Raw genomic sequence first — 56,539 nt, forward strand, 5'->3', positions numbered from 1 at the left:
TAACCCGCTCGAAAGGCTGAATCGTGAAATTCGGCGGCGAACGCGGGTGGTGGGGAGCTTTCCCGATGGGCACGCGGCCTTAATGCTGGTAGCGGCCCGGCTGCGCTATATGGCGGGCCAGAAATGGGGCACACAGCGGTATCTGTGCATGTCCAGGGAGGAAGCAGAATAGCGTCGGCGCTGTCACGGCCCTTGCAGCCGCGGCATCTTTGAATGTACCGCTCGCAAGGCCCGCGCCAGCGCCTTAAGGCAGACCCAAAAATCCTGACCACGCGGGCCGCTACGAAATGTGCGAAAAATTCTGGACACTACCGCGGCCTGCGCGACGGCCAGGGGCAGCCACACGCTCAGCGCCAGGACGGACACGAATTTTCGCAGCATGAAGGGTTCTCCCAGGCCCGGCGGCGACGCCGCGCGCCTCCCCGGCCGATTAAAGGTTGCGGATCGGAACGGCCCGGGGCCGCTATGTCCGCCGTTTGAACATGCGCACAGCTACAGCCACGGCCACAACGCTGATCAGGATAATCTTGCCAAGGTGCGCCAGGGCGGCAAGGGCCGTAATATCCTTGAGGAACACCCCCTGAACGATGGCGGTAAAGTGGCGCATGGGGTTGAGCTGGCTTGCGTACTGCAGGAACACGGGCATGTTGTTAATGGGCGTGACCGCGCCGGAAATGAGAATGCAGGGCACGCCCACGGTAAAAGCCCCCAGGAAGGCCTGCTGCTGCGTGGCTGAAAGGGAGGAAACCATGAGCCCCATGCCGCCGGAGGCCACGGCAAAGGCCAGCATGCCGATGTAGAGCAGGACCAGGGAGCCCGTGAAGGGCACGCCGAAACCCAAAACGGAAATGCCCAGGAAGATGGTGCCGTGGGCCAGGCCCACCAGGCAGCCGGGCACCAGCTTGGCCAGGGCGATTTCCGTGGCGGTGGCGGGCGAAACCAGGAGCTGGTCAAAGGTGCCCACCTCCCGCTCCCGGGCCACGGAAAGGCCCGTGACCACCAGGCCCAACATAAAGCTCAGCATGCCGATGAGGTTAGGCAGAAAAAACCACTGAAATTCCAGATTGGGGTTGAACCAGCAGCGCACGCGCACGTCCAGATCCGGCACGGCGGCCGCACGCGCCTGCAGGCCCAGGGGCGTATCCAGGGCCACGGGCCGCAGCAGGTTTTCCAGATAATAGGCCGCAATCTGCGCCGCGTTGGAACGGCGGCCGTCCAGAATGGCCTGCACCACGGCCGGTTCGCCCTTCTCTATGCGGCGGGAAAACTCCTGATCAAAAACCAGGACAAAAAGGGCCTCCTGCCGCTCCATGACCGGACGGATGCGCGCCTCGTTTTCCAAAAAAACCACGCTGCGGAAGGTGGGCGCGCCCTGGATGCGCCGGACAATCTCACGGCTCCAGCGGCCGCTGTCGTGGTTAAGCACGGCCACGTCCACATTGCGCACTTCCAGGGTGGCGGCCCAGCCGAAGGCCACAATCTGCAAAAGGGGCGGCACAATGATAAGCGTGCGCGAGACCCGGTTGCAAAAAAGCACCAGGAGCTCCTTGCGCACAATGGTGAGCATGCGCCGCCAGTTGCATCGGGGAAAGGAAAAGGCCGCCATCTCACACGTCCAGGCGTTTGACCAGATTTTTGTAGACCAGCCCAAGCAGCACGGCGGCCAGCAGCCCCATGAAGGCCAGGCTGGGCAGAAAAACGTCCCATACGTCGCCGGTAAGAAAAAGCGTGCGCAGGCAGGTGTTGAAATAGCTTACGGGCAGCAGCCTGGTCAGAACGCGCAGGGCCAGGGGCATGCTGTTGATGTCAAAAACAAAACCGGAGAGCAGCAGGGCCGGCAAAAAGCCGGAAAACAACCCGGCCTCGGCGGCCACCAGCTGGCCGCGCAAGGTGACGGAGATAAACAATCCCTGCCCCAGGGCGCTGCACATGAAGACAGAGGAAAGCAGCAGCAGCGCAGCCACAGAACCACGAAAAGGCACGGCGAACAAGGTCACCGCCGCCACGGCGCAGAGGGCCATGCTGAACATGCCCATGCAAAAATAGGGGATGAGCTTGCCCAGCAAAAGCTGCATGCGGCTCACAGGGGTGGCGAACATGGCCTCCATAGTGCCGCGCTCCCACTCTCGGGCAAAAACCAGAGAAGTCAGCAGAGTACCAATGAGGGTCATGATGACCGTGATGGCCCCGGGCACCAGAAACTGCACGCTCTTGGCAGCGGGATTGTACCAGAAGCGCGGCTCCAGGCTGATGGGCGCCACCGTGCCGCCGTTGTGCAGGGCGGCGGTCTGCCAGGCCGTGATCAGGCCCTGGCTGTAGCTCTGGATGTACTGGGCGGTATTGGGCTCCGTGCCGTCCACCAGCACCTGCAGCGCGCCCGTGCCGCCGCGCTCCAGGGCGGCGTCGAAATCCTGGCGGATAACCAGCACCCCCTGCACCACGGAATCGCGCATGTATTCCGCGGCCGTGTCCATATCCCCCACCGGGCGGGTGGCAAACCAGGGGGAGTGCGCAAAATCCGCCGCCAGACTGAGGGCGTAGCGGCCGCCGCTCTGATCCAGCACGGCCAGACGCAGCACGCCCGCGTCCAGGGTGATGCCGTAGCCGAAGAGCAGCAGAAAGATAAAGGGCAGCACCCCGGCCACCAGATAGGAGGAGGGATCCCGCACAATCTGCTGGAATTCCTTGCCCACCAGGGCCAGAAGCTGCTGCAGCCAGAGGGCGTTTTTCACGGCTTCCGCCCCGCCTGCCGCAGCCCGGCGCGCCGCGCGCCCGTGGCGCTCATTGGGGATGCTCCTTATCATAGCGCTCAATATGGGCGATAAAGGCTTCCTCCAGGGTGGGATCCACGAGGCCGGGGCAGGAGGCTTTGAGCGCGTCCGGCGTGCCCATGGTGATCATGGCCCCCCGGTAGATAAGGGCGATGCGATCGCAGTATTCGGCCTCCTCCATAAAGTGGGTGGTCACCAGCACGGCGGCTCCGGCAGCGGTCATGGCCGTGATGTGCTTCCAGAAATCGCGGCGGGTGCGCGCGTCCACGCCGGAGGTGGGTTCGTCCAGAAAGAGCACCGGCGGCTGGTGCAGGGTGGCGCAGAGCAAGGCCAGGCGTTGCTTCTGCCCCAAGGGCAGCGCGCCCGTGCGGCTGTGCAGGTAGTCCTCCAGCTCCAGGGCGCGGGCCAGCGCGGGCAGCAGGGCGTTGCGCCGTTCCCGGTCAAGGCCGTACAGCTCCGCAAAAATTTTGATGTTTTCCGCCACGGGGATGTCCGGGTAAAGGGAAAACTTCTGGGCCATGTAACCCAGGCGTGAACGGGCCGCGCTGCCGGCGGCAAGCAGGTCCACCCCGTCCACGGCGCAGTCCCCGGAAGTGGGGCGCGAAAGCCCGCAGAGCATGCGGAAGGTGGTGGATTTGCCCGCGCCGTTGGGCCCCAGCAGACCGAAAATCTCGCCCGCGCGCACGTCAAAGGTAATGTCCCGCGCGGCTACAAAGCTGCCGAAGCGCTTGGTCAGATGGCGGGCGGCAATGCGCGGCGCAGCCTCCCCCACGGATACGGCGGCGGCCCCGGAAAGCGCAGCGGCCCCGCCCGCAGGGCGCGCCCCCGCCTGCGCGACATCTTCCCACGGCCGCGCGTAGGGCGAAGGCTGCTGGCTGATGCCGCCCAGGGCGCTCATATAGGCGTCCTCCAGGCGCGGGGGCGCGGGCTCGCCGCCCTGGGCCAGCACGGCCGCCCGCAGATCCGGCGGCGCGTCGGCGGCCAGCACCAGACGCAGGCGGCTGCCCTGGATGAGGGCGTCCTCCACGCCGGGGCGCATGCTCCAGTCCGCCAGGGACGTGCGGTGCAGGCCCGGCGGCGTCTGAAGCAGAAAAACCCGCCCGGCGGCCTGGGCGGTAAGCTCCTCCGGCGGCCCGGCATAGAGCACGGCGCCCCGGTCCAGCATGATGACTGCAGGACAGCGCGCGGCTTCGTCCAGATAGGCTGTGGACCAGACCACGGTCATGCCGTCGCGGCTCAGATCCTGCACCATGCGCCAGAGCTCCCGGCGGGACTGCGGGTCCACGCCCACGCCGGGTTCGTCCAGCAGAAGCAGACGCGGCGCGCCCAGCAGGGCGCAGGCGATGCCCAGCTTCTGCTTCATGCCGCCGGAAAGCCGCCCGGCCAGCCGCTCCGTAAAAGGAGCCAGTGACGTAAAGTCCAGCAATTTGCCAAAGAGCGCCTCCCGCGCCGCGCCGGTAAGGCCGCGCAGGCTGGCGTGCAGGCGCAGGTTGGCCAGCACGGAAATATCCTCGTACAGCCCAAAGCGCTGGGGCATGTAGCCGATGCTGTTGGGGCGGGCCCGCAGCAGGGCCTGCGGCTCCTGACCAAAAATCCGCACGGTTCCTGCCGTAGGCTGCATGAGCCCGGCCAGGATGCGCATAAGGGTGGTCTTGCCCGCCGCATCCGGCCCCACCAGGCCCATAATGCGCCCGGCGGGCACGACGGCGCTGATCTGGTCCAGCGCGGTGACGGCGCGGCGGCCCCGGCCGAAGCGCATGGTCAGCCCTTCAAGGCGCACGGCCGGCCCGGCGGGGACGGCCGCCGCTTCCGCGGACGCGGGGCGGGGCTCCGCCTCCCCGGCGGGAGTGGCGTCCGTCGGCGGCCTTTGCAGGTTCACGGCCGTCATGGCGCTGGGCTTTCCTCCAGCACCAGGGTCACGGGCATGCCCTGGCGCATGACGTTTTCCGGGTCTTCGGCCTGCACCCGCAGCCGATAGACCAGAGCCGTGCGCACCTCCCGCGTCTCCACAGTTTTGGGCGTGAACTCCGCCGTGGGGGCAATAAAGCCCACCCGGCCGGCAAAAGCCTTGCCCGGCGCGGCGTCCACAAAAATCTTCACGCGCATGCCCGGCTTAACGCGCCCCAGGTTGGGTTCGTCCACATAAGCGCGCAGCCATACGGGATCTGTGAGCGTAAGGGTATACACGGTCTGCCCGGCCTGCACGATGGCCCCGGCCTCCCGGGCGCGGGTGAGGATAATGCCCTTTTGCGGGGCCGCCAGCGCCGCGTCGCGCAGCTGGATTTCCGCGTGCTCCAAGGCGGCGGCCGCCGCGGCCACCGCCGCCTTCTGGGCCAGCACGTCCTCTTCGCGGTAGCCGGAAAGAAGCATATCCAGCTGATCCTGGGCCGAACGCAGCCGGGCGCGGGCCTGTTTGTCTTCGGCGCGGGCGTTGTCCAACTCCTTCTGGGAAATGGCGTTGGCCGCGCGCATGGCCGCCACGCGCTTCAGGTTGATGGCGGCATTGTCGGCCACGGCTGTGGCCGCGCTGACCTCCGCCCTGGCCTGGGCAATTTCCTCCACCCGGTAGCCGCGCTCCAGCCGCGCCAGGGCAGCCCGCTGCTGGGCCAGCACGGCGGCGGCCTGGTCCCGCTGCTGGGTGAGCAGATCCGCGTCCAGCCGCGCCAGGATCTGCCCCGGCTGCACGGCGTCGCCTTCGTCCGCCAGCACGGCCGCCATGCGCCCGCCCACGCGGAAGGCCAGATCCACCTGGCGGATATCCACATTGCCGTAGAGGGTCAGCGGACCCTGCTGGCGCTGGTCCCACCAGCGCCACAGCAAAAAGGCCGCCGCCAGAAGGACGGCCCCCACGGCCGCAAGGCCGACTATTTTACGGGAAACAGCCATACGCCTCCCCCGCCCCGCCGCCGGGGCGGTTTGCGCCGCTGCGGCGCGGATGCGGCCGGAAACACACAAAGGCACGCCCGTCACCGCCAGTATCACCGCTGCGGCGCGGATGCGGCCGGAAGCCGCGGCCCCAGGGAGGGAGCCCTGAGGAGGGACGCCCGCCTGGCTGGACGGCAGCCGCTGCGCCCCGGCGCGCCGGACAGAAAAAACCCGGCCATACGGGGAGCATAGCCGGGTGCAGAGGGCTTGTCCAGCGCGCGTCAGCCGCGGAAAGCCAGGAACAGGAAGGGGGCGCTCAGGCTTTCTGCGGCGGGCCGCCCGGCGCAAGCGCGCCGTACTGCGGCGCAAAGGGAAGGTAGTTTGACGGCATGTCGTCCTTGAGATTTACGCCGGTAAAGCCGCGCGTAAAGGCCCCCTGCACCAGGTAGCAGAGCTTGCGCACGCCTTCCTCCAGGCTCAGGCCGCCGGGCCGCACGTTGGAAATGCAGTTGCGGGCCTCGTCCGTACAGCCGGGAAAAGGGGCATAGGTCAGGTATACGCCCAGCGAATTGGGGGAGCTTAAGCCGGGGCGCTCCCCAATAAGGATGACCGTCAGGCGAGCCTGCAGCAAGGAGGCCACCTCGTCGGCCACGGCCACCCGCCCGTAGCGCACCAGGGCCACGGGCGCGGCGCTCAGGCCAGCAGCGCGGACGCGCTCCAGAAAGGCCACGGCAAAGGGGGCGGCGTTTTCGTGCACGGCGCGGGCCGAAAGCCCGTCGCTTATGACCAGGCTCACATCCGCCCCGGCCGCGCCGGGCGTGGCCGCAAGCCGCCGCAGTTCTTCGCGGGCGGCCTCGCTCAGGCGGCGGCCTTTGTCCGGCCTGGTCAGAAATTCCTCTTTGTCCCGGGCGGCGCTGGTCAGCTCCAGGCACTGCAGCCCGACGGCCTCCAGTTCAGCCCGCACGGCAGCCGCATCAAAGGGGGTGAGCACCGCGTCCCTGGCCTGGGCGTGGGCCAGGCGAAAGCGCAGCCACTGGTCGTGGGGCAGGCTTACCCCGCAGCGGCCCAGGGCAATGCGGGCGTCCGTATAACCGCGCAGTTCGGCCCAGGGGTCGGCAGCAACCACCGGGGCCTTGGGGGCGGGCTGTGGCGTCATTTCAGACCTCCTCCGCCGCGCGGACCTGCTTTTCCAGCGCCAGCAGGGCGTCGCCGGGGGGTAAAAGCTCCCCTTGCGGACCGTGGATGCCCATGCCCTCCAGCCAGGCCTCAAACTCCGGCGCAGGCCGCTTGTTCAGGAGCCTGCGCAGATAAGCGGCGTCATGAAAGGATGTGGACTGGTAGTTGAGCATGATGTCGTCCGCGCCGGGAATGCCCATGATGAAGTTGCAGCCCGCGGCGCCCAGCAGGGTCAGCAGGGCGTCCATGTCGTCCTGGTCGGCGTCGGCGTGGTTGGTGTAGCAGATGTCCACGCCCATGGGCAGGCCCAGGAGCTTGCCGCAGCAGTGGTCTTCCAGCCCGGCGCGGATGATCTGCTTGCCGTTGTGGAGGTATTCCGGCCCGATAAAGCCCACTACGGTGTTCACCAGCAGGGGCCGGTAGCGACGGGCCACGGCATAGGCGCGGCACTCCACGGTCTGCTGGTCCGCGCCGTAGTGCGCGTTGGCCGAAAGGGCGCTGCCCTGCCCCGTCTCAAAGTACATGACGTTGTCGCCCACCGTGCCGCGCCTGAGCTCCAGGGTAGCCTGCCAGGCTTCGTCCAGCAGGGTCAGATTGATGCCGAAGCTGGCGTTGGCCTTTTCCGTGCCCGCAATGGACTGGAAGCAGAGGTCCACGGGCACGCCCCGGTTGATGAGCTCCAGCGTATTGGTCACATGGGTGAGCACGCAGCTCTGGGTAGGGATGGCGTAGCGCTGGATGAGCCCGTCCAGCAGATAGTTGAGGCGGGCGATGTTTTCCAGGCTGTCCGAGGCCGGGTTGATGCCGATGACCGCATCGCCAGAGCCGTAGTACAGGCCGTCGATGGTGGAGGCCAGAATGCCGCGGGCGTCGTCTGTGGGGTGGTTGGGCTGCAGCCGGGCCGAAAAATGCCCCGGCAGGCCGATGCTGTCCCGAAAGCGGGTGACCACCCGGCATTTGGAGGCCACCAGAATCAGATCCTGCAGACGCATAAGTTTGCTGGCCGCGGCGACCATTTCCGGGGTCAGGCCGGGGGCCAGGGCCGCAAGGCTTGCGGCGTCGGCAGCTTCGGTGAGCAGCCAGTCGCGCAGATCCCCCACGGTGAAGGAACTGACCGGCGCAAAGGCCGCGGCGTCGTGGCCGTCCAGGATCAGGCGGGTGACCTCGTCTTCCTCGTAGGGCACGACGGGCTCTTCCAGGAAGCGCTTGAGGGGCACGTCGGCCAGGGCCATCTGGGCGCGCACGCGCTCTTCGTCATTGGCGGCGGCCACCCCGGCCAGGACGTCGCCCGAACGCAGGGGCGACGCCTTGGCCAGGAGATCACGCAGGGGCATGCGAGTGTCCATTCCCGCCGCCTACAGAAAGGTTCTGGGCAGGTACATGGCAATGTCCGGAAAGAGCATCACCAGAATCAGCCCTACCACCATGATAATGACCATGGGGACAATGGAGCTGTAAATGTCCGCAAGGCTCACGCCCTTGGGGGCCATGGCCTTCATGAGAAAGAGGTTGTAGCCGAAGGGCGGCGTCATGTAGGCGATCTGGCAGGTGATGGTATAGAGCACGCCGTACCAGATGGGGTCGAAGCCCAAAGACTTGACCAGCGGGATATACAGGGGGGCCACGATAACCAGCATGGCCGTGTCGTCCAGAAACATGCCCATGAGCAGGTAGGAAAGCTGCATAACAATGAGCACGCCCCAGGGGCTCAGGTGCCAGCCCTCAAGAAAGAGCTTTTTGATGGCGTGCACCGCGCCCAGGCCGTCGAAGACCGAGCTGAAGCAAAGCGCGGCCATAATGACCCACATAAACATGCAGCTCACGCTCAGGGTCTGCACCAGCACCACCCGCATGACCCTGGCATTGAGCCGCCGCTTGACCAGTGCGGCCAGGGTAGCCACCAGCGCGCCCACGGCGGAGCTTTCCACCAGGCTGGTAATGCCGGTCATAAACGCGCCCGTCACAGAAAATATGATGGCCAGAGGCAGCAGCCCGGCCCAGAGCAGCCGCCGTTTTTCCTTGGGGCTGATGGCGGCCAGCTCCTCCTTGGGCAAGGCCGGCCCCATCTTGGGGTTGAGCTTGCAGCGGATGACGATGTAGCCGATGAGCATGACTGCGAACATAAGCGCAGGGCCGATGCCAGCCATCCACAGGTTGCTGACGGGCTGGCGGGCAATCATGCCGTAGAGCACCAGCACTACGCTGGGCGGCATCATAATGCCCAGCGAGCTGCCCGCCTGAATGACGCCCGTAACCATGCGCTTGTCGTAGCCGCGCTTGAGCATCTCCGGCATGGCAATGGTGGCGCCGATGGCCATGCCCGCCACGCTCAGACCGTTCATGGCCGAAATAGCCACCATCAACACCACCGTGCCGATGGCCAGACCGCCGGGCAAAGGGCCCATCCAGACGTGGAACATGCGGTAGAGGTCGTTGGCGATGCCGGTTTCCGAAAGCATGTAGCCCATGTAAATGAACAGGGGCAGGGTGATCATGGGGAACCACTTCATGAGCGTGATGCTGGCGTTAAACGCCATCTGCGATCCGCCCGTGCCCCACAAAAACACGGCCGCCACGGCGCCCACAAAGCCGATGGCCGCAAAAACGCGCTGCCCGGTGAGCATCAGCATGCCCATAGATGCAAAAAGCAACAGGGCTATGCTCTCGTGAGAAAGAGTAAACGTCAGGTCAAACATGGTTCGCATCCTTTACCGGGCAGCGGAAATGCCCGGCCGCCCTGCGGCGGCCGGGCCAAGGGTGAACAACATCAGCGCGCATTCTTGAGCGCCGCCGGGACCAGGTCTGCGGCAGCCATGCCCGCGGCAAAGCCCGCGTCCTTTGCTTCGGCGGGGTCGGGCTCAAGGCTGCCGTTTTCCACAATAAGGCGTTCCGGAATGTTTTCTTCAATCATCAGGCCCCTGGAACGCGCCACAGCCTTGAAAAATTCAGAAAAGGCCTGCAGCAGGGTCAAAAAAATGCCCACGGCCATAATGGTCTTAATGGGGGCCAGGGCCGGAGCCCAGGCGGAATTGTTGTGCTGGTCAAACTCAATGGAGTACCAGGTGCTGGAAAGGCAGCCGTAGAAGAGCAACCCCAGATAGACGATAAGGAAAAACGACGTGAACACGTCCATCCTGGCCTGCTTGCGCCAGGGCCAGCGCCCGTAGAAGACGTCCATGCGCACATGGGAGTTGATCAGGAGGGCAAAACCGCCACCCAGAACATAGTACACCACCATGCAGAACTGGGCCATCTCCACGCCCCAGATGACGGGATTGTCGAAGAAGTACCTGGAGGCCGCCGAATAGAGCAAAATGCCCATCATGACAAAGACGAGATAGAGCGTGATGCGCCCCACCAACCGGTTTACAGCGTCCACATAGCGGACGAAAAGTTTGATGCAGCTGGGCATGACAACCTCCGTAACAACAGTTTTGGCGACGCCCCCGCGCGGAGGACACGCGCCGCGCGGGCAGCGCCGCCGCACAGGATCAGTAGCGGTAAGGCCGCCCGGCCTTGACCATTTCGGCATTGTACTTTTTAAGAATGTCCACCACCTTGGCGCAACGCGGGCTTTTCTTGGCCGTTTCGTCCCAGAACTTGTGGGCGGCCGCTTCCACCGTGGCCCATTCGGCGTCGGGGATGGAGGTCATCTCCATCTTGCCGCCGTTAACGCGGTAGTGCGCCTCGCCCCACCAGTACCAGTGCTGCCGGTAGTAGTGCGAGCTGTCGCAGGTGAGCTGGAACAGGGTTTTAAGGTGCTCCGGCAGCGCCGCCCATTTTTTGCTGTTGGCGAAGTAGGAGCCGATCCACGCGCCGCAGATGTTGTTGGTAAGGTAATACTTGCACTGCTCGGCCCAGCCGGAGGTATAATCCTCGGTGATGCCGGACCAGCACACGCCGTCCAGCTCGCCCGTCTGCAGGGCCACCTGAATGTCTTCCCAGGGCAGGCTCACGGGCACCACGCCAAACTGGCTCATAAATTTGCCGCCCGTGGGGAAGGAAAACACCCGCTTGCCCTTAAGGTCGGCCAGGCTGCGGATAGGCTTGGTGGTGGCGAAGTTGCAGGGATCCCAGGAGCCCGCGCCCAGCCATTCCACGCCCTTGATCTCGGCGTAGGCCTCCTTCCAGATTTTGTTCAGGCCCCAGTGCTCGAACAGCGCGGGCACGTCCAGAGAATAGCGGGTGGCAAAGGGAAAATACGCGCCGAAAATGGCCACGTCCGCCGGGGAGGCCATGGAGTCCTCGTCGCACTGGGCGGCGTCGATAGTGCCGTTCTGCACGGCGCGGAAAAGCTCGCTGGTGGGCACCAGCTGGTCGGAGGTGTAGAGCTCAATGACCATTTCCCCGTTGGCGGCCTTATTGAAGGCGTCAATCTGGGGTTTGATCACGTGCTCGGCCAGGGCGGCCCCGGCATAAGTCTGCATGCGCCACTTGATGGGCGCTTTGGCAGCCCGGCTTTCCGCGGCCTGCAGCACGCCCGTGGTGGCGGCCACAGCCGCCGTGGCTCCGATGCCCGCCTTGCGTAAAAATTCCCTTCGTTGCATGTCCACCCTCCTTGGGGCAAGCTGAGATACAAAAAAGGCCGCATGGTCTGCGGCCCCAACAGCCGCGTAACGGCTGCAACAGCACTTTGCCATCGTCTGACCTCATGTTAAGCAAGAGCGGTGCCAAAAGGACTCCTCTGGAATTTTTTCATATACTATACTAAAATAATTAATTATTTTTTTACAGTTCCAACCAAAACCGGTGCGGCCCCCTCCCAAAGCAAAACAAAATTGTCTCACAATCTTTTCCAAGTGGGCCCACACGAAGCCGCTCCCCCCGGTTCCAGACCGTAAATTTTATATAATTTACTGGTATAATTAATTTAAATTGTAAAAAATCAATGATACAAAATTGTTTGTGCGCCCAACAAAAAAGCCCCGCCAAGGCGGGGCCATAAAAAACAGCTATTCTTTTCAAGAAAATACGAATCTATTCTGCTGCAGCCCAGCCCTGCGCGCACAAGCGCGATCAGCAGCTCCGGGCCTGGGCCTGGTGCGCCCCAGGTCAGAACAGGCAGTCCAGAAATGTTTCCAGGTCCACGCCCTGGAGGTAGGCGTTCAAGTCCACCGCGTGCAGGCGGGCGGCCAGCACCTGGCGGTCGTGTTTGCAGCCTGCAAGCAAGGCTTCCAGCTCGCCCACATCCCGCACGCCGAAATAGTCGCCAAACAACCGCACCCCCGCAATAACGCCGCCCCGCACGTCCAGGCGCACGTCCAGCACGCCGCCGGGGGTGCGGGCGGCCCTGGCAAAGCCGTAATCGGGCGAAAAGCCGAAATTCCAGTCCCAGGAGCGGTATTTTTCTTCCGCCAGGGCCTCAATGGCGGCCTGTTCCTCCGCGCTCAGGCTGGCGTCCGCCGCCGGGCCTTCGCCGGCCATATAGCGCAGCAGGTAGGCGATAAAGTCTTCAATGCTCATGGGCTGCGGCAAAAAATCCGCAATGTTGCCCACGCGGCTGCGCACGCTTTTTACGGCCTTGTCGCTGTATTTGGCCTGGCCCGGTCTGAGCGCGCCGGAGATGTCCTCAATGTTGGAGGCAAAAAGAAGCGTGCCGTGGTGCAGCACCCTGTCCTTGTGCACATGCTGGGCGTTGCCGGAAACCTTTCTGCCCCGGACCACCATATCGTTGCGGCCGTTGAATTCGCACGGCACGCCCAGGGCGTTAAGGGCCGCCACCATGGGGGCGGCGAAGCGCCGGAAGTCCAGCTGGCTGACCACGTTGTTCAGGCTGATGAAGGTAAAATTGAGGTTGCCCAGATCGTGGAACACGGCCCCCCCGCCCGTAAGCCGCCGCACCACGGGAATGTGCCGCTCCAGAACAAAGGATTCGTTGATTTCGGCCAGGGTATTCTGGTTGCGGCCCACAATGACGGCCTTGTCGTTGCGCCAGAGCATGAAGACGTCTGTGGTCGTGTGGTGCAGCAGCCAGTCTTCGGCGGCCAGATTGAAGGCGGGGTCCAGGGAAGGATTGTACAGAATGCGCATGCGACTCCTCGGCTGTGGAACATGGGCCTGCGCGGCCAGACGCGCCGGTTCCGGAAGGCATACACCAGAAGGCCCGGCTTTGTCAGCCGGGTCCACGCCCGCATTCTGCGCGGGGCCCCGCACATCATCCCAGGAGCCTGCCGCATCGCAGGACCGCCGCGGCGCGCAGCCCCCTCCGCCCTGGTGGACGGAGGGGGGCGAGGAGCAGATTACAGATCAGATTTCAGTTTCAGGAATGCCCAGGGCCCTGGCCACGCCCGCGCCGTAGGCCGGATCCGCCTTGGCGCAGTGCCGCACATGGCGCAGCTGGATTTCCTTGGGCACGCCCGCCATGGCCCGGGCCGTATTGCCGAACAGGGCCTCCTGCTGCTCCGGGCTCATGACCCGGAAAAGCCTGCCCGGCTGCTCAAAGTAGTCCGCATCGTCGCAGGGGAAGGGCCAATGGTCCGCATCGCCTTCAATTTTGAGCGGCGGTTCGGCCTGGTGCGGATTTTCCTGCCACACGCCGTGGCTGTTGGGTTCGTAGTTGGTCAGGCCGCCGTAGTTGCCGTCCACCCGCATCTGGCCATCGCGGTGGTAGCTGTGGAAGGGGCAACGCGCCTTGTTCACCGGGATGAGGTGGTGGTTCACGCCCAGGCGGTAGCGCTGGGCGTCGCCATACGAGAACAAACGGCCCTGCAGCATCTTGTCCGGAGAAAAACCGATGCCCGGCACGACGTTGGCCGGATTAAAGGCGGCCTGCTCCACCTCGGCGAAGTAGTTTTCCGGATTGCGGTTCAGCTCCAGCACGCCCACTTCCAGCATGGGGCAGTCCTTGTGATACCAGACCTTGGTCAGGTCAAAGGGATGGTAGGGCAGCCTGGCGGCTTCTTCTTCGGGCATGACCTGCACGTACATGGTCCAGCGGGGGAAATCCCCTTTTTCGATATGTTCAAAAAGGTCGCGCTGGTGGCTGTCTCGGTCGCGGCCCACCAGATCCTGGGCTTCGGCGTCGGTAAGGTTTTTGATGCCTTGCTGCGTCTTGAAGTGGAATTTGACCCAAAAGCGTTCATTATCTTTATTGACAAAGCTGAAGGTGTGGCTGCCGAAGCCGTGCATGTGCCGGTAGGAGGCGGGGATGCCCCGGTCGCTCATGACCACGGTCACCTGGTGCAGGGCCTCAGGCAGCAGGGTCCAGAAATCCCAGTTGTCCGTATTGCTGTGCATGTTGGTGCGCGGGTTGCGCTTAACCACATGATTGAGATCGGGGAATTTCAACGGATCGCGCAAAAAAAAGACGGGCGTGTTGTTGCCCACCAGATCCCAGTTGCCTTCATCCGTATAGAATTTGAGGGCAAAACCGCGGATGTCGCGTTCGGCGTCGGCCGCGCCGCGCTCTCCGGCTACGGTGGAGAAGCGGGCAAAGAGCTCCGTCTTTTTGCCCACCTGAGAAAACATGGAAGCGCGCGTGTATCTGGTGACGTCATGGGTGACGGTAAACGTGCCGTAGGCCCCGGAACCCTTGGCGTGCATGCGCCGCTCAGGAATGACCTCGCGGTCGAAATGGGCCAGCTTTTCCAGAAACCAGACGTCCTGCAAAAGCATGGGGCCCCGCGCCCCTGCGGTAAGCACACGGTTGTTGTCCGCTACGGGAGCGCCGGCGTTGGTGGTGAGCTTGGGATGTTGCGGCATGGCTCGTCTCCTTGGGTTAAAGGTGAAATCCAAGGGAAGGCGGCTCGTGCGCCCTCTTGTGAACCGCACTATGACACGGCCCACAAATTTTGTAAATAGTAATTATTACTATTTCTAATAGTTAGACTATCCTACTGTAATATTGTGAAATAATAGTTTCTATATCATGGCTGGGCAACGGGTTTGCGGCTGCGCTGGATAGGCTTGCCGAGGCCCATGCTTTCTGCCGTGCGGACTACCTCTTCGGCCCGGGCTGGATCGCCGCGCAGCAGCACCAGCACCACATAGAGCTTGCCGGAGCGCTCCATGCGGGTGCGCAGGCCACGGCCCTCCAGACGTTGCCGCAGGCCGTCCACGCTATCCTCATCCTTAAAGGCCCCCACCTGAAAAACGTAGTCGGACATGCCGCCGCCGGGCGCAAGAGGCTGTACCGCGGCTGGCGCGGCGGCGGGAGCCGGGCTCTGCGGCGCGGCAGGCGGCGCAGCGGGTTGCGCGGGGGCCGCGCCCGGAGCTGCGGCGGCAACAGGCGCACGGGGCGCTGCCGCGGGTTTGGCCGGGGGCAGGCTCTCCCCCCGCAGCACGCGGGCAAAACGCAGATCTTCCGCCGCCAGAATGCCTTGGTCCGCGCCCGGTTCCGCAGCGGGGGCATTTTCGCCGTTCTTGCCCTCCCCGGCGTCATCGGCAGCCGCCTGCCGCGCCGCCTGCGCCTGCACAGCCAGGCTGCGCCAGGTGGCCCGCCCGCTCATGACGCCGCCCAGATACGCCAGAACCACGGCCGCCGCCAGCAAAAAACACGCCGCCACCACGGCGGCGGGGCGCAGGCAGAGACAGGGTTTGGGTTCGGCGGGGGCGTTTCGGGATGCGGGGACGACCTGAGGCATGATTTCTCCTGAAAAAGCAGTGTACACCTGTTCCGGGGCGCGGGGCTTTCCGGCAGGCCAGAGGCCGCGCCGCTCCCGCAGCGTCATAAACCATAGCAGTCCCGGCCCCAGGCGTAAAGGCCCGACGCTGCGGCGGCGCGCTTGCGGACGGGGCCGCCGCTCTGGTATGCTGCACCCAGTTCACGGCCCGTGTGGCCGTTCAAGGAGTGCCTTCATGCCCTGCCGCCGTTTCCGCCTTCCGTTGTTGCCGCTTCTGGCCCTGCTTTTGCCGCTCTGCACGCTCAGCACGGGCAACGCGGCCAGAGCGAACCCGACGGGCGAGCGGCCGCCGCAGTTGCTGCGCATTGTCAACAACACCGGCGCGGATGTGCTGAACCTGTGCTTTACCCGCCAGGGGCGGACGCAGTATGTGCGCCTGGATATGCCCCCGCACGGCAATGACATGGTGGAAAACCCCGGCGGTTCAGCGGATCTGCGCGTGGACACGGGCCTGGCGCTCTGGCGCTTTGCGGCCGTGCCCCTGGGCAAGGCCCGCGCCCTGACCTTCGACAGCGGCGAACCGCCGGCCCTGACGGTGGCCCTGCGGCCTGAAGGGCAACGCCGCATTGCAGGAAGCGTCACTCCGCTTCTACCCGGGCCGGAGCACGGCCCCGTGTGCCACCTGGATCAGTTCCGCCCCGGCATGACCATGCGGGAAGTGTGCGCCCTGCTGGATCCGCACCCGCCGCGCGACGACAACGACGCCGTGCTTACCAGCCTGGGCTTTGCCGGCATGGTCTGGGCGGCGCGCCTTTCGCCGGGCACGGAAGATTCCGGCGGCGTGGGCACGGACAGGCTGGACCATATGGAGCTGCGCCGCCCCCTGGACGCGCCCACGCTGGACAAGCTGCTCAAGACGCTCTACGCGCAGGGCTACGCGCCCTGGCAGGCGGAACTGCCGGGCCTGGACATGAATTTTACGGAGATGACAGGCCGCAGCGCCGAGCGCCCCACCGCCCTGCTGCGCCGCACGGTGGACGACTTTCTGGCCGCGGGCGCGGGCGAGGCCACGATTATGCTGGCCCCCCAGAAACTTTTGCCCGTGCTGGACGACGCGGACGCGCCCCACGGCGACGTGCAGCTTTTTACCCTGACCCTGCGCTGCATCTCCAGAACCCTTATTGTGGACGTAGCCGCCTACCAGGGCAGCGAGGGCGGACGATAAGGCGTTTCAGCTTTGAAATGCCCTGGCCGGCGGCGTGAGCAGACGCCCGCCGTGGAGGCCTAAGTACAATTTATTTGCGCCGTTAAACTCCGAAGCGAGCGTGCCTCCACGTTGAGCATGCTCATTCTTAACGCTAATCTGCTCCTGCGGCTGCGCGCAGACCGCGTCGGGGCGGGCACTTCTTCAGCTGGCTCTTTTCTCAGGCCGGCAGGCCGCGCCTTTCGCCGCCCAGAAGCCATAAAAAGCCCCCGGCAGACCTTGCGGTTTGTCGGGGGCTTTTGAAGAACGGGGCTACACAAAAACTAAGGGCAAACGCCCCCACTGCTGCCAAACTTTTTTTGGGGCAAAGCCTTCTTGCGACAAAAGCTCTGGGGCCACAGCAAGGCGCATATACACCGGGGCGAGCGCGTCAGGCCGCTTTTTTGGCCGCGCGCATGCGCCGGAGCCAGTCGTACCAGCCTTCCAGACCCTGCCCATCCCGGCAGGAAACCTCAAAAATTTCAATGCCCTCATTGAGCTTGGCGGCAAAACGCCGGGCGCGGGCCAGATCAAAATCCACATAGGGCAGCAGGTCCACCTTATTGAGCACCATGGCCTTGGCTAGATTAAACAGCAAGGGGTACTTTTCCGGTTTGTCGTCGCCCTCGGTCACGCTCAGCAGGGCCACTTTGGCGTCCTCCCCGCAGTCGAACTCCACAGGGCAGACCAGGTTGCCCACGTTTTCAATGAACAGAATGTCCACCCCGTCAAGGTCCAGGCTCTCCAGCGCGGTGAGCACCATGTTGCTGTCCAGGTGGCAGCCCCCGTCGGTGTTGATCTGCACAGCCTGCGCGCCCGTGGCGGCCACGCGGCGGGCGTCGTTGTCCGTCTGCAGGTCCCCTTCCACCACGGCCATGCGAAATTCCCCCGCCAGGTCGCGCAGAGTCCGCTCCAGCAGGGTGGTCTTGCCCGCGCCCGGCGAACTGATCAGGTTAAGGGTCAGAATCCCCTTGTCCGAAAGCGTCCGCCGCACATGCGCGGCCATTTTTTCATTGGCTTCAAGCACATTGCGCACCACAGGAATCTGCATGCCGTTCTCCTTGTCGGGAATGCCGATAAAACCATCAACGCAGGGACAAAAGCGGCAGAAAAACGCCCGTCAGAGCGCTTCAATGCGTTCCAGATACAACTCCTTGCCCTGCTCCACCACATGGCCGAACTGCTCGCCGCAGCCCGGGCAAGGCTCCCACAGGGCGTCCTGCCCTTCCCCGCCGAAAACCCTGCCGCACTGGCTGCAGCGCAGGCGCAGAGGCAGCTCGGCGATTTCCAGCCGCGCGCCGTCATGGGGCGTATCTTTGACCAGCATCTCAAAGCAGAATTGCAGCGACTCCGGCACCACGCCCGCAAGGGCGCCGCAGGCAATGCTGACCACCTGCAAACGGCTGCAGCCGCGGCGGGAAATTTCCTCAACCGCCATCTGCAACAGGCTTTGAGCAATGGACATCTCGTGCATGGGGGCATGGTAGTCCAAAGACCGCGGCAGGTAAAGGGCATCAGGACAATCTTGCCATTCCCCGCAAATCATGTACATTTACGCCATGCGTCAGCCCAAATTTTTCGGCGTGTACTCCCTGTCCACGGGCTGGACGGACAACCGCCGCAAAACCCTTTTCTTTGTCTGGGAACTGCCGGACGGCGCTTTCGCCGTGCAGGAACTGGACTCCGCGCTGCAGCCGCGGACCGCTCCCGAGCGCATCAGCGTCCGCGCCTTCAGCAAAAATTTCCTCCAGGAACCGGAAATCCTGGCCATGCCCATGGCCGCGCCAGATCCAGCCGCACTGCAGCCCACGCCCGCGCCGCAACCCGTGCCCTCAGGGGACGGCACCCCCCGCCCCGCCCCCACGGCGGCCGCCAAGGCTGCGCCCCCCAAAGAAGCCCCCCACGGCACGGCCGCCCCCCGGACTGCCGCCCGGACTGCCGCCCGGCTGCGCGTCAGCGCGTCCGCCCCGGCGGCCGAGCGCCCCGCCGCCCGCGCGGGCCTGCCGCAAACCGCCCGTCCTGGCGCAACGGCGGTGGAAACGCCCCCCCGGCCCCGCTCCGTGCAGGCCTACGACCTGCAGGAGGCCCATCAGGCCCGGCTGGCGGAAGACAACCTGCGCGAAACCTTCCGGCAAACCCTGCTCCGCCTCAAGCGCCCCAAAGACCGTAAAGCGGCGCTGGCCGCGCTGGAGCAACTGGCCGCCATCACGGAAAACATCACCCCGGTTCATAAACATATGTTCCGGGATTTCGGCGTGCGTCTGCGGCAAAACGCCCTGCCCGACCTTGCGCTGCTGTTCAGCCGCAAGGCTGTGGAGCTGGCCCCGGACGACGACCACGCCCATTTCAATCTGGCCCGCATCCTGTGTCTTCTGGGCCAATACGACGAAGCGGCCAGCCATGTCCGCACCGCCATGCACATGGACTCGCAAGAGCCCGTCTACCTCAGGATGCTTGCCCATATCCGCAAGGAAAAGCTGCTGCACCGAGGGGCCAAACGCCCCCCGACCCTGCGCTGAATCCGCGCGGCAGCCGCACGTTCCAGCAGGAGCCCTCAGGCATGAACAAAGCCATTCTCAGTCTGTTACTGGCCGTCTGCATTCTTGGCATGGCCCTTATTATGCTTAACGACCGCCTGCGTCGGCCCGACGCCGTGCCGCAGCCCGCAGGCGTGACTGCGCCCGCCGCGGACCAGGCCCCCCTCCCGCCGCTGTCCCCGGCAACGCCGCAGGATCCGGCCCGCGAAGCCGCCCCCCAGGAGGCGCTCGCCCCCACGCCGCAACCCGCGCTTAAGGCTGACGCCGCCGCGCCGCTGCCGGAGCCCCTGCCCGCGCCTTCGACCGCGCCGCTGCCCCCGCCGGCCCCTTCGGATCGGCCGACGGCCGCCGCGGACCAGGCCCCTCGCCCCCACGCCCCGGAAGCACAGGCCCCGGAAGCACAGGCCCCGGCAGCGCCCAAGCCCTCTCCGGCGGCAGCCGCCCCCAAACCAGCGGCCCCGGCCGTCGTTCAGGCCGCCCCGACGCCCGCAGTCAAAGCCGCGCCCAGGCAGCAGGTCATCAGCCGCTTTGTGATTTTTGCCCGTGAGACGGGGGCCACCGTGCGGCTGGTGGGTAATGGGCCCCTGAGCTATAAATCCATGCAGCTCGCCGGACCGGACCGGGTAGTGGTGGACCTGGAGGGCCAATGGCAGGTTAAAGCGCCGGGCGTGCCCAAAAATCCGCTGGTAACCAACGTGCGCATTGGAAAGTCGGGCGACAAGACCCGCGTGGTTATCGACCTCTCCGGCAAGCCCAAAAAGACGCGCTACACCCTTTCCAAGGACCGCCGCATGCTGGACATCCGCGTGGACTGAACCACGACGGCTTAGGGCTCCCGCGGCAAAGGGCGCGGCCGGCATGCGTCAGGCCTCGCCCTTAAAGCAGATTCCCTTTGCGAACAGGCTCTCAAAGTTTACGACACGCTCGTTCCGGCGCTTACCAGCGCCAATAACTTGCGTTTACGCCGCCACGGCGGGCGTCTGCTCGCACAGCCGCCACGGCATTGCAGGGTTGCAATGCCGCAGCTCGCGGCCTGCCTTTGAGCATATCGGCTTTAGTGGCCCTGACCAGCGGCAACCCGCACGCCGGGCGGCGCGGCATTTTTTTTCTTTTCTATGGCCCGCGTCACAAGCCGGAAAAAATCCTCTGGGGGAATGCCCAGCGCATCGCAAATGGAGTATACGGCATTGACCGTAGGCCGCTTCAGCTGTTGCTCAATCTCACGCAGATACCGGCGTTCAAGGTTGGCCACTTCTGCCAGCGAGGACTTGGTCATGCCCCGCTCTATACGCAGGGACTCGATAACTTCCGCAAGGGCTTCAGCCAAATAAGGGTACACTCGCATAGCATTACAATACACAAAATTTCACTGGAAAATATGAGCTATAGTACCCAAATGCCCCTGCGACATGGCTTTACTGATACACCCCCCCTCAAAAGAAAGTATTGTTCTGACCGGGCAGGAGCAATTGTTATATGGAAATATTTTCAACAATTACAGAGTGTTTATGCACGGCATTCTCCAACTCTCCACGCAACGCATCATTTTTACTTCAAATTATATTTAACTATATAAATACAGTATGAGTACATAATTATAAATTATACGCAATTTTTCACAATTTTTTTATATTACAACAGCCAAGAACAAAATATACATGCTTATGATTCCATAGAATTTCTTTCCATAACAGTAATATATTTCATATGATATACCCAGATGAAATATATTGCATACTATAAATTTTTGCAGAGTTGCAAATATATCAATGCGAACATTACAATAAAGACTACCATTACACTTCTTAGATGGCAAAAAATTTGGGGCATTTTAATCGCAACAACTATAAAATACTATTTTTTAATACAGCATTCTGCCAAAATAACTTTTTCTTCAATGAAAAGAAGGGAAAATACGTCTTGCAGGAAGATGACGAAACCGCTACAAATTTTTTGAACCACCGACACTCCGCAAAAATGCCGGAGGAAACTTGCGACCGCAGCCGGAGCGAGGCTGCCGCCGGGCCGCGGATACGGCTGCGCCCCGCACCCTCAGGCTTTTATTTTTTGGGGGAAAATCGCGCCTGCCGCGCGCCCCGCACCTTTGACGCACTGCGTGACACGCCATGACCAACGCACGGTTTGTTCTGCTGCTCTCCTTTCTTGCGCTGCTGTTGCTGCCTGCACAGCTGCGGGCATGGGACGGGCCCCAGGAAACCGTGCGCGTGGTCTACCGGGATTTCGGCGCCTATATGCAACGGCAGCCCGACGGCCGCTACCAGGGCTTTCTTGTCGAATATCTTGAAGAAATAGCCCGCAGGGCGCACCTGCGTTTGGAGGCTGTGGACGGCAAGAACTGGCCGCGCAGCCTGCGGATGCTGGAGCAGGGCGAGGCGGACCTGCTGCCCGGCGTTCTCTACACGCCGGAACGCGCGCAAAAAATGCTCTTTCCCGCCCTGCCGGCGGGCAACACCTTCATCACGCTCAGCGTCCGCGCGGAAGACGGCCGGTACGACCACGCCCGCCCGTCCGCCTTCAACGGCATGCGGGTGGGGGCCGTGCTGCAGTCCAGGGCCACCGCCATCTTTGAGGACTTTGCCCGCGCCCACGAGGTTGCCGTCACCGTGGTGCCGTTCCTTTCCGCGTCTGCCATGCTTGCGGCTTTGCGGCAGGGAGAGGTGGACGGCGCAGTGGTAAGCTACCTGGGCCGCGGGCTGCCGTACAAGCCAGTGCTCCGGCTTGCGGCGGAACCTTTCTATGTGGCTATTGCCCCCCACAAGGCCTACCTGCTTGCCGGCATCAACGCCGCGCAGCGGGGACTGACCAGAGAGAACCCGCGCTACGGCCTGGAGCTTTCCCAAAAATACCTCGCCGCGCCTGAAAAAGGACGCACCAGCTTCACCCGCGAAGAAGAATCCTTCATCAAAAACACGCGCCCCATTACCGTGGCCTATGCGCCGGACGCCGCGCCCCTGCAATACCAGGATCCCCAAACGGGGCTTTTTGCGGGAACAGCGCGCGAAATTTTTACCCAGCTGGAGCAACGCTCCGGGCTGCGCTTTCATTATGTGCCCATGCCGCAGCACAGGGCCCTGGAACTGGCCGCCAAGGGCGAAATAGACGCCATCGCCTGCCTGACGGGCGACTTTTTTCAGGATAAAAAGCTGCCATTGCGCACCACCCGCCCCTACCTGCGCACCCTCAGCGTCCGCGTAAGCCGCACGGACGCGCCCCCGGCCCCCGTGGCCAGGGTGGCCCTGCAGGAGGGGCTGCTGCTTTCCGGGCAGGTGGCCGCCTCCCTGCCCGACAGCCGCATCGTCTACCGTCAGAGCCTGCGCGCCTGCCTGGACGACCTGACGGCAGGCCGGGCGGACGCCGTGTACACCAACCTGCACATGGCTCGGGCGCTCCTGACGGAAACGCCCTACGCCGGGCTGCGCATGGCCGTCCTGCCCAACTGCGTCAGCGACCTGCGCATCGGCCTTTCGCCCCTGGCGGACCACAGGCTGTTCACCATCCTGGACAAATGCCTGCAGACCCTGCCCGATCAGGACATAGACGCCCCAGTGCTGGCCGCCCTGCCCGCCCCATCCGGCGTCAGCCTTACGGAGTTCATCCGCCAGAACCCGGCAACGGCCATGGGCGGCACGGTGGCGCTTTCCGCCTTGCTTGTGGCCCTGCTGAGCTGCGCCCTAGCCGTCAAATCCTGCAGCAAGCGGCGCGTTGAAACCCAGCTCTACCGCGACGCCTTGACTGGCCTGCCCAATCTGGAAAAATTCCGCGAGGATTGCGCCCGGCTGCTGGAGGACGGGCAAGAACGCTACGCCCTGCTCATGGGTGACATGGTCCAGTTCAAAACCGTCAACGATCAACTGGGCTTTTCCCGCGGGGATGAGGTGCTCCGCGCGTACAGCTCCATTCTGCAGGGACGGGTTTCCGCTGCCGAGCGCTGCGGCCGCGTTTCCTCCGACGTTTTCGTGCTCCTCCTGCGCTACAGCGGCTGGGAGCAGCTCAGCACGCGCATGGGGCAGATGGAAAGCGCCCTGGACGCCTGGCGGCGCTCGCAAGACCTGCCCTATAAGATCAGCACCGTGTACGGCGCATATGAGGTAATTTCCAGCGAGGGCAACGACGTGCAGCGCATGCTGGACCTGGCCAACTACGCGCGCCATGAAGCCAAACGCATGCCAAACACGCGCCTTTTGCTCTATGGCGAACAGATGCGCCAGGAAGCTCTGCTGCATCAGGAGCTCAACAGCCGCCTGGAAACGGCCCTGACCAACGGCGAGCTGGAAGCCTGGTACCAGGCCAAGGTGGACATGCGCACGGGCAGCATCATCGGCGCCGAGGCCCTGGTGCGCTGGAACCACCCCACCAGGGGGCTGCTCACGCCGGGCAGCTTTATCCCCCTCTTTGAACGCAACGGCATGGTCACCGGCATCGACCTGTATATTTTTGAGCAGACCTGCAAGGCGCTGCACAGCTGGCGGCTGCGCAACCTGCCCACGCACACCATTTCCTGCAATTTTTCGCGGCTGCACTTTGACCGGCAGGATTTTCCCAACCAATTGGCCGCCATTGCCGCCCGCTATGACGTGCCCCACGCCCTTCTGGAAGTGGAAATCACTGAAAGCGCCATTATGAAAAACCCTGAAGCCGCCTGGATGCAGATCATCCAGCTCAAGCAGATGGGCTTCAAAACGGCCATCGACGATTTCGGCACCGGCTATTCCTCCCTGGGCCTTGTGCAGATGCTCAACGCCGACGTCATCAAGATCGACCGGAGCTTTGTGCAGCGCGATCTGCCCGGCCAACGGGCGCAGGTTGTCCTTGGCAACATCATCCGCCTGGCCCTGGAGCTGGATATGGCCGTCATCTGCGAAGGGGTGGAAACGGCGGAGCAGGCCGCCATTCTCATGCGCCTGGGCTGCTTCAAAGCCCAGGGCTTCTTCTACGCCCGCCCCGAACCGGAACGTGAATTTGAGGCCCGCCTGGCCTTACAGCCGTTCTGAGGCGGAGCCCCCAAACGCATTTCGCTTTTGAAACGCCTGCGGCCGTATGAACAGACGCCCGCCGCCAGGGCGCAAGCGCGGCCCTGCTGCGCGAAAGCGCCGGAGCGGACCTTGCCCTTGGAACAGATGTTCTCAAGGGAAGCTGCCATATAATGCGACGCCGCGGCGTGAACAAGCATTCACGTCGCGGCGTCGCATTGGGCGGGAGGATCCCGTCTGAGCGGTGCGGCATTGCAATGTTGCAATGCCCTGGCGGCTGCATGAGCAGAAGCTCGCCGTGCAGGCGTGAGCGCAATGCATTTGCGCTGACAAGCGCCGAAACGAGCGTGTCGCAACTTTTCTGAGAATTACTGCAGCGCCTGCCCCACGGCCTGGCGGTAGCCGGAGAGCCGCCGCCGCTCCTTGCGGGAACGGCACAGCCGGGTTTTGATTTCTTCATGCGCCTCGCGCGCCATCCTGGTCAGGGATTCCTGAAGGCGCACCAGCTCCTGCAGGCTTTCACGGCACTGCGCAACCGAGCTTTCCTCCATCACCGTCCAGGCCATGCAGGTTACGGAGTTGCGGCGTTCAGCCAGCTCCACGGCCTTGTCGTAGGCCCCGCCCCGCATGGCGTCCATTTCCTGCCGCGCCAGATCCAGCGCTTCGTGCAACAAGCCCGCACTCTGTCCCATACGCCCCCTCCGCTTGTCTCTTCCAGGCCGCAAAAAGGTTATTGCGCCGGGATCGCCGCCGCCATATCCGTGTGCAGACGCCGGCTTACGGTCTGCCATTCTTCGCACATGGGCAGGAACTCAAATTCCAGCAGATCGGCCAGCAGCACCCAGTCTTCGTTTTCCATTACGTCGCTCATTTCCGAAAGCAGGGCGGAAAGCTGCTCGATCCGCTTCGCCTGGTCCTGCGCCCCGCCCTGACCGCAACGCTGGCGCAGCTCCGTGAGCATGCTCAGAAAGTCGCGCGTCACGTCCAGCAGATCCTGAAAAAGCTCCAGCGCGTCCACATCCGCCGCTTCGCGGAACAGGCGGCTCACTTCCCGCGCGCCCTTGGCCATCATAGCGGCCACCTTGTCCATCTCCCCGGCCATGTCCGCAGCCATGACGTCCATGGGCACGGTGCGCAGCTCCAGGGAAGAAATGCTGTTGCAAAGAATATCCTCGGCCTGGTGCGGGTAGATTTCGGAAAAGGCTTCATTGTTGACCAGCACGTCGGTCACCACCCGGTTTTCCAGCCGCTCGTCCTGCATAAGGTCCAGCAGGGCTTCCTCCAGATTGCCGAACGAGGCGATTTCCTTTTCGCTTCTGGCGCCGTCGATAATAATCATACGCTCCTCCTGCTCCCCACGGGGAAGAATTTACCGTCAAAAGACTGCTGAAATGCTAGCAACACTCATGCCAAAATTTACAGGTTCGCCCGCCACTGCCGCAAATATACGGCTAACCTGCCGGAAAATTGCAAAAACACCGTAAGCTGCTCCCCCCGGGCCTGGCGCAGCTCCCGCCAGAAGCCACCCAGGGCGGCCAGGGGCGCGCACCCGTCCAGCAAGAGCTGCAACCGCTCGCAATTGCGCAGCAACAGCGCGCCCGCCCTGACGCTTTTGCCGACCAGCGCGCCCTGCGCCGCAATGGCCTCCAGCAGACCCTCCGCCTGCTCCAGGGCTGCGCCCACCTCCTGTACAAAACTGGGGCTGCAGGCCGGAACAGCGGCGGACGTGAGGGCCGTGGACGTGGGACGGTCCATGTCGTCAAGAATATGACGCCAAAACCGCCGCTGCTGCCGCATCCAGAGGCTGCGGTCCTCCCTTTCCCGACCGGCCAGCTCGCGCAGATCCATAAAATTGTCCGCATCCCGCTCGCTCAGCCAGATTCTGGCCTCCCTGCCCGCCTGCGCCAGGGGCGCGTCCTCCCAGCGGCCGGTGCGGGCCCAGGCCAGGACCAGCGCGGCCACGGAAGCGGGGCTGATGCGCTTAAGGCAGGCCAGGCCGTGGGGACAAGGGCGGTTGTAGGGGCAGGGGTGGCAATCCATGGCTGGCTCCAGGCAGCAGCAGCCCGGCAGATAGGGCCCCGTATCCCACGGCTGGGCCGTGGCGAGGAACAAGGCCAGACTGGGCAGGCCAAGCCCCGCGGCCAGATGCATGGTGCCGGTATCGTTGGTGATGAGCAGGCGCATGTGCGCCAGCACGGCCGCCAGCTGGGCGAGATCCGTACGGCCCACGGCGTCGCAGAAAGGCGCGGCGGCCAGGGCGGCGTATTCCCCGGCCAGCGGAACCTCGCCGGGCGCGCCCAAAAGAACGGGGCAGAGCCGCAGTTCGCGCCACAGCCGGTCCCCCACGGCGGCAAAGTGCGCCACAGGCCACTGCCGCCGGGCTTCGCTGGCCCCCAGCTGCAAACCCACAAAGCCCTGCGCCGCTGCAGGCGCGGCGGCCAGCAAGGCGCGCGCCGCCTCTCCGGCCTGCGGCGAAGGTTGCCGCAGGGCGGCGTCCCCTGCCCTCATGGCAGCCGCACTGCCCCTGGGGCCGCCCAACATGCGGAACATATCCACCAGATTGAAGGGCGCGTTGAGCCGCCCGGCCGTAGTGCCGTTAAGAAAAGAGGCCCAAAGCCCGTTGTTGCGGCCAAAGCCCTCGGCATCCAGGTCAAACCCCCGCACCGGGCGGTCCGGCCCGGCCAGCAGACGGGTCAGCAGACGGGCCGGCAGCGTGGTGGTGAGATTAATGAGTTCCCTGGGGTTTGTTGCGGCCCGGAGGCCGCGCGTCCAGTCCAGCAGATCGCCGGCGGCCAGACGCCAATCCCGGTCCAGCAGGGCCAGCAGGCGCGGCCCGGGCAAGGGCCAGATCCGCTCCACATGGCGCAGCAGCGCACCGGCGGCGGCAAAATTCTCCAGACAGACCAGGTGCACCCGCCGCCCGCGCCGGTGCAGATCTGCAATCAGCGCCTGGCTCTGGAGCAGATCGCCCAACCGGGTCAGATTGACGACCAGGCTGACGCCCGCCTCCGCCGCGTCCGCCGTATTGGGCGCTGCCGTCCTGCCGTCCATGCGCGCCTCAGGCCAGGGCGGCTGCGCCGCCGTCCAGCAGATTCAGGGCCAGCATTTTTTCCTGCTTGAATCGGTTGGCCACGGCCGCCTGCACGCTGCTGTCCGAGGAGCCGAACTGCCCCACCCGGATTTTGTACACGTTGTTGATGAGCTTGCGTTCGTAGCCAGGGTCGGCCGGGTTCCCGCTCATGGCGTCCGCGCGGTCAAAAATGCGCGCCGCGCCCGCGGGGCCGTGCTGTACGGCCGTGCTCCAGATAACTTCACGCATGGCTGTGGAGAGCGTATCGGCCTTGAGATTGGTGCGCTGGGCAATGGCCTCCACCGCCGGTTCATAGTGGCTTTCACGGACGAAGGCCTCCTGCAGATCTTCAAAGCGTTCCGGCTGCTCCTGGGCGATGGCCCGCCAGGCGTCGGGCATGGCGCCCCGGCGGCTGCCCGTGTTGCCGGGACCGGCCGAACGCAGCCGCCGTGAAAGATCCGGGGCCTCGCGGTCCAGAAAATTCAGGAAATCGCCCAGGCTCCCCGCCCGCGACGAAACCTGGTACTTGCCGTAAGAGGTGCCGCCGTTGCGGTCATAGCCCACGGCGGCAATGCCGTCGCCCCCCGACTCAAACCGGGCGGAGAGGCGGCCGAGACCCGTTTCTTCCGCCGGCACGGCGGCCTTGCGCCGCGCGCCGCTCCCCGCGGAGCGCACAAAATCGCCCAGACCAGCGCCGCCCAGGCGTAACGTGTCTGATTGCCCCCCTTGCGTCAGGGCGCGCAGATGCCTGGCCGTGCCCATGCTGCGGGCCAGATCCAGGGTAGAGCTGCCGCCCATGCTCTGCATAAGGCCCTCCAGGGCTTTGGTCTGCCGCAGGTCGGCCTGCGCCTTGTTGAACGTCTGGGCGCGCAGCAGGTCGCTGGGGCTGCGCCCGGCCAGCACCAGACCGCCTGAACGGGGCGCGACGCCCTGCCCGACGGCGGTCGCGACGCCGCCCTGCGCGGCCGCCGGAGCCTGGCTGCGCATGAGGGCGGCGAAATCCGCCGGCCGTTCCGCGGTTGCGGCGCGGGACCGGGACGCAACGGCTGCGGCCTGCGCCGCGCCGCCTGCCGAAGGGGGCTGAATAAGAAATGATGAGAGCGCCATGCGTGCCTCCTGTTCAGTGGTCAGTCCACCACGGCCAAGAGGTAGCAAGGACAGTGCCAGATCCGGATCACAAAGCAAATTCAGGCTGTTGTATGCAGCCTTTTGGAGCGGCGCCAAGGCGCCGACAGGGGGCGTAGTCAGTCCGCCCGCTTGCCGCTGCGCCGCGCGCGGAGCATCTCAATAAGCACCGGCAAGAGCGAAAGCACAATGATGACATAGACGATAATATTGAAGTGCTGCCGCACCCAGGGCAGATTGCCCAGAAAGTAGCCTGCGGAAACAAGGCCCCCAACCCAAAGCACGCAGCCCGTGATATTGTACACAAAAAACGTTCGCGGGTGCATGAGGGCAATGCCCGCCACAAAGGGCGCAAATGTGCGCACAACAGGAATAAAGCGGGCCAGCACAATGGCCTTGCCCCCGTGGCGCTCATAAAACAGATGCGCCTTGAGCAGATATTCCTTCTTGATCAACCGGTGTTCCCGCGAAAAAATGGCCGGTCCCACATGCCTGCCGATAAGGTAGTTGGCAGCGTCGCCGCCCACGCCCGCCGCCAGCAGCACGCCCATAACCTCGCCATACCCCATAAGCCCGGCCCCGGCCGCCACCCCGGAGGCGAAAAGCAGGGAATCCCCCGGCAGAAAAGGCGTGACCACCAGCCCCGTCTCGCAGAACACGATGACAAAAAGGATGGCGTAAACCCACACGCCGTACCGCGCCACCAGCTCGAACAGGTGCACGTCAATGTGCAGGACAAAATCTGCGAAATACTGCAAAAATTCCATGCCGCAACGCCTCCGGTAAACTGTGGGGCTGCCCCCGCAGCGCTCTTGTACCCCAGGGCCGCTTGTGGCACAACTCAAGCATGCGCATCCTGGCCGTCCTGTTTTTCCTGCTTGTGGCCGCCCTGCCCTGCGGGGCGCGAGCCGACGAACCCTATCAACCGGGCTTCCGCACCCTGGGGTCGTGGTCCACGGCAGAAGGGCTGCGCCTGGACGTCAACGTCTGGTACCCCTCCACCAGGCAGGCGCGCGACCTGAGCTACCCGCCGTGGGAGTTTTCCGCCGCCCGGGGGGGCAAGCCCGCGGAAGGGCGCTTTCCTCTGCTGCTGCTCTCCCACGGCACGGCGGGCACGCGCTTTTCGTACCACGATACGGCCTCCTGGCTGGCTTCCCGCGGCTTTGTGGTGGCGGCCCCCACCCACGCTCGCGACAATATGGACAATATGGACGACCTCTTCTCCTGGCGGCAGCTGGATGCCAGGGTGCGGGAGCTTTCCGGCGTCATTGATCTGCTGCTGGCCGATCCGGAGACAGCCCCCAGCGTGGACGCGGAGCGCATCGGCGTGCTGGGCTTCGGCTCCGGCGGCACGGCGGCCCTGCTGCTGGGCGGCGCCCTGCCGGATTGCTCCGGCTGGAACAGCTACTGCGGCGTGGCCGGACATGCCGACATGTACTGCAACGTCTGGGCCCGCCAGCGCATGGACAAGCTCTGCCGCAGCCTGCCCCTGACCAAGAGCCTGGCCGACCCCAGGGTGCGGGCCGTAGCGGCCGTAGCCCCCGGCTTCGGCATGCTCTTCTCGCGCGCTTCCTTCCGCTGGTTCTACCCGCCCCTGCTGCTGGTCGCCGCGCAGCAGGACCAGGACAACCTCCCGGCCCTGCACGCCCGCCACATCTATGAAAGCATGGGGAAAAAGCCCCGCTGGCTGTACCTGCCCGGAGCGGACGCCGCCGCTTTTGCGGCCCCCTGCCCGGAAGCCCTGGCCGCTGAGCTGCCTGAGCTGTGCCGCCCCATGGCGCAGCCCTCGCGCGCCGCACAGCACCAGAAACTGAATGCCGCCCTGGCGGACTTTTTTCTGCACTACCTGGGCGGCGCAAGCACGCCGCCGCACATTCCGCCCCCGCCGGACCTCACCCCACCGCCGCCCGCGCCGCAGCCTGCGCCGCCCCCCGCGCCCAAGACCCGGAAAAAGCGCGGCTGACGCGCCCTGCCCCGCCCCTTGACACAGCGGGGTGCAACACATACAGCTTGGGCACAGCAACACGCGCCTCAGGGTCCGTTTCCCCGCGCCGGGCGCGCCTTGACCACGGCGCGCCGAAGTCAAGGCCTTCAATCTGTACGGCATGACGACCGCAACCAGGAAGCCCATGCGCCGCTTTTTCGCCATACTTTCCCTTGCCCTCTGGGCCTGCTGCGGGCCTGCATCCGCCACGGCGACGCCCGCGCAAACCCTTGCGGCCCCGGACACGGCGGATCAAGGCATGGCAGCCCCGGACGCCACAGCTCAGGATACGGCCGTTCAGGGTACGGCTGCCCCCACGGCGGAGCCTGCCGCCGCGCCGCCCAAGGCCGCCGCTCAGGCCCCGGCAACGCCCTCGGAAGCGCCCGGCAAAAATCCGCCGGAAACCGCGCCCGTCAACGGTCAGGACGGCTGGGTCATCATGCCTGCCGGGGCGCGCTCCACCTATATGGGCATCCACGGCGGCACCATGCCCGTAAGCCTGCTGGTCTACGGGGACGGCAGCTCGCTGGTGACCTTTGTGGGCCGCACGGGCAACGATTTTCTGGAAATACTGCGCCGCACGGATCTGCCCGTGCCAAGTCTGCTCAACGCCACGTCCCGCTACGGCCGCGCGCCCCTGCCCACGGCCAACGGCAGCGTGCTTATGGCGGGCAGCCCGGCCAGCAGCATTCCCGTGCTCAACCTGCCGGGGGGCAGCCTCCTCGACACGGCCTTGAGCTCCGGGCTGCTTCAGCCATTCGGCCTTTCGGACAAGCCCCTTGCCATTGAGGGGCAGGTCACGCGCCCGCCGCACCTGACCCCTGTGCGCCAGTACCGGCTGCTCTTCCGCCCCCAATACCTCCAGCCCCGACGCGCGCCGCGCTGATCCTTTCACGGTTTTGCGGTGCAATATATATTTGTCTTTAAATAAAGAATAGGGTATAGGCCTCCCAAGACCCTGTTGGAGGAGCCCGTATTATGTCTTTTGCACCATTTTCGCACGCCCTGGAAGCGCTGTGCGCAGCCTGCGCCGCAGACGCAACCCTGCCCGCGCCCCAGGCCCGGCTGCTCGGCGACGGCCTGGAAGCCCTGCGCGCCGACAGCGCGGGTTTTGTCGCTGTAGTGGACCCCCAGAATCCCTTTTACCTGGAATTTGCGCGCTATATGGAGCAGGGCTGCCGACTGGAAGAGGACGGCCTGGCCCTGCTGGAATGCCTGAGCATCTTCTTCCGCCTGCGCCAGACCCTGGAACCAAGCCGCACACCCGCCCCGGCGGAACAGCGGGTACAGGCCTACTTTGAACGCAGCGGCCTGTGGAACCCGGAGGACGGCAACCTGGTCAGCCAGTGGTACTGGCGGCGCATTCCGGCCATGGGCAACAACAGCGGCCCGCGCTGAAGCGGCCGCCCCCTTCGCCCCAAGCGCGGCGGCAGGCCTGAAAAAGGATTGGCCTGGCCGCCGCGCGCAGAATCGCCCTCCCTGGACATACCCGGCCGTCCGCGCTACACGGGATGAAGAGTGGCCTCCGCGTCAGGCCGCCCTGCTGTCTTTCCTCCTGTCCACGGAGCGGCCATGAGCGTCGTCATCGGATTCCTGACCTTTCCCGGACTGCTGCAAGCGGACCTCACCGGGGCCTTCGGCGTTCTGGCTGCCGGGCCCGCATAGCCGCCCCTTGCCGTCTCGTTGGCCGCACAGACCGCGCTCTGCGCGCGACGCACGGCAAGCCTCAAGCATCAAACGTCAAAGGCCGCCCCCTTAGGGGACGGCCTTTTCTTCTTGCAGGGCCCCCGCCTGGCGGGGGGGCCCTGCTGTTCTCAGGTTCCGGAGTGCGGCCGGCAACGCCGCCGCGCAACCGGACTACTTTTTCAGATTTTCGGCCAGCAGCTCGGCGATGTGGTCCACCTTGATCTTAAGACCCTTCTTTTCCGCACCGCCGCGCAGCTGCATAACGCAGCCGGGGCAGTCCACCACCAGGCGGTCCGCGCCGGTTTCTTCCATGTGCTTCAGCTTGTTCTCCAGAAGCTGCGCCGAAATTTCGGGGAACTTCACGGAGTAGCTGCCGCCGAAGCCGCAGCAGACTTCTTCCTCCTCGCAGGGCACATACTGGGCCGCGTCCGCAATGAGCTCGCGCGGGGCCTTGTGCACGCCCAGGCCGCGGCAGAGGTGGCAGGAGGCGTGGTAGGTCACCTTCTGAGCGGAATTATTGAAGTCCTCAGACTTCAGGCCCAGCACATCGTGGACAAAGGAGCTGAAGTCGATGACCTTGGCCGCAAAGGCCTGGGCCTCCACCGTGGCGTAGTCCTTGTCCAGGATTTCCGGGTAGTGGTGCTTAAGGTGCCCGGCGCAGCTGGCGCAGAGGGTCACGATATAATCGTAGTTGCCCCCGCGGAAGGCGGCGATATTCTGCTTGGCCACGTCTATGGAGGTCTTGCGCTGGCCCATCATTTCCAGGGGCAGGCCGCAGCAGGACTGCTCCATGGGGAACTCCACGGCCACGTTCTTGGCGGCCAGGATTTTGACGGCGGCTTCCAGCTCCTCAGGGTAGATGAAGTCCTGGGCGCAGCCGCTGAACAGAGCCACGCGCATGACGGGATTTTCCACCTTGGGCGCAATTTCGGGCCAGCGGTCGCGGAAGGACTTGCCGGCAATGGCCGGCAGGGCCTTGAAGCCATGCTTGCCCAGGAAGGCCATGGGCAGATGGCGGATAAAAGGTTCGCCGCGGGTAAAGGGCTTCTGCGCGAAGCTCGCGAACTTAAGCAGCCGGTGGAAGAGCTTGCGGTTCTTCATGACGGCGGAGAGCAGATTGGCCTCCACCGGCGCGCCCTGCTCGGCGTTGAGGCGGCTGCGCACCTCGCGGATCAGGCGGGGCAGGTCGATGCCGCCCGCGCAGACGTTGGCGCAGGATTCGCAGCCCATGCAGTTCTGGCTCAGGATGCGGGCCCTGTCCTTGCCGTGGAAGAAGTAGGTAAGGATCAGGCCGATGGCGCCGATGTAGATGTAGCCCATCTTGTGGCCGCCCACCAAGCGGTAGACCGGGCAGACGTTGGCGCAGGCGCCGCAGCGCACGCAACGGAAGATCTGTTTGAACAGAGGATCCTTGGCGATCTGGGTGCGGCCATTATCCACAAAGACCACATGCATGATCTTTTTGTTGTCCGCGTTTGCTCCGCAGGGGCCCGCGCCGCACATCCAGGTGACGTAGGAGGTAAGCCGCTGGGCCGTGGCGTTGCGGGGCAGCACCAGCAAGGCCGTAAGGGCGTCGTCCAGGCTGGCCACCAGCTTGTCCAGGCCGGCAATGGCCACATGCACCCTGGGCAGGGTGGTGACCATGCGGGCGTTGCCTTCGTTGGTGACGGTGGAAACCGCGCCGTTTTCGGCCACGGCAAAGTTACAGCCGCTCACGCCCATGTCCGCGGCGATGAACTTGCGGCGCAGCTGCACGCGGGCCACCTTCACCAGGCGCTGGATATCCGAATCCTGCTTCTCGCCCGTGGCCTTGGTGAAGTCGTCGGCCACCTGATAGCGCGAAAGGTGGATGGCGGGCATGACCATGTGCGAGGGGCCTTCGTGCCGCAGCTGGATGATCCACTCGCCGAGGTCGGTCTCGTCCACGGTAAGGCCCTGGGCCTCCAGGGCGGGGTTCAGCCCGATTTCCTCGGCCGTCATGGATTTGGACTTGGTCACCCGCTTGACGTTGTTTTCCTTGGCGATGCGGATGATGATCTCGTTGGCCTCGGCGGCGGTGGCGGCACGGTGCACGTGCACGCCGCGCTTTTCGGCCTCGGCCTTGAACTGCGCGTAGAGCTCTTCCAGATGCTGGCAGGCGTAGTCCTTGGCCTCGGCAATCTTGTGGATGAGCGCGCGTTCGTCCACATCTTTGAACACGGCCTCGCGGTTGGCCCGGTAGGCCACGGCAAAGGTGTCCAGGGTGCGGCGCAGAAAGTCGTCCTTAAGGGCGTCGTCCAGTTCCTTATGGTATCCCGAAGAGCTTTTGAGGGCGTCGTGCATGGGTTAGTCCTCCAGAAGAATGATGTGCAGTTCCAGCGGGCCATGCACGCCCACGGCGGCCACACGCTCGATGTCGGCGGTGCGGCTGGGGCCGGTGATCAGGGTGGTGTAGGTGGCGGGAGCTTCGTTCATGCGGTCGCGCAGACGCTGGGCAATGGACGGCAGATCCGGATAAATGGCGGATTTGCGCAGCAGGATAACGGAAATTTCCGAAACCATGCCCGCGAGGCGCGCGTCCTCATTGTCCGTATTGACCAGGCAGGTTCCGCTGGCGGCCACGCCCAGCACGGCGGTGGAAAGGCCCACGTCGATGCCGGCCAGATAGTTGCGCAGCCCCTCGCGCAGGCACAGAAAGCCTTTTTCCTCACAGGCTTTGGCCAGCTGGGCAAAATCCTCGTCGTTCAGTTCCGGCGCGGCCACCACGCGCTTGACGCGGGTGGGCACCTTGTTGGGGCCCAGGGGCCCTTGCTCCGTGCCGGGTTCGTCGGCCAGCAGCTCGGCGGGGGCCTTTTCGGCGCAGGCGTCCACCACATACTGCAGGGCGGCGGCCATGGTGGGCACTTCCTGCACCACGGCATTCACCGCCGCGGCCTTGGCGGAAAAGGCGGCTACCAATTCCTCTCGGGTCATAACTTTTCTCCTTGTGCGCGGCCCTGGGCCGCAAGACTCGCGCGGGCGGCCCTTTCCCGCGCCCGCTGGGCCGGAAAAGGCGACCGCCCGCGCCACAGCGCCGGACGCCGTGTTATTTCAGACTCTCGGCATAGATCTCCACCGTGTGCTTGACGCGCACGTTGTCGTGGTTGTGCGAAAGCACGTCCTCCAGCTGCATCATGCAGGCCGGGCAGCCCGCGGCCACCACCTGCGCGCCGGAAGCCACCACGTTGTCCCGCTTGCGCTGGCCAATCTGCCGCGAATAGTCGTAGTGGAACAGGTTGAAAGAGCCGCCGCAGCCGCAGCAGCGGTCCGCCTCGGCCATTTCCTTGAGCTCATAGGCCGGGTTGGCGGCAATGACGGTCCGGGGCTGCGCGGCCACGCCCAGGGATTTCTTGAGGTGGCAGGAATCGTGGTAGGTGACGGCGACGGCGTTGCCCTGAGGGTGTTCCGCCGGGTGCACCTGCAGCACGTCCACCAGGAAGGCGTTGATGTCCATGGTCTTGGCGGCCAGCTCCTCCACCTTGCGCTGGGCCACGGAACCCAGGCGGTTGGCGTAGCGGGGCCAGAGCTCCTTGATGGTGGAGGTACAGGAGGCGCAAGGGCTCAGCAGGTAATCAAAGTCGCCCTTTGCCAGTGCGGCCGCGTTGACCTTCATCTGCTCCGCCATGCCCTTGACGTCGCCGGAAGACAACGCCGGGATGCCGCAGCAGGTCATGCCCTTGGGCATGAACACGGCCACGTTATGGTGCCGCAGCACCTTGAGACAGGCTTCGGACATCTCCGTGTACATTTTGTCGCCCATGCAGCCGGGGAAGAAGGCCACCTTGAGGCCGCCGCTGCGCCGGGGTTCGTCCAGCGCGCCATAGCGGGCGTGGAGGGGCGTTTTGGCCAGGGGGCGCATGTGCCGGTCGCCCAGCATGAAGTTGAGCATGGGCGCGCAGACAGTGCCCTGCGTATCGCCCGTGCGGCGGAACATCAGGCCCTGCATGGGCGCGCCCACGCGCATGGCAAAGTTGAAGAGCCCCGGCTTGGTCAGCAGGGTGCGGAAGATCATCTTCTTGGCCGGATGCAGGCCAAGGTATTCATTGACAATTTCCCGCGCGTCCATAAAGACGTCCATGATCTGGACCCCAGGCGGGCAGGCCGCCTGACAGGAGCCGCAAAGCAGGCAGCGGCCCAGCTTGTCGCCCACGGCGGCGGGATCCTTGAGCATTTCGTGGGCCAGGTTGTCGATGAGGGCCAGCTTGCCCCGGGCCACGTCGGCCTCCATGCCGGAAGCGCCGAACATGGGGCAGACGGCCTGGCACATGCCGCACTTCATGCAGGCGGTGATTTTGTCGTCCAGCGCCATGAGGCGCTGGGCCAGTTCGTGCAGAGTACTCATGGAAAGGCTCCTAGATGCCCACGAGTTTGGTGGGGTTGAGCAGCCCCTTGGGATCCAGGGCCCGCCGCATCCGCTGAGAGAAGAGAATGGTGCCGCGCGAGGTTTCCTTTTCCATCCACTTGGCCTTGGCCGTGCCGATGCCGTGCTCGCCCGAAAGGGTGCCCTTGAGCTTGATGGCCGTATCAAACATTTCGTCGATGGCTTCTTCTACCCGGCGGAATTCTTCCACGTCGCGCTTGTCGCAGAGGAAGGTGGGGTGCAGGTTGCCGTCGCCGGCGTGGCCGAAGGTGCCCACCTCCACCTTGTATTTGGCGGCGATGTCGTTAACGGCCTGCATCATGGCCGGAATCTGGGAGCGCGGCACGGTGGCGTCTTCCAGCACAGTGGTGGGCCGGGCGCGGGCCAGCACGGGCAGGGCCATGCGGCGGGCTTCCCAGAGCTTGAATTTTTCGGCGGCGTCCTTGGGCACATGCACGGCGGTGGCGCCGTTGGCTTTAAGCACCTTTTCCACGGCGGCGGCGTCGTCTTCCACCTGGGCGGGGTGGCCGTCCACTTCAACAAGCAGGATGGCCCCGGCCTCGCGGGGCAGACCGGCCTTGGTGAAGTCGTCCACGCGCACGATGGTGTTGTTGTCCAGAAATTCGAGGGTACAGGGCAGCACATGGGCGGCAATGATGCCCGCCACGGCCTGGGCGGCGTCCTGCACGTTGGAGAATACGGCCATGCAGGCGCGGGAGGCCTTGGGCGGCGGCACCAGCTTGAGCACGGCCTGGGAGATGACGCCCAAGGTGCCCTCGGACTGGATCATGAGCCCGGCCAGGTTGTAGCCGGTAACGCACTTGACCGTGCGGGAGCCGGACTTAACCACGGCCCCGGTGGCGTCAAAAAATTCTATGCCCATGAGGTAGTCTTTGGTGACGCCGTACTTGAGGCCGCGCAGGCCGCCGGCGTTCTCGGCGATGTTGCCGCCGAGGGTGGACACGGCCTGGGAACCGGGATCCGGGGGGTAGAACAGATTTTTCTTGGCCACCTCGGCGGCGAACTGAGCGGTGATGACGCCCGGCTCCACCACGGCGTAGAGGTCGTCGGAATTGATTTCAAGGATGCGGTTGAGGCCCGTGGTGAGGATGACCACAGTATCGGACTTGTCCGGGATGGTGCCGCCGGAAAGGTTGGTGCCGGAGCCGCGCACGGTCATGGGGATGCCGTTGTCGTAGAGCTTGGTCACACACTGACTGAGCTGCTCCGCCGAGGTGGGCCGCACCACCAGGGAGGGCATCACCGCGGGCAGCACCGCGGAATCGTAGGAATAACTCGCGAGGTCGGCTTCAGAGCTGAACACGTTCTCCTTGCCCAGCAGGTCCTCAAAATCCTTAATCAACGCCTGGCTTGCCATAGGGCCTCCTTGTGCACGTCTGTATGGTCTCCACAGGCCACGCGCCCCTTGCGCAGGCCCAGTCAGTCCCAGATGCCGCACGCCTGTTTGGTCGGGCGGTCAGCTTCTTTACGAGAATGACGTTCTATAGCGTTGTTTGTCATCTTTGCAAAGGGGATGCCCCCAAAAAGTTTGGTATCACAATCTGCGTCCAAACCCTTTCTGGCGAAATTGCAGCAAGAAAAAATGGAAAAAACCGCGTTTGCGGCCTCAAATCGTTCCAATTTGCCCAGTATCGGCCCCAAAGAGTTTTACCAGAAAATAAGAACGACGCCCCGTTGCGTCAAGCGCCGCGCCCGGAACGCACGCCTTTATGCCGCGCCAACTGCCGGGGAAGCGTCCGCCCGAACGGCAAAGGGGCATGGATTGCGCATCCGCACCATTTTATTGCCTGGGGCAGGCCATGCCCCACCGCAATATATTTGCAATTATGTAAAATACCGGCCAAGGCACGCCTGCAGCGTCCCCTGCGGGGAAAAGATTTTTTGAAGGATGGAGAGGGTGTGGGGTGAAGGGAACTTTTGGCCAGCTTAGCCCGTTACGACGAAGGAGCTTAGCCCGTTACGACGAAGGAGCTTAGCCCGTTACGACGAAGGAAGTTACGGGCGAAGACAGCAGCGCTAGTTACGGGCGAAGACAGCAGCGCTAGTTACGGGCGAAGACAGCAGCGCTCAAAAGCTCCCTTCCCCCACCCCGAATACTCTCTCCCGGCCCCTATTTGCGGGCGGCGTTTTTTTTCCAGAAGGCAAAGTGGGCCAGGGCCATACCGCCGTGGCCCAGCACATAGCCCAGCAGCAGCCAGACAAAAATGCCGTGCACCACGGCCGCGGCCGGGGCGGGGTTGCCGTGGGTCCAGGCCACATACATCCAGAGGCCGGAAAGCAGGCTCATGCTCAGCGCGCCCAGGCCCAGGCCCTGCACCACGGTGGCCAGGCCTTTGGGCCGGGGCGCGAGGATGCGCTTGCCGCCGCGCAGCTGGGCCAGGTCTTTTTTAAGCTGCTCCGCATCGCCCCAGAGGTAGGGGAAGTAGTGGCGCAGGCCGCGGGTTTTGAGGCTCCAGACCACCAGGGCAAAGCCCGCCCAGCAAAGGATCAGCCCCAGGACCACATGCCCGTAGCCGAAGCCGAAGAGCTTGGTACAGAACTGAAGAATAACCAGCACAGCCGCCACGGCGTGCAGCAGACGCAGCGCGGGCGGCTGGAAAAATCCGAGAAAACGCCAGAGCAAAAGCGCCTGGGCAGTCAGTTTTTGTCGCAAAGCCATAATCCTCTCCTTGGTGATTGGGGTTTGCGCCCCCCGTTACACCGCCTACAGACAAAAGCGCCGCCCCCGGAAAGGGGGTGGCGCTTCGCCGGGCGGCCCGTCAGCGCAGGCACGAACACGAGAGCATGTGGGCCATTTTTTCTTTTTTGGTGCGCAGGTAGGCTTCGTTTTCCGGGCAGGCTTCCATTTCAATAGGCACCCGCTCCACAATTTCGATGCCGTAGCCCGAAAGCCCCACAATCTTCTTGGGGTTGTTGGTCAGCAGGCGGATTTTGTGAATGCCCAGGTCCACCAGCATCTGCGCGCCGGTGCCGTAGTCACGCAAATCCGGGGGGAAACCCAGCTTGCGGTTGGCCTCCACCGTGTCGTAACCCTGGTCCTGCAAGGCGTAGGCCTTGATCTTGTTGGCCAGGCCGATGCCGCGCCCTTCCTGGCGCATGTAGAGCAAGGCCCCCCTGCCCTCGCGCTCGATCTGGCGCAGGGCCGCGCCCAGCTGGCCGCCGCAGTCGCAACGCAAGGAGCCCAGAGCGTCGCCCGTCAGGCACTCGCTGTGCACGCGGGCCAGCACCGGCTCCGGCCCGTCCAGCTCGCCTTTGACCAAGGCCAGGTGGGTGCCGGCTTCGTTTTCGCTTTCGTAGGCAATGACCGTAAAATCGCCGAACCGGGTAGGCAGGTGGGCGTGGGCCACCCGCCGCACGGAAACCTGCCCGCGGTCCAGGCGATAGCGAATAAGATCCTTGACCGCCGCGATTTTGAGCCCGTGCTCCTGGGCAAAGGCCTCCAGATCGGGCATGCGGGCCATGGTGCCGTCGTCCTTCATAATCTCGCAGATGACGGCCGCGGGCCTGAGCCCGGCCAGCTTGCAGAGGTCCACGCCGCCTTCGGTCTGCCCGGCGCGGGAAAGCACGCCCCCGGCCTTGGCCCGCAGGGGAAAGACGTGCCCAGGGGTCACAAGGTCGTCAGGGCGCACGTTGTCGGCCACGGCAGCCAGGATGGTGGTGGCCCTGTCCGCTGCGGAAATGCCCGTGGTCACGCCCACGCGCGCCTCAATGGAAACGGTGAAGTTGGTGCCGAAGCGCGAGCCGTTGCGCTGGGTCATGAGCGGCAGATCCAGCCGGTCGATCAGTTCGGGCGACATGGGCAGGCAGATGAGCCCGCGCCCGTATCTGGCCATAAAGTTGATGGCCTCGGGCGTGGCAAACTCGGCGGCCATGGTGAGGTCGCCCTCGTTTTCCCGGCCTTCGTCGTCCACAAGAATGATCATTTTCCCCTGCCGGATGTCGGCAACGGCCTCTTCAATGCTGCACAAGGGCATGACGTTTCCTTCAGCGGCCCGTCCCCGGGCTGGGTTGTTAAGGGTTACGGAAAAAGCGCGACAAAAACATTCCTTCACAAGTAGGGCCGCCGCGGGCCTGTGTCAACCGGGCCGGGCGCGGCGGCGCGCAGGTTACGCCGTCTCAGCGGGGCGCAGGCCCACCTCGGCCAGCAGGTCGGTCAAGGATCTCCCCAGCAGAAACGGCAACAGGGCGGCGGGCAGTTCCGCGCGCTCCACGCACAGCTCGCGAAAGGCCGCGTCGGTGCGCGCGGCCTCGGCAATGCGCGCCAGGGCCTCGCGCCGCTCGCCCTCCCCTTTCAGGGGATTCGGCATGGCCGTCACGCGCAGGCCGCGCCCGCCGCGGGGCAGATAGCCCAGGCCCGCGGCCAGCTCCAGCACGGGCCGCACGGGGTTCTGTTCCTCGTGCACGGCCGCCAGGTCGGCCAGCATGGCCCGCGCCGACGCGCTCAGTTCCGGAAAGCCCGGCAGCGCGGCCAGGCTGGCCAGCTCCCGCAGGGCCGGAGCCCGGCTGAGGGGGGCTTCCTCCGCCAGAAGACGTTCCAAGGGGCCCGTATCCGTGCAGAACAGGACCGCGCACTGGGCCGGGCGTCGGCCGTACACGGTACAGCCCGCGCCGTCCGCATAATAGCGGCACCGCCAGGGATGGGCGCTGCCCCCCAGCCCGGCCACCTTGATGCACTCCCCTTTCAGGGGGGCCAGCACCTGCCGGACGTCGTCCCGCGCCCATTCGCCGGCCCGCAGGCAAACCAGGGCTTCCAGGCCCAGCACGCCTTCCGTCAGCAGGGGCGCGTCCCGCTCCATCAGGGTTGGGCCGCCCTGAAGGCAGCAGGTGCCGCAACGGCGGCACACCGGCCCCTCGTGGGGCGTAGCGGCCGTGGGTTCCAGTGGGCTCATAGGCACTCCTCATGTTGTTCCGAGGCCGCCGCGCCGCCGTGGAATCGGCCGCCCCAGCGTCGCCCGCACCAACGGGAAAAACGCTCCATATAATAGTAATACACCGGTGTAATATAGAGCGTTACCAGCTGCGAAAAGCACAGTCCGCCCACCACGGCCAGGCCCAGAGCACGCCGGGCCTCGGCCCCGGCCCCAATGCCCACGGCAATGGGCAGGGCCCCCATAAGGGCGGCCATGGTGGTCATCATAATAGGCCTGAAGCGCACCTGGCAGCCCTCGGCAATGGCCGCAAGCGGGCTGAGGCCGGGGTCGCGGCGCTGAGCCTCCAGGGCGAAGTCCAGCATCATGATGGCGTTCTTCTTGACGATGCCAAGAAGCATGATGATGCCCACAAAGCCGTAGAGGTCCAGCTCCAGCCCGAACAGCCGCAAGGTGACGAGCGCGCCGAAGCCCGCCGAAGGCAGGCCGGACAAGATGGTCAGCGGATGGATGAAACTTTCATACAATATGCCGAGTACAAGGTAAATAACCACAATGGCCAGCGCCAGCAGCCAGCCCATGCCTGTCAGCGAGCTCTGAAAGGCCTGGGCCGTGCCCTGGGATTCGGCATTGACCGTATCGGGCAGCAGCGGCCGGGCGGCGGCCTCCACGGCGGCCAGGCCCTGGCTCAGGGCCACGCCGGGCCGCAGATTGTACGAAATGGTCACCGAAGGGAACTGCCCGTTATGGCTCACGGCTATGGGCCCCACGCCGGGCGTGAAGTGGGCCAGGGCGTCCAGGGGCACGAGATCACCGTTTTTGGCGCGCACATAGAGGCGGGAAAGGGCCGAGGCGTCGCGCTGAAATTTTTTCTGCAGCTCCAGAAACACGGAGTAGTCGTTGGTGGGCGCGTAGATGGTGGAAATCTCGCGCGAGCCGTAGGCCGATTGCAGGGCCAGCTCAATCTGCTGCGGGCTTACGCCCAGGGCCGCGGCGCGGTTGCGGTCGATATGCACGCGCATTTCCGGGTTTTTCAGCTGCAGGTCGCTGTTCACGTCCTGCACCTGGGGCAGGGCGCGCAGGGCTTCTTCTATCTTTTGGGCGCTCTCGTAAAGGGCGTGCGTGTCGGCCCCGAACAGCGTGTACTGGTAGAGCGCCTTGGAGGCCCGGCCGCCGATGCTGATGGCCGGCGGCACCCGCACAAAAACCCGCAGCGCCGGAGAGACGTTGAGATCCCGACGCAGGCGCTGGGCCACGGCCTCAATGCCCGGCCGCTGCCCGGCGGGCCTGAGGCGCATGAGCAGGATGCCGTTATTCATGCTCTGACTGCCGCCCACAATGCCCACGACGGAGTTGAAGCGGGCCACATGGGGGTCGCGCTCCAGGATGGGATCCAGACTGTGCTGGGCCGCCACCATGCCCTCGTAAGAGATGCCCTGCTCCGCCTCGGTGCTGGCCACAAGCTGGCCCATATCCTCCGTGGGCAGAAAGCCCTTGGGGATAACGTAGCCCAGCCAGCAGGTCAGGGCCAACAGCGCCAACGAAGCCAGCAGCGTGGTGCGGGGGCGGCGCAGCACCACGGCCAGGGAACGGGCGTAGGCCGCGGCCAGGCGGTCGAAACCGCGCTCCAGCCAGCCGTAAAGGCCGCCGTAGGCGGGCCTGTGCCCGGCCGCATTGCGCGGCGCAGCGCGGAGAAAATAGGCGCAGAGCATGGGCGTGAGCGTCAGGGAGACCAGACCGGAACACAGTATGGCCGCAATGATGACCACGGCAAATTCCCGAAACAGCCGCCCCACTATGCCCCCCATGAACAGCACGGGAATGAACACCGCAGCCAGCGACAGGGTCATGGAAACGATGGTGAAGCCGATTTCGGCCGCGCCGTCGTAAGCCGCCGTAAGGGGATCCTTGCCCATTTCCTGGTGGCGGACGATGTTTTCCAGCATGACGATGGCGTCGTCCACCACAAAGCCCACGGCCAGGGTCAGGGCCATGAGCGAAAGGTTGTCCAGGCTGTAGCCCAGCACGGCCATGACCGCAAAAGTTCCCACCACGGACATGGGCAGGGCCAGGCTGGGAATGACAGTGGCGGGCAGGTTGCGCAAAAAGAGAAAAATGACCAGCACCACCAGAAAGATGGTCAACACCAGGGTGAACTTCACGTCGGCCACGGATTCGCGGATGGATTCCGAACGGTCGTAAAAAATCTCCACCCCCACGGAAGGCGGCAACTGGCGCTCCAGGGAGGGCAACAGGGCGCGGATGGCGTCCACCACCTGCACGGTGTTGGTGCCGGGCTGCCGCTCCACGGCCAGGGTCATGGCGGGGCGGCCCCCGTTGCCCCAGCTGAGCTGCTTGTCCTGCTTGACGCTGTCCACCACCTCGCCCAGGTCGCGCAGGCGCACGGGCGCGCCGTTGCGGTAGGCCACCACCGTGTCGCGGAAGGCGCGGGCGTCATAGAGCTGGCCGGAAGACTTGATGGCGCGGGATTGCCGCTCCCCTTCCAGGGAACCCGTGGGCAGCATGCTGTTGGCCGCGGCCACGGCGTCGGCCACCTCGTCGATGCCCAGGCCGCGCGTGGCCAGGGCGTCCGGGTCCAGCTGCACGCGCACGGCGTATTTTTTCTGCCCGTAGATGATCACCTGGGCCACGCCCTCCACCATGGAAAGGCGCTGGCCGATGAGCGTGTCGGCGTATTCGTTAAGGGCATAAAGCGGCAGCGTGGCCGAGGAGACCCGCAGGTACAGAATGGGCAGATCCGCGGGGTTGACCTTGCGGAAGCTGGGGGGCGTGGTCATGTTGGCGGGCATGCGCCGCTGGGCCAGGCCGATGGCCGACTGCACGTCCAGGGCCGCCGCGTCGATGTTGCGGTCCAGGGCGAACTGAATGGTGATGCGCGTGCGCCCCGTGGAGTTGACCGACGAAATGGAGTCAATGCCCGCAATGGTGAAAAATTCTTTTTCCAGGGGCGTGGCTACGGAAGCGGCCATGGTTTCCGGATCGGCTCCGGCCAGCTCGGCCATGACCTGGATGGTGGGAAAATCCACGGTGGGCAGCTGGTTGACGGGCAGGTTGCGGTAGCCGGTCAGCCCGAAAAAAAGCATGCCCAGCATGATGAGCACGGTGGCCACCGGGCGGCGGATGAACAACGCGGCGGGGTTGGCGTTCATACAGTGTCCTCCGCAAAAGGGAGCGGCGCCCCGGCCTGCGCGCAGGCTGCGGGAAGGCAGGGCCTCAGGCCGCCGCCTGCCGCAGCAGCAGAAAAAGCCCCAGGCCGCAGCACAGCACGCCGATAATCCGCCGCAGCATGGACGTGGGCGTGCGCCGCGCCAGGGCCAGACCGCCCGCAAAGCCCAGCAGCTCCAAGCCGCAGAGCAGCGGAAGAAGGGAAAAATCCACATGCCCGGCACGCGCGTTGCCCAGCGTGCCGAACAGGGCAGTGACGATCTGGTAGGGCATGGAAACCCCCACCGCCGTCATGGGCGGAACCCCCACCACAATCATCCAGGGAATGGAAAGTACGGGCCCCCCGGCCCCGGTCATGCCCGCCAGAAGCCCGGTCACCGCGCCGATGGCGCACAGGCCCCGCCCGCTCTGCCAGAAAACGCTGCCCCCGCCAGGGCGGGGCGGCCGCAAGGCGCACAGCCCGGCGAATAGAATGGTGCAGGCCAGCAGCGCCACCAGCGGCCCGGCCGGCACAAACGCGCCCAGCAGCGCCCCCGGCAGCGTCGCCAGACCGCCCAGCATATAGGGCAACGCCGTGCGCCGGGGAACCTGCCCCAGGCGGCAGTACATCCAGGTGCCCGCCAGGGCCACGGGAAGAAAGGAGGCCAGGGCCGTGCCCATGGCCTCGTGGGGCTCCAGGCCGCTCAAAAGGATCAGGGCCGGAGGCACCAGGATGCCCCCTACCCCCGCAAGCCCCACCAGCACCCCCACCACAAGGCAGGTGGCATACAACGCCGCCAGCAACATAAAACCTCGCCACAGGGTTAACCCAACACCAGAAAAAACAGCCAGAGCGCAAGCCCGCCGCACAGCGCGCAGGCCTGCACCAAGGTCAGCAGCGCGCCCAGCCGCGCCTCGTCCCAGGGGGCGGCCTCTTCCGGCGGCGGCCCCAGCCAGGGTTTGTCCACCAGCGCGCCGAAATAAACCGAAGGCCCGGCCATGCGCCCCCGACACAGCCAGGCGCAGGCCGCCATGGACCAGCCCGAATTGGGGCTGGGCATGCCCGCCGCCTGCCGCGCCGTCAGGCGCAACCCCGGCCAGCGTCCGTCCCAGGGCCGCCGCCACAGGCCGCAACACGCCCCGCCGCGGGCCGCCGCATCCGTAAGCCAGGCCATCAGGGCCGAAAGCCGTGCGGGCGCATAGGCCAGGAGGTCGTCCCCGCGCGCCCCGGCAAAACCCAGCCAGCGCCACTTTTCCGTCAGGTAGCCCCACATGGAATCCGCGGTGCTCACAGCCTTATAGCACCACAGCCCCACGGGCCCTGCCAGCAGCAGCCAGAAGAAAGGGGCCGTAAAAGCGTCCGTAAGGTTTTCCGCCAGGGTGTCGGCCAGAGTTTTGCGCATCAGGGGCCGGTCCATGCGCGCCGTTTCCCGGCTCACCAGCCAGGAAAGGGCCGCGCGGGCCTCCGGCTCCGGGGCCGTCTCCACCCGCCGCAGCACTTCCCGCCCGGTGCGCGCAAGGCTGCCCAGGGCCAGCCCGGCCCAGGCCAGATACACAGCCAGGGCCGTGCCCAACAAGGGCACGGAAACCAGCCCCCAGACCGTCAGCCCGGTCAGCCCAGTCAGCCCGGCCAGGGCCAGCCCGCCGACCAGCCGCCCGCGCCGGGGCGCGGCCGCAGGGCCGTTGCGATCCATAAACCGCCGCGCCGGCCCCTCCAGCGCGTCCAGCAGGCGGCCCAGCAGGCACACGGGGTGCCGCCAGGGCAGATCCGGGTCGCCCAGCCAGAGGTCCAGCAGCAGGGCCACAGGGGCCAGCCACCAGCAGTCCCAGACGGAAAAGGGCAGCGCGGCAAAGGGCGCGCTCACCCCCAGGCCTCCAGCAGGCCCGTGCGGGCCAGGGCCGCATAGAGCACAATGCCCACAGAGGTGGAAAGGTTGAGGCTGCGCACCCCGTCCTCGCGCATGGGAATGCGCACCCTGTGCGGCGAAAGCACCAAAATTTCCGGCGGCAGGCCGCGCGTCTCAGGCCCGAAGACCAGGCAGTCCTCCGGCGCAAAGGCAAAGTGCTGCAAAGGCGTGCTGGTGGCCGCGTCCCTGGCCGAGGTAAAGACCAGCCGACCACCCTGACGGCCTTCCGCCGCAAAGGCCTGCCAGCAGGGCCAGACCTTCAGGCGCACATGCGGCCAGTAGTCCAGCCCGGCGCGCCGGAGGTAGCGGTTCTCCAGCTTGAAGCCCAGCGGCTCAATGAGATGCAGCGGCGTGCCCGCAGCCGCGCAGAGGCGGGCCACGTTGCCCGTATTGGGCGGAATTTCCGGCTCAAAAAGAACGATCTGCATACAGCTGCGCGGCCCCGCCCTACTCCGCCAGGTGTCCGGCAATGCCCGGCGTCACCTGACAGGCCACCCGCATGTCCTTGCTGCCGAAGCCGCCGTCGTCCAGGGTGGCGAAAAGTTCCGCTTCGGTAACTTCCACCCTGGCATCGGGCACGCCCGCGTCCGCAAGGCGCGCCTGCAGCAGCTGACAAGCCCGCTCCCGCGCGGCCCCCAGGCCGAAGCCCTTGCCGATGCGCTCCTGATATTCCAGCGCGGGCGCGCGCAGCAGGCCACGGCTCGTATCGGCATAGAGCTCCAGCCCGTCCGTGGGCAGGGTCAGGGCCGCGCCCACGGCATTGGCCACATCCGCGTGCGGCGGGATGGTCACCGGCAGGCCCAGGCGCGCCTCCAGACGCGCGCCCATGCAGGCCGCGGGCCCGCCCACCAGGCGCACGGCCGTCGGCCGGGCCTCGTGCACGCGCTTCAGCGCCGCCAGGGTATAGATGGGGCGGGCGTTGACCTGTTCCGTCAGCGCGGCCGCGGCCGCGGCCACCTGCGTAAGGGCATCGTCTACGGCCAGCCGGGCCAGGGCCAGGGGCTCTGCGCCGCACGCCCCGGCCAGCACAGCCAGAGCCGCCGCCGAAGCCGCCGCATCCCCGGCCGTGGGGCCGCCTTCGGCTGTATTGCAGACATTGCAGGCGTCCAGCAGGGTAGCCCGGCCGCCGCCGAAGGCCGCCGCCGGCCCTTCCCGCTGCGGCCCCACCCGCACGGCAGCCGCCGCGCCCGTGCCGCACACGCCAAGATGAGAATCGCCCCCCACGCCGATGGAAACCGTAGCCAGCGCACGCACCAGGGTGCGCCGCCCCTGCAGCAGCATGCCGTCCCGGTCCACCACCGGGGAGCCCTCCGCAAACAAGGCCAGATCGGTAGTTGTGCCGCCCATGTCCAGCAAAAGGGAGCAGCCCGCGGCCACCTCCGGGCACAGGGCCAGCACGCCCATGACGCTGGCCGCCGGGCCGGAAAGGATGGACTGCACCGGCTCCTGCCGCGAAAGGGCCACAGGCACGGCCCCGCCGTCGGCCTTGAGCAGGCGCACGGAGGCCGTGATGCCCGCCTCGGCCAGCGCCCCCTCCACCGCGTCCAGAAAGGCCGTGTGCAGACGCTGCACTGCGGCGTTGAAGTACGCCGTGGCCAGCCTGCGGGGAAAGTTGAGCCGCCCGGAAAGACGGTGCCCCAGAGTCACGGGCATGCCGCCCGTGCGGGCGACAGTTTCGCCCATGGCCAGCTCGTGGGCGGGATTGCGCGGCGAGAACTTGCCCACGCAGGCCGCGGCGGCCACGCCCTGCTCCCGCCAGCGGGCGGCCGTGCGGGCCAGCTCTTCCGTCAGGAGGGGGCTTACCTCTGCCCCACGGTGGTCCAGCCCGCCGGGCGCCACGCAGACGTGTTCCCCCATGGCGAAACGCCGGGGGTTCAGCCCCGGACCGGCGGACAAAGCCAGGCCCACGCGGTCTGCCTTGCCTTGCACCAGAGCGTTGACGGCCAGGGTGGCCCCCAAGGTAACGCGCCGCACCCCGGCGAAGAGCGCGGCGGCGTCGGAACCGAGCGCGCGGGCCAGCTCCGCCAGCACCTCGCGCACCGAGGCGGGCAGATCGTCGTGCCGGGTGCGCACCTTGGCCGCGGCCAGCAGGCGCAACGCGCCGGAGGCGTCCGGCGTCAGCAGGGCCGCGTCCGTATGGGTGCCGCCGGCGTCAATGCCCAACATGCAGGATATGCTCATACTTGTGTCCCATTCCGACAAAAGGTCGGGCTTAAGCATACGCCATCGGCCTGCGCAGGGCCAGCGCTTTTGTGCCAGTCTCGCCGCCGGGCGGGCGTTTCTCCGCTGCGGATGCTTGCTATCAGACGCGCTTTTCAGTAGAATCTTTCTCTTGCGTCGTCAGACGGGCCACAGGAACCCGCCGTGACCCCATTCTTATCACAGCGGCTATGCGGAGGACAGCCATGCAGACAACAGAGTATATTTGGTTTGATGGTAAAATGCTTCCCTCGGACCAGGCCCGGGTGCACGTGCTCACCCACGCCCTGCACTACGGCAGCGCCATTTTTGAAGGCATTCGCGCCTACGCCTGCGCCGACGGCAAGTCCGCCGTATTCCGCCTGGAAGACCACTGCAAGCGCCTGCTCAATTCCGCCAAGATCCTCCGCATGGAAGTTCCCTACAGCGCGGAACAGCTGGCCCAGGCCTGTGTGGAAACCCTCCAGGCCAACAAGCTGAAGGAAGGCTACATCCGGCCCCTCTCCTTCGTGGGCTACGGCGAAATGGGCGTCTACCCCGGCAACAACCCCGTGCAGACCATTGTGGCCGTATGGCCCTGGGGCGCGTATCTGGGTGCGGAAGCTCTGGAAAAAGGCATCCGCATCAAGACCAGCAGCTTCGCTCGCAGCCATGTGAACACGGCCATGTCCAAGGCCAAGGCTTCCGGCAACTACATCAACTCCATCCTGGCCAAGGTGGAAGCCAAGGAAGACGGCTACGACGAAGCCATCATGCTGGACACCAACGGCTTTGTCTCCGAAGCTACGGGCGAGAACGTTTTTATCGTGCGCGACGGCATCATCAAGACCACCCCCTGGACCTCCATCCTGGGCGGCATCACGCGCGACTCCATCATGGCCCTGGCCCGCGATTTGGGCTATACGGTGGAGGAACAGCAGTTCACCCGCGACGAATTCTACATTGCGGACGAAGCCTTCTTCTCCGGCACGGCGGCAGAAATCACCCCCATCCGCGAGCTGGACCACCGCCAGATCGGCGTGGGCCACGCCGGCCCGGTGACCAAGCACCTGCAACAGGAATTCTTCAAGATCGTCAAGGGCCAGAACCCCAAATACGCGAGCTGGCTGCATCCCTTCTCCATATAATTAACGCAGCCCGGGGCGCAGGCCCCGCACGCCGCGCCCGGCCCTGGCCGGGCGCGGCCGCCAACCCCTGAGCGCCATGAAGCACCTTTCCCTCGCCGCACGCTACCGTCCCCAGACCTTCGCCCAGGTGGCGGGACAGGACACGGTCAAGGCTGTGCTCTCGCGCGCCGCCGCCGAAGGCCGCCCCGCGCCTGCCTACCTGCTGAGCGGCACGCGCGGCGTGGGCAAAACCACCATCGCCCGCATCTTTGCCAAGGCTCTTAACTGCGAGCGCGGCCCGGCCGCGGAGCCCTGCAACCAGTGCGAACAGTGCCGCAAAATCACCCAGGGCGCGCATGTGGACGTGGCGGAAATCGACGGCGCTTCCAACAACAGCGTAGAGGACGTGCGCGCCCTGCGCGAGAACATCGGCTATGCGCCCATGGAGGGCCGCTACAAGATATTTATTGTGGACGAAGCCCACATGCTCTCGCGCAACGCCTTCAACGCCCTGCTCAAAACCCTGGAAGAACCGCCGGAAAACGTAGTCTTCATCTTCGCCACCACCGAGGCGCACAAATTTCCCATCACCATTGTGAGCCGCTGCCAGCACTTTGTCTTCCGTCACCTGAGCGAGGACGCCCTGGCCGCCCACCTCTCCGCAGTGTTGCACAAAGAGAACGTCCCCTTCGAGGAAGGAGCCGTGCGCTGCATTGCCCGGCGGGCCGCAGGCAGCGTGCGCGACGGCATGTCCCTGCTGGACCAGACCCTGGCCCTGGGCGAGGAACGCCTTACCGTGGATACGGCCCGGCGGGTGCTGGGCCTGGCCGGGCAGGAATTTTTCGCCGCGCTGTTCACGGCCCTGCGCGAGCAGGATTGCGCCGCCGTGGCGGATCTCTGCGCCCGCCTGCTGCAGGAAGGGGCGGACATCGGCTTTTTTGTGCGCGAGCTGGCCGGGCATTGGCGCAACCTTTTTTTGCTGCGTCAGGGCGGCAACGCCATTCTGCCCAGCCTGCGCCTGCCGCCGGACGATGCCGCCCTGTGGCAGAACCTGGCCCCAAGATTTGCCGCCGCGCACCTGCACGCCGCCTGGCAAATGACCCTTGACGCCCAGCGCGGCATCGTGCAAAGCCCGGAACCGGCCGCGGCGCTGGAGCTGCTGCTGCTCAACCTGGCCCTGTTGCCGCAGCTTTTGCCCGTGGAGCAGGCCCTGCCCCTCCGGCCTTCCGGCGCAGCGGGCCGCAGTGGAGCGGACGCCGCCACGGCTGACGCCGGCGCGGCAACGCGCAGCGTTGCGCCGCAGGCCCCGCCGTCAACGGACGGACGCGCCGCCGCCACCGGCCCAAGCCACGGGACTACGGACCGTACCGGCCCGCGCCCGGCCCCGCCCGCAGAGGCCGCGCCGGGTTTTGTGCCCGGCCCGGCGGGCGAAGACAACGCCCGTCCCCGCGCCCGGCAAAGCAACGGCGCAGCTGCTGCAACGGAGGATGGCGAGGCTGCGGACGGCCCGGACCCGGACGCGGCAAGGGCTGCCGCCCCGGCAGCCGCTGCTGCGGCAGCCCCCCCGCATGGGGCGGGGAAGACGCCCCCTGCGCCTGCGCTGCGGCCTGCAAATAACAGCAAGGCCGCTGCCGTACAGGAAGCGGCAACAGACGCCGCCGGACTAGACGCAGGCCGGCAGCCAGAGCGCGACGAGGGAAGCGGCAAGGCGCCCGACGCGCCGGAAGCCGCGTCGGGGCACGGCCCGGCCGTGCGGGACTGGACGGCCTTTTGCGATTTTTGCACTGCGCCGCGGCCCGATGCGGCGGCAACGCCGCCCCCCCACTTGCTGCGCGGGCTGGAAGCGTGCTGGCAGGCAGGTCTGCTGGAGCTGCGCCCCCGCACGGCCAGCCAGGCGGAACAGCTGGAGCGTCGCCGACCGGGCCTTGAGGCGGCGCTGGCGGCCTACGGCCTGCCCACAGACGAGGTGCGCGTAGTGACGCCCGCGCCCCGACGGCCCGAAGCGGAACTCATTGCGGCCTTCAGCGCCAAACCGGAACTGCGCCATTGCCTGGAAGTGCTCAACGCCCGGGTGGGCGCGTGCAAGCCCCTGAACAACGGGCACTAAGCCCGGCAACGGCTTTTATGCGCGAAAAAGGAGAATCCCATGCGCAACATGAACGACATTCTGCGCCAGGCGCAGGTCATGCAGCAAAAAATTGCCAAACTGCAGCAGGAGATGGGCGACCACAGCTTTGAGGCCGCCAGCGGCGGCGGCATGGTCAAGGCCGAAGTTTCCGGCAAGCAGGAGCTGCGCCGCCTGACCATTGACCCCAAGGCCCTGGAGGGCGGCGATGTGGAAATGCTGCAGGATCTCATTGTGGCGGCGATCAATGAAGCTGGCCGCATTGCCCGCGAAAGCATGGAACGCGAAATGAGCGCCATTTCCGGCGGCATCAAGCTGCCCGGCATGTTTTAGGCGGCCATGCACACCCGCATTCCCGAGCCGCTCAAAGCCCTGGTGGACCAGCTGGCGCGTCTGCCGGGGCTGGGCCCCAAATCCGCCCTGCGCGCGGCCATGACCCTGCTCAAATGGCCCGAGGCGGAAACCCGCCGTCTGGGCCGGAGCATCCACGACCTGCGCGACAACCTGCACCTGTGCTCGCGCTGCGGGGGGCTGGCCGCCACGGATCCCTGCCCGGTCTGCGCCGATCCGGAGCGAACCCGCGACACCATCTGCCTGGTGGCGGAATGGGACAGCATGCTCACCCTGGACGAAGGCGGGTTTTATCACGGCCAGTACATGATTCTGGGGGGGCTTCTGGCCCCTCTGGAGCATATGGGGGCCGAAAGTCTGGATCTGGGCCGCCTGACGCGCCGCTTGGCCGAAGGCGAAGTGCGCGAACTCATCCTGGCCCTGGGCGCGACCCTGGAAGCGGAAAACACGGCCACCTTTGTCGCCCGCATGGTGCGGGAGCGCTTCCCCGGGGTGGCGGTTTCCCGGCTGGCCCAGGGCATCCCCCTGGGCGCGGAAGTGAAGTATATGGATAAGGAAACCCTGCGCCAGTCCTTGCAATACCGCCAGAATCTGCCTTAAGCCACGAGCCGCGCCATGGAACTCTCCCCCGCCCCTCTCTTGCAGCACCCCGTGGTGCAGGCCCTTATGGCCGGGCTGCTTTCCTGGCTTTCCGTCAGTCTGGGCGCGGCGCTCATCTTCACCCGGCGGGAATTTTCCCGCAGGGCCATGGATTGTCTGCTGGGGGCGGCGGGCGGCATGATGCTGGGGGCGGCTTTTTTCGGTCTGCTCAACCCGGCCCTGGAGCTGACCGCCCACCTGGGGCGTCTGGCCTTTGCGCCCGTGGTGGCCGGGCTCACCCTGGGGGCGTTCTTTTTGTGGCTGCTGGACCACGCCCTGCCCCACATCCACATTTTACAGGATACGCCCGAGGGCATTTCCACCAGCTGGCGGCGCAGCGTCCTTCTGGTGGCGGCCATGGCCTTGCACCACATCCCCGAAGGGCTGGCCATCGGCGTGGGTTACGGGGCCGCGGCCGCCGAATCCGTCCTGCAGTCCGGGGCGGAAAGTCTGGGCCTGAGCACGGCCCTGGTCCTGACCCTCTCCATCATGCTCCAGAACGTGCCCGAGGGCCTGGTGGTGGCCACCGCCCTGCGGGCGGAAGGCTACAGCGCCCGCAAATCCTGCCTCTACGGGGTGGCTTCCGGCGTCACGGCCCCTCTGGGCGCCGTGCCCGGAGCCCTGGCCGCGGGCATTGCGGCCGGGCTGCTGCCCGTGGCCCTGGGCTTTGCCGCCGGGGCCATGGTCTATGTGGTGGCCGAAGAGGTCATCCCGGAGGCCAGCGCCTCAGGCAACGGCAACGCGGCCACCGTATCCTGCATCGCTGGCCTGGGGCTGGTCATGACGCTCTCCTCCCTGGTGGGCTGATCCGCCTTTTCTCCATCCTGTACTCTAAAGTTTTTTTATCACATGCCGTATAAACTGGTTATAGGATTCGGTATGTTCACGCCGCGCCCACGACAATACGACATGGGCGACGACCGTATTTCGTCGCACCGCCGCCCGGCGGCATGACGAGCCGTCACGGTTTTTCGGCAACATCCGGCAAACAGGAGCGCGCGCCGCCCGGCCCGCAGACATCCACGGCTTACGGCCGCTTCCCGCAGCGCTTCGGCTGCGGCTGCCTTTTGCAGAAAGGAAGGATCATGAATATGACCCTCAGCACCAAAATTGCCATTGTCTATCTTATCGCGCTGCTGCTCGCCTGTCTGGGTGTCTGCGCCGGCTTTCAGTGGGCGCTGGGCCCGGCCCTGAGCGACGAAGCCCTCTGGCAGGCACTGGGCGCTGGGCTTGGCGTGACGGCCCTTCTGGGGCTTCTCGGCGCGCTGTTCATCTACAGCAGGCTCGCCCCCATCCGCCAGTGCGTGCTTTTTGCCGAAGCCATCACTCAGGGGCACGAAGACGCTACCCTGGAGGTCTACCGCTCGGACTGCCTGGGGCATCTGGCCGAATCGCTGCGCATCATGGTCGCCAAGCTGGAAGGCCAGGCCCACTGGTATGAGAGCATCCTCAATACCCTGCCCCTTTCCGTCTCGGTAACGGATAACGACATGGCCTGGACCTTCTGCAACACTTACGCCCTCAAAAGCATGGACAAAGCCAGCCAGGAGGACGTGGTGGGCCGCCACTGCTCCGAAAAAGGCGGCAACATCTGCAATACGCCCCAGTGCGGCATTGAGCAGCTGCGCCGCGGCGTCAAGAAGGTCATTAACCACATGCCCAACGGCAAGACCATGCAGATCATGCTGGATTACCTGCACGACGCCCACGGCAACCAGGTGGGCCATGTGGAAATCGGCGAGGACATCACCGCCCGCATTGCCCTGGAAAAGCGCGCAATGGAAGCCGCCCACCAGGGCCGCATGTCCACCGTCACCAGGCTCGAAGGCGTCATCGCAACCCTGCAGCAGGCCGCCGAGGGCCTCAACGCCGCCCTGGACGACGTACGCAAGAAGGCGGACGTGGCCGCCGGCCGCATGTCCGAAACCGCCACAGCCATGAACGAAATGAACTCCACAGTGCTGGAGGTGGCCCACAACGCCGAAGGCGCGGCCGAGGCCGCCACCTCCGTGCAGGGACACGCCCACGACGGCGCGGGCCTGGTGACGCGCACCATCCGCAGCATGCAGGACGTGCAGCGCCAGTCCACGGGCCTCAAGGGCGAAATGAGCAGCCTGGACCAGCAGGCCAAGGACATCGGCGCCGTGCTCACCCTTATCCGCGACATCGCGGACCAGACCAATCTGCTGGCCCTCAACGCCGCCATTGAGGCGGCCCGCGCGGGCGATGCCGGACGCGGCTTTGCCGTGGTGGCCGACGAGGTGCGCAAACTGGCCGAAAAAACCATGAGCGCCACCAGAGACGTGGAAACGGCCATCGCCGCCATTCAGGAAGGTACCGGCAACAGCGCAGCTACCGTGGACAGCACCGTGGCCGCCATTGAAGAAGTGAGCCACATGGCCGAAGAATCCGGTCAGGCCCTGGCGCGCATCGCCGATCTGGCAGGAGACTCCAGCAGCCGCGTCTCGGCCATTGCCGCCGCCGCCACGGAGCAATCCGCCGCTTCGGACGAGATCAACCGCCACATTTCCGAGGTCAACACCCTGAGCGCCCACATCGTCGAGGCCATGGACCAGGCCGCCGGCCAGGTGTCCCATATGGCGGAGCAGGTGGACGTGGTCTCCACCATCCTGGACGACATCCGCAAGGAAGACGCCGACAACACCGGGCGGGAGGAGTAGCTTCCGACATTCCACTGGGCGCAATGCCGTGGCGCTGGGGGGGGAGCAGACCGCCCGCCGTGCAGGCCTAAACGCAATGCATTTGCGCTGTTAAGCACCGGAGCGGGCCTGCCGTAAACGTTGAGAGCGCCTATCCTCAAGCCGCAGCGCAGAAGGCCGCACAAGAGATTGTGCGCAGCAGCACAAGCCGCGCCTGCACAAGAATGCGCAAAAGGCCGCCGTCGGGTTTCTGCCCGGCGGCGGCCTTGCATTTGAAGGGGATTGTCCGTTCCGCTACGGGTGGTTGTTGAATTTGTCCGCCGTGGACTTGGTGCCGCTGTGGCAAGGGGTGCAGTCCATAACGCCCTTGGCCCAGTTGGCCTCGTTGCCCTTGGTTTGGTGGCATTCGCCGCAATAGGTTACGGACTTCTGCACGGGGAAGGCCCCCTTGTAGTCCTTGCCCATCTCGATCTTGGCGTTGAGGATCTCCACGGCCTTGGCGGCCACGTCCGCAGTCAGGCGGCCGCAGCGCTCGCTGCGCTGCTTGCTGGTGGCCTCAATCTTATGGTGCGCACACCACTTGGAAACGGAAATGTGGCAGAGCACGGAATCGGACTCGTTCTTGGGCAGATCGCCCTTAAAGCCCTGGGCCTTGTCGCCGGGGTTGTAGATGGGCAGGGAGGTTTTTTCGTACCAGCGGAACAGCTCATTGACCATGGGGCGCACCTCTTTGCGGCCCCAGAACAGGGAAAAGGTGGACGCCGCGCCGTACAGGGCGCCGCAAATGGTGCCCCAGTCGGAGATGCCGCCCTTGTTGGCCTCCAGCATGGTAAAGGGAAACTGATTGTACGGCGCGCCGTATTTTTCGCCCAGCAGGCCCACAATGCTGTAAAAGGCCCCGTAGCCGCAGCCGTAGCCCTTGTGCCAGTAGCCTTCATAGGCCACCTCGGCGCAGAGCTTCGGGTCCAGCTTGTGGGGCTGCCAGCCGTGGTCCCCGCCCGCCTGAGCAAAGCGGCCCCCGCCCTGCTGCGTCTGCCCCGCAGCAAAGCTCGCGCCGCCGGAAAGGCCCAGCACTGCCCCGCCCACGGCGAGGCCGCCCAGACCGCAAATG

At 65.4% G+C, this 56,539-nt stretch carries 49 protein-coding genes (1 of these 49 cut by a window edge); 16 read left to right on the forward strand and 33 right to left on the reverse strand.

Annotation, left to right across the window (positions count from 1 at the left end; translation table 11 throughout):
- On the forward strand, positions 1-172 hold a 172-nt coding region (locus BLS55_RS11730; RefSeq protein WP_180365349.1), incomplete at its 5' end, for a transposase.
- A 291-nt stretch (positions 173-463) separates the two neighbouring features.
- Here BLS55_RS11730 and BLS55_RS00005 read toward each other — a convergent pair.
- The 12 genes from BLS55_RS00005 to BLS55_RS00060 all read right to left on the reverse strand — a co-directional run bounded on the left by BLS55_RS00005 (position 464) and on the right by BLS55_RS00060 (position 15,394).
- Complete coding sequence (locus BLS55_RS00005; RefSeq protein WP_257243060.1) at positions 464-1,567, reverse strand: ABC transporter permease; 1,104 nt, start codon at positions 1,565-1,567, stop codon at positions 464-466.
- 40 nt (positions 1,568-1,607) lie between these two features.
- A complete protein-coding gene (locus BLS55_RS00010) occupies positions 1,608-2,732 on the reverse strand; it encodes an ABC transporter permease (RefSeq protein ID WP_257243082.1) in 1,125 nt (374 codons plus the stop codon).
- A gap of 49 nt (positions 2,733-2,781) precedes the next feature.
- Entirely contained in the window at positions 2,782-4,659 is a 1,878-nt protein-coding gene (locus BLS55_RS00015) for an ATP-binding cassette domain-containing protein (protein WP_092152288.1), read from the reverse strand.
- Positions 4,656-5,657: a secretion protein HlyD gene (hlyD, locus tag BLS55_RS00020; RefSeq protein ID WP_092152289.1), complete on the reverse strand. Its 1,002-nt coding sequence runs from the start codon at positions 5,655-5,657 to the stop codon at positions 4,656-4,658. The genes BLS55_RS00015 and hlyD overlap by 4 nt, the downstream gene beginning before the upstream one ends.
- Before the next feature lie 295 nt (positions 5,658-5,952).
- Entirely contained in the window at positions 5,953-6,792 is an 840-nt protein-coding gene (eutC, locus tag BLS55_RS00025) for an ethanolamine ammonia-lyase subunit EutC (RefSeq protein ID WP_092152290.1), read from the reverse strand.
- Between the two features lies 1 nt (position 6,793).
- On the reverse strand, positions 6,794-8,146 hold the full coding sequence (locus BLS55_RS00030) for an ethanolamine ammonia-lyase subunit EutB (protein WP_257243062.1): 1,353 nt from the start codon (positions 8,144-8,146) through the stop codon (positions 6,794-6,796).
- A 21-nt stretch (positions 8,147-8,167) separates the two neighbouring features.
- Positions 8,168-9,508, reverse strand: a complete 1,341-nt coding sequence (locus BLS55_RS00035) for a TRAP transporter large permease (RefSeq protein ID WP_092152292.1) — start codon at positions 9,506-9,508, stop codon at positions 8,168-8,170.
- 71 nt (positions 9,509-9,579) lie between these two features.
- The gene (locus tag BLS55_RS00040; protein WP_092152293.1) at positions 9,580-10,224 is read right to left on the reverse strand and encodes a TRAP transporter small permease subunit; all 645 of its coding nucleotides are present in this window, start codon (positions 10,222-10,224) and stop codon (positions 9,580-9,582) included.
- Between the two features lie 79 nt (positions 10,225-10,303).
- Entirely contained in the window at positions 10,304-11,359 is a 1,056-nt protein-coding gene (locus tag BLS55_RS00045; RefSeq protein WP_092152294.1) for a TRAP transporter substrate-binding protein, read from the reverse strand.
- A 505-nt stretch (positions 11,360-11,864) separates the two neighbouring features.
- Positions 11,865-12,842: a lipoate--protein ligase gene (locus tag BLS55_RS00050; RefSeq protein ID WP_092152295.1), complete on the reverse strand. Its 978-nt coding sequence runs from the start codon at positions 12,840-12,842 to the stop codon at positions 11,865-11,867.
- 216 nt (positions 12,843-13,058) lie between these two features.
- The gene (locus tag BLS55_RS00055; RefSeq protein WP_092152296.1) at positions 13,059-14,513 is read right to left on the reverse strand and encodes a catalase; all 1,455 of its coding nucleotides are present in this window, start codon (positions 14,511-14,513) and stop codon (positions 13,059-13,061) included.
- Between the two features lie 164 nt (positions 14,514-14,677).
- Positions 14,678-15,394: an SPOR domain-containing protein gene (locus tag BLS55_RS00060; RefSeq protein ID WP_092152518.1), complete on the reverse strand. Its 717-nt coding sequence runs from the start codon at positions 15,392-15,394 to the stop codon at positions 14,678-14,680.
- Positions 15,395-15,608: 214 nt separating this feature from the next.
- Here BLS55_RS00060 and BLS55_RS00065 point away from each other — a divergent pair, with 214 nt between their 5' ends.
- Positions 15,609-16,598 carry a peptidoglycan glycosyltransferase gene (locus tag BLS55_RS00065; protein ID WP_092152297.1) on the forward strand — a complete coding sequence of 330 codons (990 nt, stop codon included), beginning with the start codon at positions 15,609-15,611 and terminating at the stop codon, positions 16,596-16,598.
- A 409-nt stretch (positions 16,599-17,007) separates the two neighbouring features.
- Here the strand turns inward: BLS55_RS00065 and hypB are convergent, their stop codons facing one another.
- Together hypB and BLS55_RS00075 are read right to left on the reverse strand one after the other, a co-directional pair.
- Positions 17,008-17,667, reverse strand: coding sequence for a hydrogenase nickel incorporation protein HypB (hypB, locus tag BLS55_RS00070; RefSeq protein ID WP_092152298.1), 660 nt, complete (start codon positions 17,665-17,667; stop codon positions 17,008-17,010).
- Between the two features lie 69 nt (positions 17,668-17,736).
- A complete protein-coding gene (locus BLS55_RS00075; RefSeq protein ID WP_257243063.1) occupies positions 17,737-18,168 on the reverse strand; it encodes a hydrogenase maturation nickel metallochaperone HypA/HybF in 432 nt (143 codons plus the stop codon).
- Between BLS55_RS00075 and BLS55_RS00080 the strand changes: the two genes are divergently transcribed.
- Positions 18,161-19,135, forward strand: a complete 975-nt coding sequence (locus BLS55_RS00080) for a tetratricopeptide repeat protein (RefSeq protein WP_257243064.1) — start codon at positions 18,161-18,163, stop codon at positions 19,133-19,135. The two genes, BLS55_RS00075 and BLS55_RS00080, sit on opposite strands and share 8 nt — an antisense overlap.
- A 41-nt stretch (positions 19,136-19,176) precedes the next feature.
- Complete coding sequence (locus BLS55_RS00085) at positions 19,177-19,968, forward strand: AMIN domain-containing protein (RefSeq protein WP_092152300.1); 792 nt, start codon at positions 19,177-19,179, stop codon at positions 19,966-19,968.
- A 239-nt stretch (positions 19,969-20,207) separates the two neighbouring features.
- Here BLS55_RS00085 and BLS55_RS00090 read toward each other — a convergent pair whose 3' ends face one another.
- The gene (locus tag BLS55_RS00090; protein WP_092152301.1) at positions 20,208-20,498 is read right to left on the reverse strand and encodes a helix-turn-helix domain-containing protein; all 291 of its coding nucleotides are present in this window, start codon (positions 20,496-20,498) and stop codon (positions 20,208-20,210) included.
- Positions 20,499-20,962: 464 nt separating this feature from the next.
- Here BLS55_RS00090 and BLS55_RS00095 point away from each other — a divergent pair, with 464 nt between their 5' ends.
- Together BLS55_RS00095 and BLS55_RS00100 are read left to right on the forward strand one after the other, a co-directional pair.
- Positions 20,963-21,283 (forward strand): hypothetical protein, encoded by a 321-nt coding sequence (locus BLS55_RS00095; protein ID WP_092152302.1) that lies wholly within the window; start codon positions 20,963-20,965, stop codon positions 21,281-21,283.
- Positions 21,280-24,165: an EAL domain-containing protein gene (locus BLS55_RS00100; RefSeq protein WP_092152303.1), complete on the forward strand. Its 2,886-nt coding sequence runs from the start codon at positions 21,280-21,282 to the stop codon at positions 24,163-24,165. The genes BLS55_RS00095 and BLS55_RS00100 overlap by 4 nt, the downstream gene beginning before the upstream one ends.
- A gap of 347 nt (positions 24,166-24,512) precedes the next feature.
- Here the strand turns inward: BLS55_RS00100 and BLS55_RS00105 are convergent, their stop codons facing one another.
- From BLS55_RS00105 to BLS55_RS00125, 5 genes are all read right to left on the reverse strand, one after another.
- On the reverse strand, positions 24,513-24,836 hold the full coding sequence (locus BLS55_RS00105) for a hypothetical protein (RefSeq protein ID WP_092152304.1): 324 nt from the start codon (positions 24,834-24,836) through the stop codon (positions 24,513-24,515).
- A 38-nt stretch (positions 24,837-24,874) separates the two neighbouring features.
- Positions 24,875-25,483 (reverse strand): DUF8043 domain-containing protein, encoded by a 609-nt coding sequence (locus tag BLS55_RS00110; RefSeq protein WP_092152305.1) that lies wholly within the window; start codon positions 25,481-25,483, stop codon positions 24,875-24,877.
- A gap of 77 nt (positions 25,484-25,560) precedes the next feature.
- Positions 25,561-27,195, reverse strand: a complete 1,635-nt coding sequence (locus tag BLS55_RS00115; protein WP_092152306.1) for a glycosyltransferase family 9 protein — start codon at positions 27,193-27,195, stop codon at positions 25,561-25,563.
- Positions 27,196-27,202: 7 nt separating this feature from the next.
- Positions 27,203-28,321, reverse strand: a complete 1,119-nt coding sequence (locus BLS55_RS00120) for a VgrG-related protein (RefSeq protein WP_092152307.1) — start codon at positions 28,319-28,321, stop codon at positions 27,203-27,205.
- A gap of 137 nt (positions 28,322-28,458) precedes the next feature.
- Complete coding sequence (locus tag BLS55_RS00125; RefSeq protein WP_092152308.1) at positions 28,459-29,106, reverse strand: DedA family protein; 648 nt, start codon at positions 29,104-29,106, stop codon at positions 28,459-28,461.
- An 80-nt stretch (positions 29,107-29,186) separates the two neighbouring features.
- Here BLS55_RS00125 and BLS55_RS00130 point away from each other — a divergent pair, with 80 nt between their 5' ends.
- From BLS55_RS00130 to BLS55_RS00140, 3 genes are all read left to right on the forward strand, one after another.
- Positions 29,187-30,302, forward strand: coding sequence for an alpha/beta hydrolase family protein (locus BLS55_RS00130; RefSeq protein ID WP_092152309.1), 1,116 nt, complete (start codon positions 29,187-29,189; stop codon positions 30,300-30,302).
- Between the two features lie 142 nt (positions 30,303-30,444).
- Complete coding sequence (locus BLS55_RS12210) at positions 30,445-31,209, forward strand: hypothetical protein (protein WP_257243065.1); 765 nt, start codon at positions 30,445-30,447, stop codon at positions 31,207-31,209.
- 92 nt (positions 31,210-31,301) lie between these two features.
- Positions 31,302-31,721, forward strand: coding sequence for a hypothetical protein (locus BLS55_RS00140; RefSeq protein ID WP_092152310.1), 420 nt, complete (start codon positions 31,302-31,304; stop codon positions 31,719-31,721).
- A gap of 459 nt (positions 31,722-32,180) precedes the next feature.
- Here the strand turns inward: BLS55_RS00140 and ldhH are convergent, their stop codons facing one another.
- The 4 genes from ldhH to BLS55_RS00160 all read right to left on the reverse strand — a co-directional run bounded on the left by ldhH (position 32,181) and on the right by BLS55_RS00160 (position 37,765).
- Positions 32,181-34,331, reverse strand: a complete 2,151-nt coding sequence (gene ldhH / locus BLS55_RS00145; RefSeq protein WP_092152311.1) for an L-lactate dehydrogenase (quinone) large subunit LdhH — start codon at positions 34,329-34,331, stop codon at positions 32,181-32,183.
- 3 nt (positions 34,332-34,334) lie between these two features.
- Positions 34,335-34,961, reverse strand: coding sequence for a LutC/YkgG family protein (locus BLS55_RS00150; protein ID WP_092152312.1), 627 nt, complete (start codon positions 34,959-34,961; stop codon positions 34,335-34,337).
- Between the two features lie 112 nt (positions 34,962-35,073).
- A complete protein-coding gene (locus BLS55_RS00155) occupies positions 35,074-36,369 on the reverse strand; it encodes a (Fe-S)-binding protein (protein WP_092152313.1) in 1,296 nt (431 codons plus the stop codon).
- A gap of 10 nt (positions 36,370-36,379) precedes the next feature.
- Positions 36,380-37,765 (reverse strand): FAD-binding oxidoreductase, encoded by a 1,386-nt coding sequence (locus BLS55_RS00160; RefSeq protein WP_092152314.1) that lies wholly within the window; start codon positions 37,763-37,765, stop codon positions 36,380-36,382.
- Positions 37,766-37,788: 23 nt separating this feature from the next.
- Here BLS55_RS00160 and BLS55_RS11735 point away from each other — a divergent pair, with 23 nt between their 5' ends.
- Positions 37,789-38,316 (forward strand): hypothetical protein, encoded by a 528-nt coding sequence (locus BLS55_RS11735; protein WP_143339485.1) that lies wholly within the window; start codon positions 37,789-37,791, stop codon positions 38,314-38,316.
- A 202-nt stretch (positions 38,317-38,518) separates the two neighbouring features.
- Here BLS55_RS11735 and BLS55_RS00165 read toward each other — a convergent pair whose 3' ends face one another.
- The 8 genes from BLS55_RS00165 to BLS55_RS00200 form a co-directional block, all read right to left on the reverse strand.
- Positions 38,519-39,067 (reverse strand): cytochrome b/b6 domain-containing protein, encoded by a 549-nt coding sequence (locus BLS55_RS00165; protein WP_092152315.1) that lies wholly within the window; start codon positions 39,065-39,067, stop codon positions 38,519-38,521.
- 100 nt (positions 39,068-39,167) lie between these two features.
- Positions 39,168-40,382, reverse strand: coding sequence for a bifunctional 3,4-dihydroxy-2-butanone-4-phosphate synthase/GTP cyclohydrolase II (locus BLS55_RS00170; protein ID WP_092152316.1), 1,215 nt, complete (start codon positions 40,380-40,382; stop codon positions 39,168-39,170).
- A 132-nt stretch (positions 40,383-40,514) separates the two neighbouring features.
- Positions 40,515-41,297, reverse strand: coding sequence for a hypothetical protein (locus BLS55_RS00175; RefSeq protein WP_092152317.1), 783 nt, complete (start codon positions 41,295-41,297; stop codon positions 40,515-40,517).
- Positions 41,294-44,446, reverse strand: coding sequence for an efflux RND transporter permease subunit (locus BLS55_RS00180; RefSeq protein ID WP_092152318.1), 3,153 nt, complete (start codon positions 44,444-44,446; stop codon positions 41,294-41,296). The genes BLS55_RS00175 and BLS55_RS00180 overlap by 4 nt, the downstream gene beginning before the upstream one ends.
- A 64-nt stretch (positions 44,447-44,510) precedes the next feature.
- Positions 44,511-45,248 carry a sulfite exporter TauE/SafE family protein gene (locus BLS55_RS00185; protein ID WP_092152319.1) on the reverse strand — a complete coding sequence of 246 codons (738 nt, stop codon included), beginning with the start codon at positions 45,246-45,248 and terminating at the stop codon, positions 44,511-44,513.
- A 17-nt stretch (positions 45,249-45,265) separates the two neighbouring features.
- Complete coding sequence (locus tag BLS55_RS00190; RefSeq protein ID WP_257243066.1) at positions 45,266-46,306, reverse strand: CobD/CbiB family cobalamin biosynthesis protein; 1,041 nt, start codon at positions 46,304-46,306, stop codon at positions 45,266-45,268.
- Positions 46,303-46,776: a tRNA (cytidine(34)-2'-O)-methyltransferase gene (locus BLS55_RS00195; RefSeq protein WP_092152321.1), complete on the reverse strand. Its 474-nt coding sequence runs from the start codon at positions 46,774-46,776 to the stop codon at positions 46,303-46,305. The genes BLS55_RS00190 and BLS55_RS00195 overlap by 4 nt, the downstream gene beginning before the upstream one ends.
- Positions 46,777-46,795: 19 nt before the next feature.
- Positions 46,796-48,529: a hydantoinase/oxoprolinase family protein gene (locus BLS55_RS00200; protein WP_092152322.1), complete on the reverse strand. Its 1,734-nt coding sequence runs from the start codon at positions 48,527-48,529 to the stop codon at positions 46,796-46,798.
- Between the two features lie 224 nt (positions 48,530-48,753).
- On the opposite strand from BLS55_RS00200, the gene BLS55_RS00205 reads away from it, so the two are divergent.
- The 6 genes from BLS55_RS00205 to BLS55_RS00230 all read left to right on the forward strand — a co-directional run bounded on the left by BLS55_RS00205 (position 48,754) and on the right by BLS55_RS00230 (position 55,449).
- Entirely contained in the window at positions 48,754-49,674 is a 921-nt protein-coding gene (locus BLS55_RS00205) for a branched-chain amino acid transaminase (protein WP_092152323.1), read from the forward strand.
- Between the two features lie 76 nt (positions 49,675-49,750).
- Positions 49,751-51,760, forward strand: coding sequence for a DNA polymerase III subunit gamma/tau (dnaX, locus tag BLS55_RS00210; protein WP_092152324.1), 2,010 nt, complete (start codon positions 49,751-49,753; stop codon positions 51,758-51,760).
- A 39-nt stretch (positions 51,761-51,799) separates the two neighbouring features.
- On the forward strand, positions 51,800-52,111 hold the full coding sequence (locus tag BLS55_RS00215) for a YbaB/EbfC family nucleoid-associated protein (RefSeq protein WP_092152325.1): 312 nt from the start codon (positions 51,800-51,802) through the stop codon (positions 52,109-52,111).
- A 6-nt stretch (positions 52,112-52,117) separates the two neighbouring features.
- Positions 52,118-52,729 carry a recombination mediator RecR gene (gene recR / locus BLS55_RS00220; RefSeq protein ID WP_092152326.1) on the forward strand — a complete coding sequence of 204 codons (612 nt, stop codon included), beginning with the start codon at positions 52,118-52,120 and terminating at the stop codon, positions 52,727-52,729.
- A 15-nt stretch (positions 52,730-52,744) separates the two neighbouring features.
- Positions 52,745-53,575: a ZIP family metal transporter gene (locus BLS55_RS00225; RefSeq protein ID WP_092152327.1), complete on the forward strand. Its 831-nt coding sequence runs from the start codon at positions 52,745-52,747 to the stop codon at positions 53,573-53,575.
- Between the two features lie 278 nt (positions 53,576-53,853).
- Positions 53,854-55,449 carry a methyl-accepting chemotaxis protein gene (locus BLS55_RS00230; protein WP_092152328.1) on the forward strand — a complete coding sequence of 532 codons (1,596 nt, stop codon included), beginning with the start codon at positions 53,854-53,856 and terminating at the stop codon, positions 55,447-55,449.
- Between the two features lie 273 nt (positions 55,450-55,722).
- Here the strand turns inward: BLS55_RS00230 and BLS55_RS00235 are convergent, their stop codons facing one another.
- Positions 55,723-56,539, reverse strand: partial view of a split-Soret cytochrome c gene (locus tag BLS55_RS00235; RefSeq protein ID WP_092152329.1) — the 3' portion only. It continues 23 nt past the right edge of the window; 817 of the gene's 840 nt are visible here — the last part of the coding sequence; the start codon falls outside the window, past its right edge; its stop codon occupies positions 55,723-55,725.

This window comes from Desulfovibrio legallii, assembly GCF_900102485.1.
Classification (GTDB): Bacteria; Desulfobacterota; Desulfovibrionia; order Desulfovibrionales; family Desulfovibrionaceae; genus Desulfovibrio; species Desulfovibrio legallii_A.

Excerpts from the sequence above, each read along its gene's own strand:
- BLS55_RS00005 (WP_257243060.1), bottom strand. The coding sequence starts at position 1,567 with ATGCTCACCATTGTGCGCAAGGAGCTCCTGGTGCTTTTTTGCAACCGG.
- BLS55_RS00015 (WP_092152288.1), bottom strand. The coding sequence starts at position 4,659 with ATGACGGCCGTGAACCTGCAAAGGCCGCCGACGGACGCCACTCCCGCC.
- hlyD (WP_092152289.1), bottom strand. The coding sequence starts at position 5,657 with ATGGCTGTTTCCCGTAAAATAGTCGGCCTTGCGGCCGTGGGGGCCGTC.
- eutC (WP_092152290.1), bottom strand. The coding sequence starts at position 6,792 with ATGACGCCACAGCCCGCCCCCAAGGCCCCGGTGGTTGCTGCCGACCCC.
- BLS55_RS00030 (WP_257243062.1), bottom strand. The coding sequence starts at position 8,146 with ATGCCCCTGCGTGATCTCCTGGCCAAGGCGTCGCCCCTGCGTTCGGGC.
- BLS55_RS00035 (WP_092152292.1), bottom strand. The coding sequence starts at position 9,508 with ATGTTTGACCTGACGTTTACTCTTTCTCACGAGAGCATAGCCCTGTTG.
- BLS55_RS00040 (WP_092152293.1), bottom strand. The coding sequence starts at position 10,224 with ATGCCCAGCTGCATCAAACTTTTCGTCCGCTATGTGGACGCTGTAAAC.
- BLS55_RS00045 (WP_092152294.1), bottom strand. The coding sequence starts at position 11,359 with ATGCAACGAAGGGAATTTTTACGCAAGGCGGGCATCGGAGCCACGGCG.
- BLS55_RS00050 (WP_092152295.1), bottom strand. The coding sequence starts at position 12,842 with ATGCGCATTCTGTACAATCCTTCCCTGGACCCCGCCTTCAATCTGGCC.
- BLS55_RS00055 (WP_092152296.1), bottom strand. The coding sequence starts at position 14,513 with ATGCCGCAACATCCCAAGCTCACCACCAACGCCGGCGCTCCCGTAGCG.
- BLS55_RS00060 (WP_092152518.1), bottom strand. The coding sequence starts at position 15,394 with ATGCCTCAGGTCGTCCCCGCATCCCGAAACGCCCCCGCCGAACCCAAA.
- BLS55_RS00065 (WP_092152297.1), top strand. The coding sequence starts at position 15,609 with ATGCCCTGCCGCCGTTTCCGCCTTCCGTTGTTGCCGCTTCTGGCCCTG.
- hypB (WP_092152298.1), bottom strand. The coding sequence starts at position 17,667 with ATGCAGATTCCTGTGGTGCGCAATGTGCTTGAAGCCAATGAAAAAATG.
- BLS55_RS00080 (WP_257243064.1), top strand. The coding sequence starts at position 18,161 with ATGTACATTTACGCCATGCGTCAGCCCAAATTTTTCGGCGTGTACTCC.
- BLS55_RS00075 (WP_257243063.1), bottom strand. The coding sequence starts at position 18,168 with ATGTACATGATTTGCGGGGAATGGCAAGATTGTCCTGATGCCCTTTAC.
- BLS55_RS00085 (WP_092152300.1), top strand. The coding sequence starts at position 19,177 with ATGAACAAAGCCATTCTCAGTCTGTTACTGGCCGTCTGCATTCTTGGC.
- BLS55_RS00090 (WP_092152301.1), bottom strand. The coding sequence starts at position 20,498 with ATGCGAGTGTACCCTTATTTGGCTGAAGCCCTTGCGGAAGTTATCGAG.
- BLS55_RS00095 (WP_092152302.1), top strand. The coding sequence starts at position 20,963 with ATGGCAAAAAATTTGGGGCATTTTAATCGCAACAACTATAAAATACTA.
- BLS55_RS00100 (WP_092152303.1), top strand. The coding sequence starts at position 21,280 with ATGACCAACGCACGGTTTGTTCTGCTGCTCTCCTTTCTTGCGCTGCTG.
- BLS55_RS00105 (WP_092152304.1), bottom strand. The coding sequence starts at position 24,836 with ATGGGACAGAGTGCGGGCTTGTTGCACGAAGCGCTGGATCTGGCGCGG.
- BLS55_RS00110 (WP_092152305.1), bottom strand. The coding sequence starts at position 25,483 with ATGATTATTATCGACGGCGCCAGAAGCGAAAAGGAAATCGCCTCGTTC.
- BLS55_RS00115 (WP_092152306.1), bottom strand. The coding sequence starts at position 27,195 with ATGGACGGCAGGACGGCAGCGCCCAATACGGCGGACGCGGCGGAGGCG.
- BLS55_RS00120 (WP_092152307.1), bottom strand. The coding sequence starts at position 28,321 with ATGGCGCTCTCATCATTTCTTATTCAGCCCCCTTCGGCAGGCGGCGCG.
- BLS55_RS00125 (WP_092152308.1), bottom strand. The coding sequence starts at position 29,106 with ATGGAATTTTTGCAGTATTTCGCAGATTTTGTCCTGCACATTGACGTG.
- BLS55_RS00130 (WP_092152309.1), top strand. The coding sequence starts at position 29,187 with ATGCGCATCCTGGCCGTCCTGTTTTTCCTGCTTGTGGCCGCCCTGCCC.
- BLS55_RS12210 (WP_257243065.1), top strand. The coding sequence starts at position 30,445 with ATGACGACCGCAACCAGGAAGCCCATGCGCCGCTTTTTCGCCATACTT.
- BLS55_RS00140 (WP_092152310.1), top strand. The coding sequence starts at position 31,302 with ATGTCTTTTGCACCATTTTCGCACGCCCTGGAAGCGCTGTGCGCAGCC.
- ldhH (WP_092152311.1), bottom strand. The coding sequence starts at position 34,331 with ATGCACGACGCCCTCAAAAGCTCTTCGGGATACCATAAGGAACTGGAC.
- BLS55_RS00150 (WP_092152312.1), bottom strand. The coding sequence starts at position 34,961 with ATGACCCGAGAGGAATTGGTAGCCGCCTTTTCCGCCAAGGCCGCGGCG.
- BLS55_RS00155 (WP_092152313.1), bottom strand. The coding sequence starts at position 36,369 with ATGAGTACTCTGCACGAACTGGCCCAGCGCCTCATGGCGCTGGACGAC.
- BLS55_RS00160 (WP_092152314.1), bottom strand. The coding sequence starts at position 37,765 with ATGGCAAGCCAGGCGTTGATTAAGGATTTTGAGGACCTGCTGGGCAAG.
- BLS55_RS11735 (WP_143339485.1), top strand. The coding sequence starts at position 37,789 with ATGGTCTCCACAGGCCACGCGCCCCTTGCGCAGGCCCAGTCAGTCCCA.
- BLS55_RS00165 (WP_092152315.1), bottom strand. The coding sequence starts at position 39,067 with ATGGCTTTGCGACAAAAACTGACTGCCCAGGCGCTTTTGCTCTGGCGT.
- BLS55_RS00170 (WP_092152316.1), bottom strand. The coding sequence starts at position 40,382 with ATGCCCTTGTGCAGCATTGAAGAGGCCGTTGCCGACATCCGGCAGGGG.
- BLS55_RS00175 (WP_092152317.1), bottom strand. The coding sequence starts at position 41,297 with ATGAGCCCACTGGAACCCACGGCCGCTACGCCCCACGAGGGGCCGGTG.
- BLS55_RS00180 (WP_092152318.1), bottom strand. The coding sequence starts at position 44,446 with ATGAACGCCAACCCCGCCGCGTTGTTCATCCGCCGCCCGGTGGCCACC.
- BLS55_RS00185 (WP_092152319.1), bottom strand. The coding sequence starts at position 45,248 with ATGTTGCTGGCGGCGTTGTATGCCACCTGCCTTGTGGTGGGGGTGCTG.
- BLS55_RS00195 (WP_092152321.1), bottom strand. The coding sequence starts at position 46,776 with ATGCAGATCGTTCTTTTTGAGCCGGAAATTCCGCCCAATACGGGCAAC.
- BLS55_RS00200 (WP_092152322.1), bottom strand. The coding sequence starts at position 48,529 with ATGAGCATATCCTGCATGTTGGGCATTGACGCCGGCGGCACCCATACG.
- BLS55_RS00205 (WP_092152323.1), top strand. The coding sequence starts at position 48,754 with ATGCAGACAACAGAGTATATTTGGTTTGATGGTAAAATGCTTCCCTCG.
- dnaX (WP_092152324.1), top strand. The coding sequence starts at position 49,751 with ATGAAGCACCTTTCCCTCGCCGCACGCTACCGTCCCCAGACCTTCGCC.
- BLS55_RS00215 (WP_092152325.1), top strand. The coding sequence starts at position 51,800 with ATGCGCAACATGAACGACATTCTGCGCCAGGCGCAGGTCATGCAGCAA.
- recR (WP_092152326.1), top strand. The coding sequence starts at position 52,118 with ATGCACACCCGCATTCCCGAGCCGCTCAAAGCCCTGGTGGACCAGCTG.
- BLS55_RS00225 (WP_092152327.1), top strand. The coding sequence starts at position 52,745 with ATGGAACTCTCCCCCGCCCCTCTCTTGCAGCACCCCGTGGTGCAGGCC.
- BLS55_RS00230 (WP_092152328.1), top strand. The coding sequence starts at position 53,854 with ATGAATATGACCCTCAGCACCAAAATTGCCATTGTCTATCTTATCGCG.